Consider the following 54,558-nt stretch of genomic DNA (forward strand, 5'->3'; position numbering starts at 1 on the left):
CGCGTGGTAAACCAGCCGGAGTGACGTTCCACAGCGATCAGGGTAGCCACTATACGAGCAGGCAGTTCCGACAGTTGCTGTGGCGTTACCGGTTCAAACAAAGCATGAGTCGGCGGGGTAACTGTTGAGATAACAGGTCTAATGGAGCGCTTCTTCAGAAGTCTGAAAAACGAGTGGATACCGGTAACGGGTTACATAAGCTTCAGCGAAGCAGCTCATGAAATTACCGACTATATCGTGGGATATTACAGCGCACTCAGGCCGCATGAATATAACGGTAGGTTACCACCAAACGAATCAGAAAATAGATACTAGAAAAACGCTAACGCGGTGGCCAGTTTTAGTTGACCACTACAATATTCCTAACGGAAGGTAAGCAGCCATTCGGAAAAATATATTTATTGATCCACGGATCGACATTCATATCGGTTTTATTCGCGCCGATGGTGTGCAACAAAAACAGTCCGTTGGGTTTTGAATTACGGGCAACCACATCAAAATAGGTAGGGTAATTCTTAGACCCTACGTGCTCAAACAGCCTCACCGACACAATGCGGTCGAATTATAAATTTAGGTCACGATAATCTTGTAGCAAAATAGTGACATCCTGTCCTTCACAGCGCTTTTGCGCCAGTTTTTGCTGTTCGGCCGAAATAATGACGCCATAATGTTCTGCGGCATAATGCGCCAGACCGCCCCAGCCGCAGCCGACGTCAAGAAGCGACATACCGGGCTGTAGTTGCAGTTTCTGGCATATCATCTCCAGTTTGTGTTGTTGGGGCTGCGCCAGATTGTCGGCATGCGGTCAATAACCGCAGGAATATTGCATATAGGGATCAAGCATCAGCGAGAAAAGGTCATTACCTAAATCATAATGTTCTTTGCCGACAATTCAGGCCCGTTTACGCGATTAAAGATTGGTCAGACGCGCCGCGGCGACGCGCAGGGTATCTTTGAAATGATGGGGGCGCTTATTTTCCAGTCCGCAACGCAAAGCCCGCTGGAAAAACATATCCAGCCGTTCGCATTCCCACCAGCCATTTATATAACTTTCACCTAAGCCTAGCGAACCGTCCTGTAACACGCGCTTAAAAAAATCCGGATTATTGACGCGAATATCAAATGGACGCGATTTATTAATCTCAGTGTCGGCCTCAGCGAGTAATTCATGGACGATGCGATACCAAGCGTTATCTTGAAAGCTCGGGTCTTCAACACACGAGGAACTCATAGCTTCTCCATCACCTTTCTTCTGAAAATACCTCGTCAGGAAGAGGCAGGCGCTGCCTGCGAGCTTTTATAAGAATCCACGGTATGCCGTGGTGTCTGATACGACAAAATTAACAGAGGAATAGAAACTCAGAATGGCTGTCAAACCGGTTGCTTTGCCCGAAAGAAACAGGCATGAGTAAACATCATGTCCCTAAAGAAAATGAATAAAAAACTCGTTATAATTGTTAACATAATTGAGTATAAGCCTGCATCCGGCTTTAGACAACTCTAAAAAAAGGATTAGGGATAAGAGTTTAAATCAATGATAACTATGAGAAATAGTCACCCTTCACAAAAAGTTTATTAGCCAAAAAAGTTATTATTCACGCATGCGGTAAGGAGACTATCCCTCGCGGCAAGCACCGCATAAAACGTCGGGCGCAAGCCAGGCGGCCCCGCCGTGCACGAGGGCCTGCCGTCAATGATGAGGGCGGGAACTAGCGGGAGCGGTAAGGGCCGTCGGCCACCGAGCTTCTCTCTATTAGCGTCGGGTGGACTTCAATCGTCTGCGCGCCCTCCCGCTTGCCGATAATTTTATCCAGCAGCATGGTGAGCGCGGATTTACCTAATACCGCTTTGGGTTGATCGACGGTGGTGAGCGCCGGGCTGAAATAACGTGAGTGGCTGACGTTATCGTAGCCTATTAACGAAATGTCTTGCGGTACCTGCAACCCTTGCTCGTGAATCGCACACAGGGCGCCCATGGCTATTTCGTCGCCGCCGCAAAATATTGCGCTGGGGCGGTGACGTTGAGCCAGAATATGCTGCATGGCGCGATAACCGGAAGCCGGCTCTAAATCACCCTGGACAATCCATGACGCGTTAGGGGTGATCCCGGCTTCGTTTAAGGAATGGAGATAGCCGCGGTGGCGGCCGCCGCCGGTGTTACGCGCAAGTTGGCTGGGAATGGCGTCGATATCCCGGTGCCCGCGATCGAGCAAATAGTGGGTAGCCATATAGCCGCCGGCAAAAACATTATCGATGATAATATCGGTAAAATCTCCCCGCACCTCACTTCAATCCATGACGACCATAGGAATGTGGCGATATTCTTCCAGCAGCGACAACAGCGCTTCGGGATATTCAGCGGACATCACCAGTAGACCGTCGCCGCGCTTTTGCGCCAGCATTTGCAGATAAACTTACTGTTTTGAGGCTTCGTTATGGGAGTTGCACAGAATAAGGGTATGGCCTCTGGCCAAAGCACTGGTGTTCGATGGATTCGATTATCTCGGCAAAGTAGGGGGCTTCGCTGGTGCTGGCCAGCAGGCCGATGGATTTGGTGCGGTTGATCTTCAAACTGCGCGCCCCCGCACTGGGGGAGTAGCTGAGCTGTTTTATGGCGTCCCAGAGGGCGCGTTTGGTTTCCGGCGTCACAAAGCGGGTTTTGTTGATCACATGCGAAACCGTGGTTGATGGTACCCCCGCGCGTTTGGCTACGTCTTTAATGATTGCCATGTCTAAACTACTCCTGAATCCCCCGGCAACAGGGTATAATGCTAATTGAATCGTTTGCCTGCCAATGAAAAGAAATTTTCCTCGATTTGTCGATAAAGTGAAAGCATTATATGCGCTTGCACGCCGGGGGACATGCTTTTTGGCCGCAGATATAGCAAGATGAAGGTCGGAGAAATATGAGGTCAACCACCTGACGCCATAGCGTCAAAAGGAAATAGCATGAGCCGCGATTTTGCTTTGTCGTTAATGACTACCGTCTTCTCGCTGTTGGTCATTGTGATTTTCAGCTTCACCGCCGTATTGAATTGATGGTGCAAGCGGGCGGTCCGGCGTTGTACCGGGCTTTGCCCCGGCGTTAAAAGGAGCTCTCACGCACTTTTTTATTGCCGCAGACGGACGACATTGTCGGGTCGTCGGTGTGCAAGGCAGGGGGAAGACAAGACCGATAGGCGGCGATGGCGCAGGCGAGAGATAACGGCGCTGCGTCCCGCAGATGATACATTTCATTGGCAGTGCGCGGCAGCGGCACCCGGATCAAATCCTTATAGGCGTAATAAATCAGGCCGCTACAGTCAAAATCGGTCGTCGGCAATTTACCGCCCCAGCGATAAGGCTTACTCACCTGCGACATCAATTTCGCCATCGCCGTCAATTTGGCGGGCTGGTAGTGCACCTTGTGGCTTTCGCTCATGCGTAAGGGTTCCCCGTTTGCCGCAATAGCGTCGGTCTGAACACGTACGTCGCCGCGATGACGGCCGCAGCGTTTTTCCGCCCCCGTCCGGGCAGCCAGGCTATGCGCGGCGCGCGCGCTTTCTCGAGGGTGGCGCGAGGCGGTGGTTTTACTTCCCCCCCCCCCCCTTTGGCGGTTTTGGTCGTGACGGCGGTGGTCTTTACCGTAAGGGCGCGCGGACCTGCGGCGGCTTTTTTATCGGCATGCGGCGCAGTGGTGGCGGTTTTTACGGGGGGCGTGTAACGGCGGGCGATTTAGCGGCCACGGCCTTGCGCTTGCGGCGGTCATCGGTTTTGGCCGCACTGGGCTGGGATTTGCGTTGACCGGCATTCACTCCCGCATTTGGCGCGGCGTGCGCGAGATTGAGAAAGAACTGGGTAAACAGCAGCACAAAAAGCGTAAAGCATAGACACATGATAAACGCTATTCTCTGTGGCTCAAAGTCGGGTGGGAGAATGACGACTCCGCTGAGTTTAAGCTATTTGTGGGCCTATTGCATCCGTATTTTCATACAGATTGTGAATAAACGTGAATAAAAGCTTATTTGCCGGGTTTTTGCGCGGCGGGTGCCGTAAAAATCAACGCTTTTACAACTCGTTAACTACCCTAGACCCAAAATGGCTCCCTGGCAAGGTCAAACTGACAGAGTAGCGCAGCAGGCGCCCCCCGGGCAGGCCGAAGGCGCCAGGCGCGGTAAATCTAAAAAAAGCATTTAAATGTTCCCACGGGAATCGTTAGAATAGTGAATTACGTCAGATACGATGCACGATAAATAAAAGCCAGCCACTGGCTTAAGGAAGCGAGACAATGACTATAACTATCGAAAAAATTCAGCAACAGATCGCCGAGAATCCGATTCTCCTGTATATGAAAGGCTCGCCAAAATTACCGGGCTGTGGTTTTTCCGCCCAAGCGGTACAGGCGCTGTCCGCCTGCGGCGAGCGTTTCGCCTATGTTGATGTGCTGACCAATCCGGATATCCGCGCGGAACTGCCGAAATTTGCCAACTGGCCGACTTTTCCCCAGTTATGGGTGGATGGCGAGCTCATCGGCGGCTGCGACATCATTATTGAGATGTATCAGCGCGGCGAACTGCAGCCGCTTATCAAGGATACCGCGATAAAATACAATTTACAAACCGGTAGCGCGCAGCAATAAGAGACCACGGCAGACCGAAAAATTGCTTAGACCGCGTTCCGCTTGCGCGATTGGGGTGTAGCGAACGCGGTACAGATTTTTTAACCGCTGCAAAAAGGCCATCCGAGGCGTCGGGTGGCCTTTTTTTGCGCGTAACGCCGCCGAGCTTAAGCTTTATAAATCGAGAGTCGGGTTGGCGCGATCCTGTGCGGCGACCGCCTCTTCTTCGGCATCGCCCGGTGCGGGTATTGCAACCGGCCAGCCGCCGAGACGTTTCCAGCGGTTGACCAATTCACAAAACAGCGTCGCGGTACGTTCGGTGTCGTACAGCGCAGAATGCGCTTCACCGCTGTCAAAAGCGATGCCTGCCGCGGCGCAGGCTTTGGCCAGCACGGTCTGGCCGACCACCAGGCCGCTCAGCGCCGCCGTATCAAAGGTAGCGAAGGGATGGAAAGGGTTGCGTTTTAAACCGGCGCGTGAGGCTGCGGCCATCAAAAAGCCATGGTCGAAAGCGGCGTTGTGGGCGACGATGATGGCGCGGTTGCAATCTTGATCTTTAATCCCCTTACGCACCGTTTTAAAAATTTCATGCAGGGTCTCATACTCGCCAACCGCGCCGCGGAGAGGGTTGTGCGGATCAATACCGTTAAAGGCCAGCGCTTCCGGCTGCAGCAGCGCGCCGGGAAAGGGATCGACATGGAAATGCAGGGTGGAGTCCGCCTGCAACCAGCCATCGTCATCCATCTTCAAGGTTACGGCGGCGATTTCCAGCAGGGCATCGGTCGCGGCGTTAAAGCCTGCGGTTTCCACATCAATGACAACGGGATAAAAGCCACGAAAGCGGGCGCGGAGGGTAGTCAAATCGTCTTGTTCAGCCATGCCTGTTTTTATGTTCAGTGAATTTAGCCGCCATTATGGCAAATTTTGGTACGTCTTGCATGGCGAGTTATGCAGCCGGGGCGGGAAGAACGGGCCGTGAACCCTGAGGTTCCGGCCGTGCTGACAAGGTTAATTGCCGACGCCTTGACCAGCGTGTTTGTTCTCAATCAGTTCAATTTTGTACTCGTCTGGATCCTCGATGAAGGCAATAATGGTGCTACCGCCTTTGACCGGCCCGGCTTCGCGGGTAACTTTGCCCCCCGGCCTGGCGAATGCGTTCGCAGGCGGCGGCCGCATTGTCTACCCCCAAAGCGATATGGCCATACGTGCTGCCTAAGTCGTAACTGTCCACGCCCCAGTTATAGGTCAGCTCAATAACCGCCCCTTCGCACAGAATGTCGACCCGCTGGGTAAAAAATAACTTGCCAGCAGGGAAAATGCCGTCTGCAATTTAGATGCAGAGGAGGTATTGTGGCGGAGCAACTTGAATTTTTCAGCCTGCCCAATCCCTGCAGCGGGGTATGCCAATCGGATGCTCGGGGCTATTGCCGCGGTTGCCTGCGCAGCCGGGACGAACGTTTTCAATGGGGCGGGATGAACGACAGTCAAAAACGTGAAGTGCTGCGGCTTTGTCACTAGCGCTACCTGCGGCTGCGCCGTCCCCCCGCCGCCTGGCGTGACGCTTTGCCGGACGAGCCTGAACAGCCCTCGCTGTTTTAACCACCGCGCTGCCGGGCAGCGGCACGCGCGACGGCAACGTCCCTGGACGTTGCTGCGCGGCAAGTCCGGCGCATTTTTGAGCTTGTGGTTAAGTTTCCCGTCGCCATCAGGTATAGCATAACCCGCGGCGGGCCCTCTTTTGCGAGGGCCGCCAACGGAGGCGTTGTCGGCCGGTGGCGCTGGCTCTGATCGGGCGTCTGGCGTTGTAAAACGACCGTCCGCGATGTCCGGATAAAGAAAGGGGATTAACCTCTGATTATCCCCGTCCGAAATAAAACCTAACGCGAAAGGATAATAAATAGCTTTCAGCCCGGCGCGCTATGGATAATCCTTCCTCGTCGGGCGACAATAGCCAGCGGGAAGAGTATTTTTCTGAAGAGAGAAAACATTTTAACGGCGAGGAAATAACGTCAGAATTTGGTGATAATTAGCTAAAAATTAGCCACGAAACTGTGGTTCTTTCTCCATAATAATTTCTAATGTATTAAGTAGTTATTTATGTATGTAAATTACAATGTGCTACTAAATACATGAAATACTGATATTTGTTATATTTTCATTTAACTTAAATTAACAATAAACTACGTATGTGGTAATAATAGTGTTACAGTTATAAATAAACTGTCCGGCCTGTCAGCGTGGAAACTGACTGCGTTGGCTTCTGCAGGGAGCCCCTTGTCTGCCAGCGTGTTTAAACCACAAGGGAATCAGTGGGGGCAGAAGGCCGCGTTTCCCGGCGCGATCGGGAGTGTTCGTCGCAAACGGCGCGGGTGCGCGACGTCCAAACTTTATTAAGGAAGAATATGCCGCTTACATCGATCTCTACATAATGCTTAGGTTATGGGTATATATATTTGTAATTTGCTCATCCACCCATTAGGATGGGTGGGGGGAATCCAGGGAGCAAGCTTAATCAGCTTAATTATAAGGAGAGAGATTTGGAATCGCCATTAGGATCAGATTTGGCGCGACTTGTTCGAGTATGGCGCGCTTTAATTGACCACCGTTTAAAGCCTTTAGAACTCACACAGACGCATTGGATCACTTTACATAATATTTGCCAGTTGCCGCCGGAGCAGTCCCAGATTCAATTGGCGAAGGCTATCGGCATCGAACAGCCCTCGTTGGTGCGAACGCTGGATCAGCTCGAAGAAAAAGGGCTTATCACTCGGCATACCTGCGCCAATGACCGCCGGGCGAAGCGGATCAAACTGACCGAATCTGCTGAACCTATTATCAAAGAAGTGAACGATGTTATCGACAGCACCCGAGATGAAATTCTTAATGGCATTAGCCAGGAGGAGATTCAGTTGCTGAGCAATATGATTGCCAAACTGGAAAAGAATATTCTGGAGCTTTATAACAAGTCTTAAAGCGTTACGTCCACGGCACTGACGTGAGCAAAAAACCGGCCCTGGGGCCGGTTTTTTGTGGCGCGCAAACAGTGCGGTTGCGCGTAAGCAGGGGGTTAGCGCGGGGATACGGTGATAGTGCGGCCATTGCTGGCAAGCGCAATGCGCTGTCCGACGCTGAAACGGGTATTGCCCTGTTTCTGTACGACCATGATGGTGTTACCGTCATCTTTACGTACTTCAAGCTCCACGCCCTGAGTCCGGTTCACCGCACCCTCGACGCTTGAGCCCGCCACGCCGCCCGCCACGGCGCCCGCCGCGGTTGCCAGGCTGCGGCCGCTGCCGCCCCCGACCGTATTCCCCAGGAATCCGCCCAGCACTGCGCCGCCGATAGCGCCAATGACGTTGGAGTTTTCACCGCCCTGAATTTGTACCGGGCGAACCCCTACCAAAGTGCCGTACGTCACGCTTTGAACCTGTTTAGCCTCCGAGGCGGGATGAACATCGCCGGACAGCGTGCTATTGTTGGCGCATCCCGCCACTGTCATACTGGCGAGGGCCGCCACGATCAAACGTTTCATCATAAAAAACTCCAGTTAACATGCCGTTTTGCGCGGCAATCCCGGACAGAAGCGGATAAACGGTAAAAACTTCGTGAGCCGGTGTAGGGAATCGAAGTGCCTTGTAACGCGCAGAGACTACAGACAATTATATTGAAAAAAAGATAAACTGCGAATAAACGAATTAAGATAGCTAGATAATTAAATGGTAACAATACTAAGTTTAAATTGCATCATTGCTGAATGCGTAATAATCTAAAATATTGTGTGAATTTTCATGGTCTCCTGCCGTAAAGCTGGGTAAGTTACCCTTATTAAGTCATATTCCTGCACGAGGGAGAGGGAGTGAAATGAGAACCGGCCGCCCGCCATATAGGCATCATGTCCGGTACCAGCATGGACGGCATCGATGTGGTACTGGCAGGAATCGATGAGCACACCGTGGCGCATCAGGCCCGCTACTGCCATCCTATTCCGCTGCCTATCAAACAGCAAATCCTGGCGATGTGTCAGGGGGGCAGGCGGTGACCCTTTCGAGGTTTGGACAATTGGACACCCGACTTGGCATTTTGTTCGCCGAGGCGGTGCTAAGTTTACTGCAGCAGACAGGCGTGGCGCCGCACGAAGTAACCGCTATAGCCTGTCATGGGCAAACCGTCTGGCACGAGCCGAGCCGGATGGGGGCGGCCCCTGTACCCTGCAAATAGGCGATAATAACCGCATCGCCGCCATGACGGGGATAACGACAGTGGGCGATTTTCGCCGGCGCGACATGGCGCTGGGCGGTCAGGGGGCGCCGCTGGTGCCTTATGATAAGGACGGCCGCTGGGCCCGCAGCGGCAAGGTGCATCAAGGACTGCTGCAACATCTATTGGCAGATGACTATTTTCTGCGGGCGGTGCCGAAAAGTACCGGCAGGGAGTATTTTAATCTCGGCTGGCTGGGGAGCGACAGCTCTCGCGGCTGGGCCCCATTCCCGCCCAGGATGTGCAGGCCACGCTGGTGAAGTTGACCGCACGAATAATTGCACAGCAGGTGCTGTTGTGCGGCGGCTGCAAAGATTTGCTGGTCTGCGGCGGCAGCGCGCGCAATCTGCTAATCATGAACCGATTGTCGGCGCTGCTGCCGGGCATTAAAGTCAGTCCCACCGACAAATTTGGTGTGAGCGGCGATGATATGGAGACGCTTGCGTTCGCCTAGCTGGGGTTTCAGACCTTATCCGGCCTGCCGAATAATCTGCCTTCGGTCACCGGCGCCAGAGAAGAAACGCTGTTGGGGGCGATTTATCCGGTCATGCCCGCGACAGAGAAGACTTAATCTCGGCCAAAAAGGGGCGCCGGCGATTGCGCCCCTCGCTGAAGGCGGTGTTTAATCATCAAACAGGACAGAAACACGATGCGCAACCCTATGATAATACTCTCCCTGGCGCAGGCCGCCTCCGCCTGTAGCTATCACGGCGGCCGCAGTGCGCAAACGGAGACTTTACACTATCAATGCGGTACGCTGCCGTTGACCGTGACGCTGGATAATGCCCGCGAACGGGTGAACTTTATTCTTGATGGTCAGCAGTTGAGTTTACCGCAGGTCGTCACCGCCTCCAGCGCCCGCTACAGTGATGGTCAATACAGCTTCTGGTCAAAGGGCGAGCGAGCGTTTATCGAGCGGCAGGACAAAATTATCGTTGATGATTGCGTCATCCAGAGCGCCGCGGGTAAGTGATTGAGATTTTCAGCGTCACGGCGCACAATAACGGCTTTCATTGCTGCCTTTTCAGCACATTATGACTGAACAATTAATCGATATTGCCGCCCTGCGCAGGGAATATACCCGGGGCGGACTACGCCGCGCCGATTTAACGGTGGAGCCCATGGGCTTGTTCGAGCAATGGCTAAAGCAAGCCTGCGCCGCGCAGCTTCCCGACGCCACCGCGATGAGCGTTGGCACCGTGGATGAGAACGGCCAGCCCTATCAACGGCTGGTACTGCTTAAACATTTTAACCGTCAGGGAATGGTGTTTTACACCAATCTTAGCAGCCGCAAAGCGACGCATCTGGCGCATAATCCCCGCATTAGCCTGCATTTCCCCTGGCACGCGCTGGAGCGCCAGGTCCTGGTGCTGGGACGCGCGGAGCGGTTGTCGGTTATCGAGGTGATGGAGTACTTCCATAGTCGTCCCCGTGACAGTCAAATAGGCGCCTGGGTTTCGCGCCAGTCCAGCCGTATTTCCGCTCGCGGGGTGCTGGAAAGTAAATTCCTGGAGCTGAAACAGAAATTTGCCCAAGGTAACGTGCCGCTGCCGAGTTTCTGGGGCGGTTATCGGGTAAGTATCGAGGCGATGGAATTCTGGCAGGGCGGCGAACACAAGCTGCACGACAGGTTTCTCTACCGGCGCGAAAACGGCGGCTGGCACATTGCCCGGCTGGCGCCCTAGCCGCGCTAACCAATGGCGGCCTGACTGCGTTTTTTAAGGACTGGCGCGCGTGCCGGTTAACGCCGGCGCGGGCTGGTGTGTCCTTTTTTTTCTTTTTCTTGATAAAGGAGTTTTTGATGGCAAGCAGTAACCTAATACAACAATTGCAAAAGCGGGGCCTGATTGCCCAGGCCACGGATGAGAAGGCGCTGGCTGAACGGTTGGCGGCTGGGCCAATCGCGCTGTATTGCGGTTTCGATCCCACCGCCGACAGCTTGCATTTGGGGCATTTGGTGCCTTTGCTGTGCCTCAAACGTTTTCAACTGGCCGGTCATCGGCCGATGGCACTGGTGGGGGGCGCGACCGGTCTTATCGGCGATCCCAGCTTCAAAGCCACCGAGCGTAAGCTTAATACGACGGAAACCGTTCAGAAATGGGTAGAGAAAATCAAACGTCAGGTATCGCCGTTCCTGGATTTTGACTGTGGCGATAACAGCGCCGTCGCCGCCAACAACTATGACTGGTTTGGTTCGATGAACGTGCTGACGTTCCTGCGCGATATCGGTAAACACTTCTCCGTCAATCAAATGATCGATAAAGAGGCGGTGAAACAGCGGTTGAACCGTGATGATAGCGGTATTTCGTTTACCGAGTTTTCCTATAATCTGTTGCAGGGCTACGATTTCGCCTGCCTGAACAAGCAATACGGCGTGGCGTTGCAAATAGGCGGCTCTGATCAGTGGGGCAATATTACCTCCGGCATCGATTTGACGCGTCGGCTACATCAAAATACCGTGTACGGTCTGACGGTGCCGCTGATTACCAAAGCGGACGGCACCAAATTCGGCAAGGCTGAAGGTGGCGCGGTGTGGCTGGATCCCAGAAAGACCAGTCCCTACAAGTTTTATCAGTTCTGGATCAATACCGCCGACAACGAGGTGTATCGCTTCTTGAAATTTTTTACTTTCCTCGATCTTGCGACAATCGACGCGCTGGAACAAGAGGATCGCGCCAGCGATAAAGCGCCGGGCGCCCAGTATGTTCTGGCGGAAGAGGTGACCCGCATGGTGCATGGCGAGCAGGGGCTAGCGGCGGCGAAGCGTATTACCGCCAGTCTGTTTTCAGGCGCGCTGGCGGATTTGACCGAGGATGATTTCGCTCAACTGGCGCAGGACGTCATGCCGACGGTCCACCTTGAGCGCGGCGCGGATTTGCAGCAGGCGCTGATGGCGGCCGAGCTGGTGCCGTCGCGCGGACAGGCCCGGACCTTGATAAGCGCCAATGCCGTGTCGGTCAACGGTGAAAAACAGACGTCTACGGACTACGTCTTCGACGCCGCCGATAGGCTCTATGGCCGGTATACCCTGCTGCGCCGGGGCAAAAAACACTACTGTCTGCTCAATTGGCAATAGCGGGATTTCTGGCAAGGGAGCCTCAGGCCCCTTTCTTATGTGTGACGGCCACGGGCCGAAGGTGTGGAAGGCGGTTTTTGATGAAGAATGTTCTCTCTATTCAGTCTCACGTGGTTTTTGGCCATGCGGGCAACAGCTTGGCGGTGTTTCCCATGTGCCGGATGGGCGTCAATGTGTGGCCGCTCAATATCGTGCAGTTTTTTAACCACACCCAGTATGGGCAGTGGACCGGCTGCGTGATGCCTGCGGCACACCTGACCGAGATAGTCAAAGGGATAAGCGGCAATCGATGGTTCAAAACGCTATGGCGCGGTGCTGAGCGGATATATCGGCGGCTCCGGAGTAGGGAGGGCATATTCTGGCGATCGTGCAACAGGTTAAACAGGCGAACCCTGCCGCCCTTTATTTGCCGGATCCCGTGACGGGCGATCCGGAGAAGGGCTGTATTGTCGCGCCAGACGTGGCGGAATTCCACTGTAAAGCCGGTCTGCCGGCCGCCGGTATCATCGCGCCGAATTTGCTTAAGCTGGAGCAGCTCAGCGGGCATCGCGTCAGCTCGGTGGACGAAGCGGTAGCCACCGCCCGCGAACTGATGCAGCGCGGGTCGCGCATGGTGCTGGTGAAACATCTCACCTACGCCGGCTACGATCCGCAAAGCTTTGAGATGCTGTTGGTGACCGCCGACGAGGGGTAGCATACCCACCCGCACGCTGGTGGATTTTGGCGCCAGCCAGCCGGTGGGGGTAGGGGATCTTACCAGTGGCCTGCTGCTGGTCAATTTGCTTAGGGGGCTAAGTTCCACAGAAAGCGCTGGAGCACGTCACCGCGTGCGGTGTATGAGGTCATGAAGCAGACGAAAGAGGCCGGAGAGTATGAATTGCAGGTCGTCGCGGCGCAAGACCAGATCGCATTGCCGCAACATCATTTCCCGGCGTCGCCGGTGATGTGAGCCTCGCGCAACCTGTGCGGTGGCGCTGACCGTCTTCGCTATCAAGCCAGCCCGTAAAGGGCTGGCTTGATTATTTGCCGTATCTGCAAAGTACGCTCAGGCGGTTATTCCCCCTGCGGCACCGGGGTCATTCCATTTTGCACCGCGTGCGTCGCCGCGTCCGCGCGGGAGAGACGGTTAAGCTTCGGCGCGAACGCCAGCATCAGCACTGCAATGATGCCGGTGCAGATGCCTATCTGCAGAAACACATGGCTATACACCTGCAGGGAATGGTGCGGATCGCTCACGTTCGACGGAACCGCCGACAAATTGGCGACAAAGCCGGCGATAATCGCTGCCGCGGCGGTAGTCAAAAACCAGGCGCCCATAATGAACCCCATTAAACGCTGAGGAACCAGCTGCGCCACCATGGCTAGTCCCAGGCCGGAGATCATCAACTCACCGATGCTTTGCAACGCATAGCTGAGAATGAGCCAATAAAGCGAGACTATGCCGGCGTCGCTGGCGAAATGTGCGCCCAGCGGCAACACCAGGAACGCCAGCGAGCACAGCACCATGCCAATGGCGAACTTAAACGGTATCGGCAGCCGATCGCCCAGACGGTTATAGCCCGCCGCCAGCAATGGACTGGCAAGCATGATCCAGAAAGGATTCAGCGCCTGAAACTGCTCAGGTTCAAAATTCAGTCCCAGCAGCGAGGTTTCCGCGTTGTGAATGGCGAAGAAGTTAAGGGAGGTCGGCATCTGGCTATACAGCACGAAGAAAACCACGGCCTCAAACATCATGATTAACGCCACCAGCATACGGCGTCGTGCCGCCCCCCCCTCCAGGCGCAGGGTTTCATAGACGAAGACCACCAAAATGCCGATAGTCACCGCGCCGAGCGCCATACGCGCGATCTCCTGATGATGCAGCAACCAAGTGGCGCAGGGGATAAGCACCAGAATACCGCCGATAACCGCCAACAGGCGCGACCATTTAAGCGCCATGAAATCCGGGGCTGAACCATAATGCTTAACGTAGCCGCGGCACATGACAAAGTTCACCAGCGTGATAAGCATGCCGACGACGCTTAACGAAAACGCCACGCTCCAGCCATAATGCGCCGCCAGCCAAGGGGTCGCCAGCATCGACAAAAAGGAGCCGATATTGATGGCCATGTAATACATGGTGAAGGCGCCGTCTAGGCGCGGATCGCCTTTCTCATAGCAGGTGGAGAGCAAGGAGGAGGGGTTGGCCTTGAACAGGCCGCTGCCGACGGCAATAGTGGCCATGCCAAGATAGACCCAGAACACCTGATGACCTGACCAGGCCACCATGCTGTAACCGGTGGTGAGCACTAGGGTGCCGAGAATAATGACGCGTTTGGTGCCGAGCACTTTGTCACCTAGCCAGCCGCCGATGGCGACAAAGCCATAGACCAGCGCGCTGAAGGATGAAAACAGCGTGATGGAGTCGGATTCAGGCAGTCCCAGCATTTTCACCAGGTAAACGGCCAGGATACCCTGTAGGCCATAATAGCCGAAGCGCTCCCAAAGCTCGATGGAAAAAATCAGATAAAACGATTTTGGTTGTTTAAACGCGTTAATTGTTACGCGTGGTTCTGGGGATTGTTGGTTTGCAGTTGACACAAAGACCTCGTTTTTCATTCTGCTTTTTGGCGTGCAGAAATTGTCATGGGTAATGATGGCAGCACCATTCCGCATGTATCGTTTTCAAAAGGGGTGAACGGCTAAAAACACCCGATCTTTGTTGTTCGGGAGATTTTCACGCTGTCGCGTAGTACGCTTCCGGCGAAGCATAAAATACAATGCAGTCCCAATACAATCGGTTTTTTATGCTGCAAGATTCATAATTATCAAGCGAAACTAATTTTCAACATGAAAATTAGTCACTTACCTATGACGAAGAAAAGCGGTGCTGTAGGTGAAGCGTTGTGTCCTCGACCAAAAGGGGGGCGCCCAGACGCGTGATTATGCATCGGCGACTGTGTTTTCTGCGTTGACGGACAAATACGGTCAGGCCAAGGGTGCACGAAAACAGGCCTTCTGCAGGGCCGGGGTGGCGCTTAAAGACGGGGTGATGTGGGTTCCGGAAGGGCCGGCCGCAATAGCTCGCCGGAACGCGCGGGGACGTTATTGCGGATAATGTTTCTGGTCGTATTCACACAAATCTTCAATCAGGCAGGAGCCGCAGCGCGGTTTACGGGCGATACAGGTATAGCGGCCGTGCAGGATGAACCAATGGTGACAATCCACCTTGAACTCACCTGGCACCACGGCCAACAGCTTTTGTTCCACCGCTTCCACATCTTTACCCACCGCAAAGCGGGTACGGTTCGCCACGCGGAAAATATGCGTGTCAACCGCAATCGTCGGCCAGCCGAAAGCGGTGTTCAACACTACATTGGCGGTTTTGCGCCCGACGCCGGGCAGCGCTTCCAGCGACGCGCGGTCTTGGGGAACCTCACCCTGGTGGCGTTCCAACAACAGCCGGCAGGTTTTGATTATGTTCTCCGCCTTACTGTTAAAGAGCCCTATAGATTTGATATAGTTTTTCACACCCTCAACGCCCAGCGCCAGCATGGCATGCGGCGTGTCGGCCGCCGGGAACAACAGGTTGGTGGCCTTATTAACGCGGACATCGGTCGCTTGGGCCGAGAGCAGTACCGCAATCAACAGCTCGAAAGGCGAGCGGTACACCAGCTCGCTAGTGGGATAAGGATTATTCGCCCGCAGGCGACACAGAATGTCATAACGCTTGCTTTTATTCATCGGCTAACGGCTGTCCCTGTTGCAGCACTACCGGTCGGGCAGCCTTGGGCTGCCGGACCTTTGTGCGTTGATCGATAAGGTATTTCCCCGCCAGCATAAACCCCAGGACGATAAACGCGCCGGGTGGCAACATGGCCAGCAAAAAGGGCGTATCGGTATGGAATACCTTGATGCGCAGCACCCGCGCCCATCCGCCCAGCAGTTGATCCGCGCCGTCGAACAGGGTGCCGTTACCCAGCACTTCGCGCAGGGCGCCGATCAGGAGCAGCGCGCACGTCGAGCCGAGCCCGATGGCCAACCCATCCAGCGCCGCCCTTGCCGGCGGTCGCTGCGAGGCATAGGCTTCTGCCCGGCCGATAACGATGCAGTTAGTCACGATAAGCGGGATGAAAATGCCGAGGGATTGGTAGAGACCAAACGCATAGGCGTTGATAAGCATCTGTACCGCCGACACCACCGAGGCAATAATCATGACATAAATGGGAATGCGGATTTCGCCGGGGATCCAGCGGGGCAGGGCCGAGACCGCGGTATTGGTGCAAACCAGCACCAGCGTCGTGGCAAGCCCCAGCCCAAGCGCATTGGTGGCGGTATTGGATACCGCCAGTAGTGGACACAGACCCAGTAATTGCACCAGAGACGAGTTATTGCGCCACAGGCCTTCCAGGAGGATGCGTTTTGCTTCATTCATGGGATGGTTCTCCACAATGCGGCATTTTTTCCAGCGCGTTAAGGTTTTTTTTCAAATAGCCGGCGGTGCGCTTGACGGCATTCACCACGGCTCGCGGCGTGATTGTGGCGCCGGTGAATTGATCGAACATACCACCGTCTTTCTTGACAGCCCAGCTCTTGTCGTTATCTGAGCGCAGCGATTTGCCGCTGAAATGCGTAATCCAATCCGATAGCCGCAGTTCGATTTTATCCCCCAGCCCCGGCGTCTCATGATAACGAGTCACCCGGGCACCTAAAACGTTGCCCGAGAAGTCCGCACCGACCAATAAATCAATGGCGCCGGCGTAGCCGTCCGGTGCAGTGGTTTCGATTGCCGCCGCGACCGGCGTCCCGTCTTTGCGCGCCAGATAAAGACGGTGCGGCGCGTCGGTGCCGAGCGCCGGATCGGTCACCAGATAGCACTCGTCCAACAGCTGGTTATTGTACAAATCCGGCGGCACTACCTGATCCAGCAATCGCATTTGCTGCCTGGCCGCCTGCCGTTCAATGGTGCTAGTGGTCAGGCCGTTGACCAGGGCCGTCAGCCCGGTAGCCAAAGCGACGAATACGGCAAGGGTTATGCCATGCTTCCTCATTGTCCTTAACATCCTACCTTCCTTATCGATGGCCATATACGCGTGGCTGAGTGTAGTGGTCAATCAGCGGCACGCAGATATTGGCCAGCAGTACGGCGAAGGCCACGCCATCAGGGTAACCTCCCCAGGTACGGATTAGCCATACCAACAGACCTGTTAACGCACCAAAAATCACCCGTCCTCGCACGGTGGTGGCGGCAGTCACCGGATCGGTGGCAATAAAAAGCGCACCCAGCATCGTAGCGCCGGAAAACAGGTGGAGTAAAGGCGGCGCGCTCACCGCAGGCGCCAGCCAGTGCCCGAGTCCGGCACCGATGAGCATGCCGCCCAGGAGGCTGAGCGGAATATGCCAGCTGATGACCCGCCGCCAGATCAGATATAGCCCACCCAGTAAAAAGCCAATGTTGGCCCATGTCCATTCCGCGCTCGCCTGCCAGTCCCAGCGATAGTGTAAAGCAGTCAGCGTGCCGGTGCGCAGCCCGGTTTTGAAGCCATCGAGCGGCGTGGCCTGCGTTATGCCATCGACGGTAGCGCGGAGTTGGGTGAGCGTCAGCCCGTCAGGCGTGACGCCTGTGAAAATCAGCGCCATGCTGTCGGTCAATGAAACCGGATGCAGCAGCAGGCTTTGCTGGGGCGACCAACTGGTCATCTGCACCGGAAAGGAAATCAGCAGGACCACATATCCCACCATCGCCGGATTGAAAGGGTTATGTCCCAGACCGCCGTAAAGCTGTTTGGCGATGACTATCGCAAACGCCGTCGCCAGCATCATCATCCACCAGGGGCTCAGGGGCGGCAGGCTCAGCGCCAGCAGTAAAGCAGTAAGGAGAGCGGAGCCGTCGCCCAATCGGGAAGCCAGCGGTTGACGACGCAGCGTCAACACCACACCTTCGGCCAGCAGCGCCGTCACGCAGGCTATCACCAGCTGGATAATAATGCCGCTGCCGAAGAAATACGTTAATGCCAGTAGCCCCGGCAGACAGGCTAGCATGACCTGAATCATGATTTGCCGGGTGGTTTGCCGGTTATGGGTGAAGGGGGAACTTGCAATTCTAAACGCCATTTAGTCCTCTTCAGACGAAATTGTGGTTGCGGTGGGAAGGCTCTGTTCCGCCTTCTGCCGGGCGGTGATGGCGGCGCTGGCCCCCTGGGGAGGAGGAGGTGACATCGCGCCGGCGGCGTTGCCCGTAGGCCGGGGTGTGGCCGTCACTAAGGTGGTGACGTTGTCACCTAAGGCGACATTCTCATCGCAGTCTGGCGCGGCATCAACCCGGTCTGAGAAAACCGTACTTTCCTGCGCGGCCTGGCGACGCGCTTTCATCCGTGCGATGGCGGCGGCCACGGCGGCCTGGGGAGAAGCGGCCATCGAGGCGGTGTTGTCGGGGGGTGACGTAGCCGCCGCGGCGGCGTCATCGAGTTTTACCGCGGCCTGCTGATGGCGGGCAAGCCGTTGCTGTTTTTCCCGCTCGCGCCGCGCCAGTTTGGCTTCATAACGCCCTTTCGCCATCGACGCACGCCGTGCGTCGTCATCCAGCGCGCGAATTTCCGCTTTCTGCTGGCGATAATAGTACACCAGCGGGATATTGCTGGGGCAGACATAGGCGCAGGCGCCACATTCGATACAGTCGAACAGGTGATGCTGGCGGGCCTTGTCGTGCTCTTGTCCGCGGCTGAACCAATAAAGCTGCTGCGGCAGCAGGCTGGCCGGACAGGCATCCGCACAACGGCTGCACCGAATACAGCTTTGCTCCGGCTCTGCCGGCGCAAGTTCCTGGACGGACGGCGCCAACAGGCAGTTGCTGATTTTGACCACCGGCACATCCAGCGCAGGCAGCGTGAAGCCCATCAGCGGACCGCCCATAATGACTGTCGGCGTCGCGGCGGGCATGAAACCGGCATGGGCGAGCAGGTGGCTTACGGGGGTGCCGAGGCGCGCCCAGACATTGCCCGGCCGCGCCAGCGCCTCGCCCGTAAGCGTTACTACGCGCTCGGTCAGCGCTTCTCCGTCAACAACGGCGCGCTTGATGGCATAGACGGTGCCCACATTCAACATTACTACGCCAATGGCGGCGGAATGTTGACCCATGGGGACCTCTTTGCCGGTTAATATTTTGGTGAGCTGTTTTGCGCCGCCAGAGGGGTATTTGGTGGGAATGACGCGCAGCTCGCCTGTTGGATGCTCGCACAGCGCGTCCTTTAAGGCAGCGATAGTTTTGGGTTTATTATCCTCAATACCCAGCAGCAAGCGCCGGGGTCGTAGCATATGATGCAATATCGCTATACCTGTGACAATGTCACGGGCGTGCTCCCGCATCAACCGATCATCGGCGGTGATATAGGGCTCACACTCGGCGCCGTTGATGATGAGCGTCTCCAGCCCAGGCTCGCAGCCGCCGAGTTTGGCTGAGGTGGGAAAACCCGCGCCGCCCAGCCCGGCGATTCCCCTCTCATGAATACGGCTCAGCAGCTGCGCCGACGAATAGTGTTGAAAATCCGCCAGCGGCTTAAGCGCAACCCATTGATCCTTGCCGTCGGGCAGCAAAATGACGCAAAGTTCCGCCAGGCCCGACGGATGCGCGGTGCGGTGCGGCGTGATTGCCGCTATCGTGCCGGAGGTGGGGGCATGCACAGGCAACGTCCGGCCGCTGCCGGCGGTCAAGGGCTGACCGCGCAGCACGTTATCGCCGGGTGCCACCCGCAATTCCCCTTCGGGGTTCAAATGCTGCTTCAAGGGAATTATCAGCTTGTCAGGCAGTGGCACGGACCGCAGAGGGACATTGCTGGACTGACTTTTCATCTCGGGGGGATGGATACCGCCCGGGAAATCCCATAGCCGCTGTTTGCGCAGGGCAGACAATAAATTAAACATGTTGCTCCTGCTGGATGACCGTAACGGGTATGGTGCGCAGATCCCACTTCCAGCTGGCGGGGGTGGCGGCAAGCGGGCGCATTTCAATACAGTTGCTAGGACAGGGCGCTACACAGAGATCGCAGCCGGTACAGAGATCGCTCACCACCGTATGTACGGCGCGCGTGGCGCCGACGATGGCATCCACCGGACAAGCTTGAATGCATTTGGTGCAGCCGATGCAATTGCCTTCGTCTATCCAGGCCCCGCGCGTTTCAGGGCGCCTGGCGGCCTTGCCCTCCATCGGTTGGGGATCGACGCTGAGCTGGGCGGCGATTTTCAACATTACCGCCTCGCCGCCAGGCACACATTTATTGGTCGGTGCGCCGCCGGCGACCGCTTCGGCATAAGGACGGCAACCGGGGTAGCCACATTGGGCGCATTGGCTTTGCGGCAGCAGGGCATCGATGCGCTCGGCCACCGGATCTGCCTCTACCTGAAAACGACGGGCGGCAAAGCCCAACACTGCCCCGGCCACTAAGGCCAGAGCGCTAAGGGCGGCGACGGCCAGCCAGAACGTCAACATCAGACCTTCACCAGTCCGGTAAAGCCCATAAAGGCCAGCGACATTAACCCGGCGGTAATGAGAGCGATAGAGGAGCCCTTAAATGGCGCGGGAACATCCGCCACCGCCAGCCGTTCGCGAATCGCGGCGAACAACACCATCACCAGCGAGAAGCCAACGGCGGCACTGAAACCGTATAACGCGGACTGCAGGAAATTATGGTTTTCATTCACATTAAGCAGCGCTACGCCCAGTACGGTGCAGTTAGTTGTAATCAGCGGCAGAAAAATGCCGAGCAGACGATAGAGGGCCGGCCTGGTTTTACGCACCACCAGTTCGGTAAACTGCACCACCACCGCGATAATAAAAATAAACGCCAGCGTTCTCAGATAGGGAATATTGAGCGGCAGCAGAATAAAATCATTGATAAGCCAGGCGCAAATTGACGCCAGCGTCATGACAAATGTCGTGGCCATGCCCATCCCCAGAGCGGTTTCCACTTTCTTGGAGACACCCATAAACGGGCAAAGCCCGAGGAATTTGACCAGCACAAAGTTATTCACCAGCACGGTGCCGATGAACAGCATCAGGTAACCATTCATTGCCATACCTAAACAAGAAACAACGGGCATTATCCGGGATCGGTGGGCGTTCGACAACCCATTTGGGCATACGCGCGCGAATTCCGTCCTACCCAAGGGGCTGACAGTTGCGCTGACTGTGCCCACGGGCGGGATAACCCGCGGTTTGGCGCTTCGCGCCGGGGCATTGACGGGGACGGCGGCACCGAATCAGCGAAGAATAAAGGTCTGACGCACGCGCTGCGAGCGCTTGAATAGGGCACCAGCAGCGCCGCGGCCAGGACGGGCGGGAACAGCACCCGCAGCGCCAGATTGTCGCTGACCGGGGCGAAGGCAAAGGTTTTGATGCCGAGCAATACGCCTACCAGTAGCCATAGAATAAGTAGGCGAGGAAACCGCCGGGAGCGGCGAAACAACAAACGCAACAGCCAGAAGGTGAACAACCACATTGCGCCAGAGGTGATCAGACTCGCGATACCGCCCGGCGTGAGGGGATCGCCGTGTTTTATCAAAAACCACAGATACACCAGCAACATGGCCGTGGCGCTCAGAAGCGTCATACCCAGCCAGGCGATGACTACCCAGAGCTAGCCTCCAATAAAACGCGGGGCGCGAGGAAGAGGGCTCCGTCACACTACGTACCGCCAGACCGCTTTTGGTACCTATCCGAGATCAAACAAGCGACCGCCGGCGGCTAATTCAGCGCGACGATGATCTGCAGCCCGATACATGTTGATAATTTCAGCATCATCGGTCAGAGAATAATTTAAATGATCAAATAGCTTTTCCAGACTTTCAGATGCGTTGACCTTACGAAACTTCAGCAGATAATCGTGGGCAGTCATGTAGCGCTTTCAGGGAAGGGAATATAAGCATCGTAGTATATTCTGTGCGGCCGGGCTGTCCAGAAATTCCCGCCAAAAAACCAAAAAAACAGGAAAAATACCCTTATTGGAATCGATTCGGCCGGAAGAAAGGCGCACAAAGGCAGAAAATACGGCCCTTCTGGGCTCGTTGAAAATAAAAGCGACGCAATCGCGATGGATAGATAATGGCGCGCTACGGCCTATTAAAGGAGAGTGTTATTCGATGTGTTAACTTGCCGCCAATTTATAATAAAGTGCATACCAGCATAGCGTCTGTTTAAATTCGGGCAAGCGTGTTTTATTATCAATCATTATTAATTCAATATTATTCATTTCCGCGTACAGACGCAGCGGTTCAAGTGTAAGCGCCTGGCTGAACACCGTATGATGCACGCCGCCTGCGGTGATCCAGGCCTGCGCTGCGACCGCCAGCGACGGCTTGTCGCGCTAGACGGCGCGTGCCACCGGGAGCTTAGGTAGGGGTTGCGGTTGTTCGACGGTATCCACCACGTTGACCAGCAGGCAAAAACGGCTGCCCAGATCGATAACCGAGGCCACCACCGCCGGCCCTGCGGGCGTCGAAAATAGCAGGCGCGCCGGGTCGGTTTTACCGCCGATGCCGAGATACTGCGCATCCAGCAGGGGTTTCTCTTCGCGGGCGATGCTCGGACAGACTTCCAACATATGCGAACCCACCACCAGATCGTTACCCGGCTCGAAATGGTAGGTGTAATCCTCCATAAACGAGGTACCGCCCGGCAGTCCCGACGCCATGACTTTACAAATGCACAGCAGGGCCGCGGTCTTCCAGTCGCCTTCACCGCCAAAGCCCCGTTCCATGAGACGCTGTACCGCCAGTCCCGGCAACTGCCTTTAGCCCGTGCAAATTCTCAAAATTGGTGGTAGAAGCGTGACAGCCGGCCTGTTCCAGAAACTGCTGCAATCCAAGCTCAATACGCGCCGCATCCAGCAGATTCTGCCGTCCCTCGCCGCCGGTTTGCACCTTTGGCGTGAGGATATAGCGTGATGCATATTCGTCGATTAGCGCAGCCAGGTCGCCATCGCTGACCGCATCCACCACCGACACCAGATCGCCCAACCCATAAACGGTGACCGAATAACCAAATTGGGTTTGGGCGCTAACCTTGTTGCCTTCGGTGACCGCCACTTCCCGCATATTGTCACCGAAACGGGCAACCACCAACTGCTGGCTTTCCTGATGGCCGAGCGCCGCGCGCATCCAGTCGCCGATGCCCGCATGGGTACGGAGATCGCGCCAGTGATCGACCACCACCTGATGCGCCAGCTTCATACGCGCGCCGATAAAACCGAATTCACGACCCCCGTGGGCAGTTTGGTTCAAGTTCATGAAGTCCATGTCCATGGTCTGCCAGGGAACCTTATCGTTGAACTGGGAATAAAATTGCAGCAACGGTTTGTGCAGAATGCTCAGCCCGCCAATCCACATTTTGGCCGGCGAAAAGGTATGCAGCCAGGTCAGCAGGCTCAGGCAGCGGAGCTGGTAATTGGCGTCACGACAAAGGGCGAGAATTTGATCGGGGGATGTCACCAGCGGCTTGAGCACCAATTTTAACGACAGGCCGGCGCCATTATTCAAACCATCAACCACCGTTTCAGCGTGGTGCTGCACCTGGCGCAGGGTTTCTTTGCCGTACAGGTGCTGGCTGCCGATGACGAACCATACTTCATAATTTTGGCAGATTTTCATCATGACTCCTGAAAGTTTCCATCGTATAAGGGACGGGGCAGCACGCCGGCCCGGCTCGCGGCTGTTCAGCCGGTATCGCCCGCCGCCGCGGCGAAAAGCGGCTCGGCCTGGGTCGCCCACTGGCGATAACGCTGGTACAGCTTGTCGAAATGCTCTGCGCGCCGGGCATCGGGCTGCAGGGTGCGCTCAATCGGGCTGGCCATCACGCGCTGGGCGCCGGCGATATCGGGAAATGCGCCCGCCGCCACCGCACCAAAAATGGCGGCGCCGAGGGCGCAGCACTGGTCCGAGGCCACCAACTGCAGCGACCGATTCATCACGTCGGCGCAGCCCTGCATGATGATAGGCTATTTACGGGCGATGCCGCCCATGACCAGCAGGTTTTCCACCGAAATAGCCTTGCTGCTCGAAACATTCCCATTCCATGATGGCGCGGGCGCCAAAGGCCGTTGCGGCAATGAGACCGCCGAATAGCGCGGGCGCGTCGGTGGCAAGCGTCAGACCGGTCACCACCCCCCTGCAAACGTTGGTTTGCATAAGGGTTGCGTCAGCCGTTGAACCAGTCCAGTACCACGGGCAGATGATCCAGCTGCGGGTCCTGTGCCCAGCTTTCCGCCAGTCTGGACAAAAGGGCCTCCCGCACCGGTTCGAGCGTTGCGGTCAGTGCGGGGGCGGCCTTGATGGCCTGCTGCAGCGGCCAGTCCAGCAGGCGGGCGAACCAGGCGTAAATATCGCCAAACGCCGATTGCCCTGCCTCAAGCCCTATGAGGCCGGGCACAACACTACCGTCGACCTGGCCGCAGATGCCGGCGATGGCGCGCTGGCCAACGCGGTCAGGGTCGGCGATGAGAATGTCGCAGGTGGATGTGCCAATCACCTTCACCTACGTCTAAGGCTGTGCGCCCGCGCCGATATGGCAATCGAAGGCGCCGCCGGCAATGGCCACCTGTTGTGACAGGCCGAGTCTGGCCGCCCAATCTGCGCACAATCGGCCCACCGGTTGTTCCGCCGTCTGGGTTTCGCTAAACAAAGGCCAGGTCAGGTGCTGGGTTAAACGGGTCAAGGGCATTAAAAAACGTGGCTGGCGGCAGTCCGCCTTAGTCAGGATGCCACAGGGATTTGTGACCGGCGGCGCAGCGGCCCCGTCGCAGCGGCGCCGGGTGGGTGGTGCCGGATAAGACCGCGGGGATGCAATCACACAGTTCAACCCAGGAGGCGGCCTGCTGGCGCACGGCCTCATCCTGCCGGGTGATGTGCAGGATTTTGGCCCAGAACCATTCCGAGGAGTAGACGCCGCCGATATAGCGGGTGTAGTCCCCCAGGCCAGGCTGGCGGCACAGGCGCGTGATGGCCTCGGCTTCATCGATGGCGGTATGGTTTTTCCACAGCACAACATGGCATTGGGGTCATCGGCAAAATCGGGGCGCAGCGCCAGAACGCGGCCTTTGGCATCCACCGGCGCCGGCGTCGAACCGGTCGTGTCAACACCGATACCGACGATCTGCTGGCGCTGCGCAGGGGTAAGTTACCCGATGACAGCTGTCAGGGCTTATTCCATTGATTCCAGATAATCTGCCGGATGATGACGGAACTGATTGGCGGCGGGACGGCTGAACAGACCGGCCCGCCAGCGCGGATATCATACCGCTTCGGTTGCCAGCTCCTGGCCGGTGGCACAGGAAACCGCCAGGGCGTGAACCGAGTCACTGCCAAAATCCAGTCCCAGACTGATGGCCGCCTTCTTCATCTTATTCTCCCTTGCCCGCTGCGTTACCGACGCGCGCAAGTGAGGAGGGGTTAGCTGCATGTATGCACAAACCTGCCGCTTATGACGATTTTGTGAGCAATTTCAAAGGTTAATAGTAAGTTAAATCAGCGGAATATATGGAGTTATCTGCTGTAATTGAGAAATGTGATAACGCTCTACATTTAGCCGGCATTAACAGGCTAAAACTACCCCGGTCTGTCTCCCGGCGGGCGCTATTATGCAGTATTAACACGCATTATTGCCGGTGGAAGTAAACCGAAGATTCTATGAGGACGTTTACACACTCGCCGACAACGAAGCACGATGATAACTAAAATCGGAGAATCACATGCATAAATTCACTAAGGCGTTAGCGGCTATCGGATTTGCCGCGGTTATGTCTCATTCGGCTATGGCTGACAATTTGAAACTCGGCTTTTTGGTGAAACAGCCCGAGTAACCCTGGTTTCAGACCGAATGACGTTTCGCCGATAAAGCCGGCAAGGATTTGGGTTTTGAGGTAATCAAAATCGCCGTGCCGGATGGCGAAAAGACGCTGAACGCCATCGACAGCCTGGCCGTCAGTGGCGCGAATAACTTTGTTATCTGTACGCCGGATCCCAAGCTCGGATCGGCGATCGTGGCCAAGGCCCGCAGCTATAATCTGAAAGCTATCGCCGTAGATGAGCAATTTGTTACCGCCAAAGGGAAACCAATGGACAGCGTGCCGCTGGTAATGATGGCCGCCACCAAAATCGGCGAGCGTCAAGGACAGGAACTCTGGAAAGAGATGAATAAACGTGGCTGGAAGGTCCAGGACACCGGCGTGATGGCGATTACTGCCAACAAGCTTGATACCGCCCGCCGTCGGGCCTCGGGTTCCATGGACGCGCTGTATGCCGCAGGTTTTCCGGAAAAGCAGATCTATCAGGTACCCACCAAATCGAACGATATCCCCGGCGCCATTGACGCCGCCAACTCGCTGTTGGTGCAGCACCTTGAGGTGAAAAACTGGCTGATTATCGGCATGAATGATAATACGGTGCTGGGCGGCGTTCGCGCTTCGGAAGGACAGGGCTTCAAGGCCTCGAATGTCATAGGTATCGGCATTAACGGCGTCGACGCGGTGAGCGAACTGTCAAAGGCTAACGCAACCGGCTTCTATGGTTCAGTGCTGCCGAGTCCGGATGTGCATGGCTATAAAAGCATTCAAATGTTGGATCAATGGGTCACCAAAGGCGCGGAGCCGCCGAAATTCACCGAAATGACCGATGTGGTGCTTATCACCCGCGACAATTTTAAACAGGAGCTGGACAAGAAAGGGCTGTAACAGCCCTGTCGGCTGACGGGCCGCCGCGGGGCGGCCTGTCTCATAATGACGTCATTCCCTCGCCGCTGCTCCGGCCGCCAGGGTTAAAGGCGCGGCTATCCGAGAATGTATTCATGACTACGGCATCCCCCTACCTGTCGTTTTGCGGTATTGACTGACGAAGTTTTTCTCGGCGTTAAGGCGCTGGACGCCATCAGTTTTGATTATTACGCCGGCCAGATTCATGCCTTGATGGGCGAAAATGGCGCCGGCAAATCGACTTTTTTGAAAATCCTCAGCGGCAGTTATACGCCGTCGCAGGGGAAGATTCTGATAAAAAGTCAGCCAGTATGATTCGTTACCACCACCGATGCACTCAACGCCGGCGTCGCCATCATTTATCAGGAACTGCATTTAGTACCCGAGATGACGGTGGGGGAAAATATTTACCTGGGCCAATTGCCTCACAAGGGCGGGCTGGTAAACCGCCGTATTCTGCATTATGAAACCCGGCTGCAGCTGGCGCATTTGGGATTGGATATCGCGCCGGACACGCCATTGAAATATCTCTCCATCGGCCAGTGGCAAATGGTGGAAATTGCCAAGGCAGCTGGCACGGAATGCGAAAATCATCGCCTTTGATGAACCGACCAGTTCGCTATCGGCAAGGGAAATAGAGCAGTTGTTTCGCGTCATTCGCGAACTGCGCGCCGAAGGACGGGTTATTTTGTATGTCTCCCATCGCATGGAAGAAATTTTCGCTCTGAGCGACGCTATTAGCGTATTCAAGGACGGCCGCTACGTGCAAACGTTTACCGACACCGCCTCAGTGTCCCACGACCAATTGGTGCAGGCGATGGTCGGGCGCGAACTGGGGGACATTTACGGCTATCAACCACGGCCCCATGGCGAGGTGCCGCTGGCGTTGAATGCCGTTCGGGCGCAGGGCGTGAAATTTCCCGTGTCGCTGAGCGTCCACGCCGGTGAAATCGTGGGTTTGTTCAGTTTGGTCGGCGCCGGACGTAGCGAATTGATGAAAGGGGTATTTGGGGTACGCGTCTGCTGGGCTGGGAACTGCTGCTGGATGGACAGCAGCTCACCTTTGACAGTCCCGGCGACGCCACTCGTCACGGTCTGATGCTTTGCCCGGAAGATCGCAAAACCGAGGGCATTATTCCGGTACATTCGGAACAGGAAAATATCAATATCAGCGCCCGACGTAAATTTCTGCGCGCCGGGTGCCTCATCAATGCGCCGTGGGAAGCGGAAAACGCCCAACATTATATCGCGGCGCTCAATATCAAAACGCCGGCGGCGACGCCGCTGATTATAAATCTTTCCGGCGGCAATCAGCAAAAGGCCATCCTTTTGGCCGTTGGCTGTCTGAAGATATGAAAGTCATCATGCTCGACGAACCGACCCGTGGCATTGATGTCAGCGCCAAACATGAAATTTACGCGGTTATTTATGCCCTGGCCTAGCGCGGGATTGCCGTGCTATTTGCCTCAAGCGACCTGCCGGAGGTGCTTAGACTTGCTGATCGTATCATCGTGATGCGCGAAGGGGCCATCTCCGGCGAATTACGCCATGACGAGGCCACCGAGCAAAAAGCGCTGAGTCTGGCCATGCTTACCACTCCTGATACCCGCGCCGCCGATGCGCTGCTCTGACCGGGAAGGAGTCACTCATGTTTACCGTTACCTCTACCCCTGCAAAAGCCCATAAACCCCGTGGGATTAGCTGCATTTGGGACAATTACGGCATGCTGGTGGTGTTCGCGGCGCTGTTTGTCGCCTGCGCGATCTTCGTGCCCAATTTCGCCAGCTTTATTAATATGAAAGGGTTGGGCCTGGCGATTTCCATGTCGGGCATCGCGGCCTGCGGCATGCTGTTTTGTCTGGCCTCCGGAGATTTCGATCTCTCGGTGGCGTCGGTGATTGCCTGTTCGGGCGTGACCGCCGCGGTGGTGATTAACATAACCGAGAGCCTTTGGATCGGGATGGCCGCCGGTTTGCTGCTGGGGGTGATTTCCGGGCTGGTGAATGGCGTGGTGATCGCCTGGCTGAAAATCAACGCGCTTATCACCACGCTTGCGACGATGCAGATCGTCCGCGGCCTGGCTTACATCATTTCCGATGGCAAGGCGGTCGGCATTGAGGATGAGCGGTTTTTTGTGGTGGGTTATGCCAACTAACTGGGGCTGCCGGCACCCATCTGGATAACTGTGCTATGTATGATCCTGTTCGGTTTTTTGCTCAACAAAACCACATTCGGGCGCAATATACTGTCTATCGGGGGCAATGAAGAGGCCGCCAGGCTGGCGGGCGTGTCGGTAGTGCGCACCAAGATCATTATTTTCGTGCTATCAGGGCTGGTGTCGGCGGTGGCGGGCATTATTCTGGCCTCAAGGATGACCAGCGGCCAGCCGATGACCTCGTTCGACTGTGAGCTTATCGTCATCTCCGCCTGCGTGCTGGGGGGCGTCTTGCTCAAGGGCGGTATCGGTAAGATCTCCTATGTTGTGGCCAGGGTGTTGATCCTGGGTACGGTGGAAAACGCCATGAACCTGCTTAACATCTCGCAATTTTCTCAATATGTGGTGCGCGGGGGCATTCTGTTGGCGGCGGTCATCTTCGACCGCTACAAACAAAAGGCCAAACGCACGCTGTAGCGGGCCGGTTTCACGCGTCGGGAGGAAAGGTGTATCATCGAATTAATCATGAAACGCAGTCGAACCCGCTATTACCGGGGTATGCCTTCAACGCTTATCTGGTCGCCGGCCTGACGCCCATTATCGCCAATGGCCCGCTGGACTTTTATATTGACCGCCCTGAGGGGATGAAGGGCTATATACTCAATTTGACCATCAAGGGTCAGGGACGGATTTTTGAAGGGGATCAGGTTTTTATTTGCACTCCCGGCGATTTGCTATTATTCCCGCCGAAATCCGCCCATTATTATGGCCGCTCTTCCGACGCGGATTGCTGGTATCACCGCTGGGTGTATTTCCGTCCCCGGGCTTACTGGGCTGACTGGCTGGAATGCCACAGTAAGGTGCGCGATATCGGCCGGCTACGGTTGGGCAGCGAAGCGCTGGTCACGGAATTTGATCGTCTGCTGTTGCGCGCCATGGAAAAAGATCCGCAAAGCCCGAATAAAATTATGGATCCGCGCTTCATCGAAGCGTGCCAGTTCATCACGGAGCATTTGTCGGGTGAATTGCGCATCGACGAAGTCGCCCGTCACGTCCGCCTGTCGCCGTCACGCCTGGCCCATTTGTTCCGGCAGCAGGTGGGCATCAATATCCTGCGCTGGCGGGAAGAACAGCGCGTCATCCGCGCCAAACTGCTGCTGCAAACCACGCAAGAGTCGATCGCCACCATTGGTCGCGTGGTGGGCTATGATGATCAGCTCTACTTTTCGCGGGTGTTTCGCAAGCGGCTAGGCGTCAGCCCGCGCGACTTCCGGCGTAAGAGCAGTGAAATCAACTACCCGGTGAAAGAACTCCAGCAAGTGGTCAATTGGTCTGCCAGAAACGAAAAGGCTATCGTGAGCGGCTAATTTATTGATATTGTTGTTCGGTGAACTTAACGCCGCCGGGGCATTGCCGCCGGCGGCGTCAACGTCAATCAAGGACAACCTATGGCTGACACGCTTCGTATCGGAATCATTAGCTATGGTTTCGCCAGTAAAACTTTCCATGCCCTTTTAATTAACGCAACGCCGGGACTGACCCTGACCGCCATCTCCTCAAGCGAGGCCGGCAAGGTGCACGCCGACTGGCCACAGGTCACGGTGGTTGATGATCCGCAACAGTTGATTCATCGTGACGATGTTGACCTGATAGTCATTCCTACCCCCAACGACACGCATTTTCCGCTTGCCTGCGAGGCCTTGCTGGCGGATAAGCATGTGGTGGTGGATAAGCCGTTCACCGTAACGCTATCCCAGGCGCAGGAATTAAACCAGCTCGCCAGCTCGCCTGCGCGCGCAAGCGGGTATTGTCGGTGTTCCATAATCGCCGCTGGGACAGTGATTTCCTGACCCTGCAGCAGTTGGTCAATGCCGGGACCTTGCGAGAGATTAAGTATTTGGCCTCACATTACGATCGATTCCGGCTTGAAGTGAAGGATCGCTGGCGCGAGCGCCCCGGCGCCGAATCCCGTGTCGGCCGAGGATGCTATTCAAGTGATGGAAATCATCGAGCAAGGCATCGAGAGCGCCGAACAACGTAAAATGTTACCGGTGAAAAACGGCTGATCCCGCGACCGGGTGAGGTGAAAAACTATCGGTTCAGGTCGTCATGAACAATTGAGGGAAAAACTGTTTCTATGTCCTGGTTGCAACGTTTGCGTATAGAGTAAGTTTCTATTGGTGCTCATTTGCGTGGTGCCCCTGGCGTCATTTTTTCCCTGTCGCGGCATCGCCCGGGTGATCTTTGAAAATTTGACCACCGCCGCCATCGCATTGCTGTTTTTTATGCACGGCGCAAAATTATCACGGGAAGCTATTCTGGGCGGTATCGGCCACTGGAAGTTGCATGTGGTAATGTTTCTCAGCACCTTTGCCTTATTTCCGCTGCTGGATCTGGCGATGAAAGTCTTCGTGCCCATCTTGCTGTCAAACAGCGTGTATATGGAGTTTTTGTACCTGTGCACGCTGCCGGCAACGGTACAATCGGCAATTGCATTCACCTCCGTAGCGGGCGGAAATGTGGCCCCCGCGATTTGCAGTGCTTCGGCCTCCAGTACTCTCGGCGTCTTTCTATCGCCGGTGCTGGTCGGGCTGCTCATGCACACCCAGGAAGGGGGGCGGGCGGTCATGATACGCTGCACGCTATCGGCTCGATTATATTGCAACTGATAGTGCCCTTTATCATCGGCCACGCGTCACGACCGCTCATCGGCGGTTGGGTCGCGCGGCATAAAAAGCTGGTGAATATGACTGACCGGCCATCCATTTTACTGGTGGTGTACGTTGCCTTCAGCGCGGCGGTAGTGGAGGGCATCTGGCAGCAAATCACCGACTGGACGCTGGTGGCGATCCTGGCGTTCTCGCTGGTGCTGCTGGCCTTAGTACTGATGCCAATACCTATACCGCCCGATGGATGGGGTTTGATACGCCGGATGAAATTACCGTCGTGTTTTGCGGCTCGAAGAAGAGTCTCGCCAACGGCATCCCTATGGCGAACGTCTTGTTTCCCGTCGCTATGGTGGGGACATTGGTATTGCCCTTGATGATTTTCCATCAGTTGCAATTAATGGTATGTGCGGTTCTCGTTCAACGTTACGCACGTAAGCAGGCCGCATTAGCGGTCGCGGCACCGGATGCGGGACGTCGGCCCTGATGGACCACCGGGGGGGCCGTCGCCGCCCGGCGCCCCAGCGTGCTGTGGCAGAGGGTGACACAAGCATAAATTGGCGCAAACACAGGCTGGTGCAAGCATGGGTCGACGCAGGGATAGGTTGGACTCAAGCAATGGAGGTCTGCCTGCTTGGGCGGTGTGTGGGCGCCAGAGTATCTCGCCGGCCTGCTTGTTGGGGCCGACGCGGCGCTGTTTTCACTCATGCTTGGTTATTGCGCGCCGTTCAGGCGCTGCGCGCGGTAACACAGGGTATCCCTGCCGCTGTTTAGCGCCGCCACGCAGGATAGGTGAAAAACAGCAGATGACACATATTTAGGGCAAAATGTACCGCCGCCGCCACCCACAACTTACCGCTCCACTTCCATGCCAGGCCGTACACCAGGCCCGCCAAACCGACAAAAATTAGCATTAACAGTCCGGATTGAAGATGCGCCAAGCCAAACAAAAGCGCGGTAATCACTAAAGCAGGCAGGACACCGGTAAACTGTCCCACCCGGCGTTGCAGGTAACCGCGGAACAGCGCTTCTTCCGCCAGCGCCACAAAAAACAGATTGTCCAGCATGAAGTTGCCCAGCCATACCGGCGCGTGCATTTCCGGTTTCAGACCGCCGCGCGCCACGGCTAATAATAACAGGCCGGGAACACAAAGCAGTAATAGCACCCATCGCCATGGCGCGACATTGGCCTGCGCCGGGGTGGTAAACAGCGAGGGAACACAGCCGAGCAACGAGAAGGGGATCAGCGCTTTATCCAGGCCATAATAGAGAGTAAACGGCTGGCTGTGTGGCCCGGCCTGTACCCCGTCGAGTATTCTGGGGGCGCTGAAACTCGGCGCCCAATGCATGAATAGCATTATACTGGCGATAACCATCAAGCCTTCGCAAGCGATGGCAGTCCCCTTACGGTTTTGATAACGCATGCGAAGCAGAGCAATCAGGCCCGCCAGCGTCAACAGCACCAACACCGCGCGGAAATTGAAAAAAATGGCCGGAAGCGATAGGGGGAATAGATATTCCATGAGCGTTACTCCTGTTTATTATAATCCGTTTAGATTTATCTTTTTCATGGGAAAAGTCGCTATATTGCAAAAGCCGCTAGATTAAAAGAGTTGTCAGGGATTTTGTTAATTGACATTACCGATAATATGAAGGCGCAAAAAACATTACGCCAGTAAATGGCTATTTTTTGCACCTTGCTTAATTTTTAGCGTGCGGATAAATAAGAGTGGGAGGGAAAGTTATCACGTCAGTGAGAATAGATTGACCCCCAGTACTTGCGCAGATAAGACCTAGGATGTAATCGTTTTGACCACGTTAGCCGGACGATGAGATAAGTCTTTTGAGGTGATGGACGCATGGTTGTATCAGACGTCTCAAACGCGCAACGGCGCGGAATCTGGCCGGCCAGAGGGCTCCTGCCGGCGCTTACGCCGCGGGTCATAAGCCGTAGATTATAAAACAAACAGGTTATGGAATAATTTTATTAGTTACAACATACACTGATTGATCTTAAATGAACATAATATCCCGGCAGAGAAAACGTGATAAAAACAAGATTGCTCAGTAATTCTCCTTTTGTTCAAGCCACGTTTAATCAGACGGCAGGAAAATATGGCAGAATACAGCGCCTTACCCTTTAGTCTTTTGTCCGCCTCCCCTTTTCGGCAATCGCGGGGGTCGCGCCAGAATAATGTACTGCTGCTGTACAGGACGTCTAGCTCACTATGACAGGTTATTTTTCTGGCCAAAACGCTGAGTTTATTTCCTGGCCGGGGTCGGTCTGGCCTATTGTCTTTCGTCCACCGAGTACCGCCGCGCTGGCCGTTAATAACGCAGGGCAGAGGAATATTGCTGTAGCGCCGGCAATACGTTTCTCGCCGTTTGCGGTGGTGTCATGTCCGCCGGTCCGGCCGGCGGTCGGTCAAAGAATACCCCCTGGCAATGTCGGTAGATTACTCCGCAGCGGCGTACCCGGTGGTGGCGCGAAAAGGGGGCTTCAGGACAGCCTTCCGCGCCCTGTCTAGCTGACCAGGGCGAACGTGCAGGCTCGGCGGGCGAGTATAATTGTGGGGATAAGCGAATGTCGTTAGGGTCGAGGGTTCCTCGGCGCTTGCTGTTCGTTATCGCCGGTACGGTGCTGATGGCGGTAACGGCGCTAGCGTGGCTGATACTGCGTACGCCGCACGCAAATTTTCTCACGGCGCCGGTTCACCGCGGCGATATACAGGTGCTAGTGCAGGCTACTGGCAAGCTTGAAGCCGTCAAAAGCGTCAGCGTCGGTGCTCAGGTGTCTGGCCAGATTACCGCGCTGCACGTTGCCAACGGCGATCGGGTGGAGGAGAAGGGCCAGCTTATCGCGGAAATCGACGATTCCAACCAGATCAATGAGCTCAGAATTGCTCAGGCGGCGTTACGGGTCTTTGAGGCGCAGCGCGCGGCCAAAAGTAGCCGCGTTGAAAAAAGCCACGCTGGCTTATCAGCACCAGCAGCGCCTGTGGCGTAACGATGCCAGTTCGCGCAAGGCTTATGAAGAGGCGGAAACGGACCTGGCGACGGTCCGCGCCGGCATTGACGAGTTGGATGCTTAAATCGTGCAGCCCAACATCAAAGTGGACAAGGAAAAGGTTAATCTCAGCTACACCCGCGTGTGACCGCCCCCGTAGCGGGAATTGTGGTGGCGGTTATCGCCCGCGAAGGCCAGACGGTCAACGCTGTGCAAAGCGCGCCGATTATCGTAAAACTTGCCCAACTGGATACCATGACGGTCAAAACACAGATTTCCGAGGCCGACATTACCCGCATCGCCCCGAATCGACCGCTGTTTTTTATCATTTTCGCCGAGCCTGACCATCCCTATCACGCCCGTCTGCGCGCCATCGAACAGGCGCCGGAGAGCCTAAACAAGGAGGAGGATACGACGCGCATCGACAGTACCAGTAACGACGCCGTTTACTATAATGCGCTTTGATGTCCCCAATCCCGATCACCGGCTGCGCATCAATATGACCGCTCTGATGTCGCTTATCGTCGATGACGTGAAGGATACCTTACTGATCCCCTCGGCGGCGCTGACCCATTCAGAAGGCAAGGGACTTTATACGTTGCAGGTGCTGGTAAAGGGTAAGCCCGTCGCGCGTCAGGTCAAAATCGGTCTGAACAATTTTGTCGACGCGCAGGTGCTGTCCTGCCTGCAGGCGGGCGAGCAGGTCATTCTGGCCCAGGATGAACCGGCCGGCCACGGGGGTGTGATGACCACGCCGCTAATTGAACTTCAGGGGGTCAGCCGAAGCTATTGCCAGGGCGATGCGACAGTCAACGTGTTGAACGATATTCATCTGCGCATTAATCCCAGGGAAATAGTGGCGATTATTGGGTCTTCAGGATCGGGAAAATCGACTTTGATGAATATTCTGGGCTGCCTCGACAAACCCAGCGGCGGTGAATATTGCATTTGCGGTCGTGATGTCGCCGAGCTCACCCCCGATACGCTGACGGCGCTGCGTCGTGAGCATATCGGCTTTATCTTCCAGCGCTATCATCTCATGCCTGAGCTCAGCGCCGTGGGCAATGTCGAGATTCCGGCGGTATATGCCAACCGCCCACGCCAGGAACGGCGGCGGGGCGAGCAGCGGCACTACTGGATCGGCTGGGTCTTGCGGGTAAACATCATCATCGCCCGGCGCAGCTGTCAAGCGGTCAGCAACAGCGGGTGAGTATCGCCCCCGCGCTGATGAACGGCGGCGAAATCATTCTTGCGGACGAGCCGACGGGAGCGTTGGACTCTGCGTCCGGCAAGGAAGTGTTAGCGATACTTACAGAGCTGAACCGTCAGGGGCATACGCTGGTGATCGTGACCCACAATATGGCGGTGGCCCGGCATACCCGCCGCATTATCGAGATTCGCGATGGGCGATTGTCGCGGACACGCGTACCGATCAAACGCCGCTGACGCCGCTGATGAAACCGCGTTCAGCGCTACCCGGCGCGCGAGCGGGGTGCAGTTTGCCGACAGAGTGCGCGAGTCGCTGCATATGGCGCTGAAAGCGATGAATGCCCACCGCATGCGTACACTATTAACCATGGCCGGCATTGTGTTTGGTATTGCGGCCGTCGTCACGGTGGTGGGGCTGGGGGAAGGTGCGCGGGAGCGAACGTTACGCCGCATCAATTTTCTCGGTACCAACGTTATTAGTATTTACCCCGGCAAAGATTTTTTTGATGAGAATGCGGGGGCCATTCGCACGCTGGTCCCGGCTGACGCCGCGGCGCCCGCCCGCCAGGGTTATGTGGACAGCGTGTCGCCGGAGTTGGGGACCTCCGCGCCCCTGCGTTACCGCAATAAGTCCGCCAATGTGGATGTGATTGACGTGGGAGAAAGCTATTTCCGCGTTAGAGGCCTTTCCCTGGCTGAAGGGTGGCCATTTGCCTCGCAACAGGTGGCGCAGGCGACGACAGATGCCATTATCGACGATAATGCCCGCCGCACCCTCTTCGCCGCCACCGGGCAGTCGCCGCTTGGCCAGACGCTGTTGCTTAATACGATGGCGGTCCGGGTCATCGGCGTTGCGTCCGCTGATACCAACGTCATGGAATATCGCTCTGACCGCATCCATATCTGGTTGCCTTATACGACGATACTGCATCGGCTCATGGGGCAGCAGCACGTCAATGGCATCGTCGTGCGCACGGGGCCGGTATTGATAATGCGGTGGCGGAACGCGGCATTGAACAACTGATGCTTCAGCGTCATGGCGTCAAGGATTTTATGCTGTTCAACGATGACAGGATCCGCCGTTCGGTTATGAAAACGTCCATGACATTCAGCGTGCTGATTGCGATGGCCGCGATGATCGCGTTATTTATCGGCAGTCTTGGCGTCATGAATATCATGTTGGCCTCGGTCACCGAGCGTACCCATGAAATCGGCGTCAGAATGGCGGTAGGCGCCCGGCGCGGCGATATCATGCGGCAATTTCTTATCGAGGCGGTGCTGGTTGCTTGACCGGAGGCGTACTGGGCGTCCTGCTCGCCCTGAGCGGCGGTGCGCTGTTTAGCGCATTGGAGGGGGATATTTTCCCGATGGTTACCTCCTGGCCGGCAGTATCGGGCGCATTCCTGTGCGCCTGCGCTATCGGCATGGTCTTCGGCTATTGGCCTGCGCGCACCGCGGCCCGTGTTAGCGGCGGCGAGGCAACGTCCGTATCAGGCACAGGCGAGCGTGGCGCAACGCGTGGACAATTAGCGCTAGCGCGAGATGGCGGTGCGGGTCTGGCTTGCAGCCTGGGCGCATGACCCGCAGGCGCAACGGGATTCCGCGCTAAATCGATAAGCGAGCTAGGTAAACTGGCGGCGTGACAACGGTGATGATTCGGCAGGCGCGTCAACATTTTCGGCGTGAGGTGCGGCGTCCTGTCGCCGTAGGCGCGGCTCTATCAATGTGATGGGTGGTCAAATAGTCTTTGGGCGTAGAAAGGCGGCCCTTGCGTGCAGGGGACGAATGCGCTGCTAACCTTGTGGGGAAAATATCATCCTCATTTTATCAGGCTATGTCCGCGAAAAGACTCAACTATAACGCCGCCGCGGCCAGCCCGCAGCAAATACCCTGTTCTAACGCCGCGTTACATTCCGACGCTAACGCAAGCATTCACCGGGTAACCTCTATCGCCAATGCTCCTGACCGCCTGAAGCTGTTGTCGCCGGATACCCCGTCCAGCTACGTGTCCGACGCGGGCCTCCCGTGGGAACAGGATGCGGCATTGGCCGAAATTATGGCCCGCGGTGGAATGTTGCTGGAGCAGGTCCGGCGTCAGCAAGAAAAAAAGCCCCCGGCGCCCCCTTCCTGTTGTTGGCGATTGACCTCCAAAAAGGGGCTATTTTGGGGTGGGCTGATGTTAAGCGGCGCAGGTATTGTCGGCGCGTGGCGTGCTTTTCAATGGCTGAGATCCTCGGCCGGTTATGATGACGACGGTGCACGGCCAGAGGCCCTGCGGTACGCGGGTGATCTTGCCCATCCTGCGGCAGGCGTCGACGACACACATTTACCGACCGTGCCTGCAAACCCGTATTCGGCGCAGGCACCCGCAACGGACGAAGGGGCGCACGCAACACATGCACCCGCCGCGGATGAAGCATTCCTCTCTTTAATCGTCACCGCAGGCCTTGAAGACGATGCCGCCTGATGCGAACGAACCGCAGGAACTCCCCCACGCCGCTGCCTATGTGGCGCTTCCTCCGCCGACCACCACCACGGCAGCGCCGGTCCCGGACGAGGTGAAAAAGGTCAAGCTGGATTTTTCCTGCTTTGAGCAACGGGAAACCCTGACGGCGGCCGACATTTTGCGTCAAATCGGTAAAACCCTGAAAAACCCGGTGGCGGCTCTGGCGGAAGAGTCACAGATTATCTACTTTTATCAGCATGTTGGGCGCTGTCCGACCGAAGGCGAGGTCGCCAAGCTCGCCAATATTACTGACAAAGTCGATGCGGTCATTTCCGCGGTGGTCGCGCTACTGCCCGGATCGCAACCGCTGGTCATCGCGCAAAACATTGGCGGTCCGTTGTTGAAAATGATGGCTGACGACCTCGACGGCAAACCCGTGGATGGCAACGATGTTGAGGGAGCCAATAACCAGATCTTGTTGCTGGCCAAATCTATCGTTGCGGCCTCGTCGAAAGACCACCGCGGTGACCCGATCGCCAGCAACTAACATTACCCAAGAACACCTTTGTGTCCGGTCAAACGCTGGCGACCAGACTGGACGGTACTGTGGCAACTAAGCTACCGACAGGGACGCTTTTACGCCTGGCGTGACGGCGTGGAGCAAGAAGTGCGTTACGACATCAAGACGGCGCGGTGGGAGGCGGCGGATGCACAGTCCCTCCCGGTGGCTCAGGAGCGAGATCGGGCCTATCACATCCAGCAGCGTATCATCAGACAGCTTGCGCTGAGGGTAAAGTCGGTAAGGCTGGTAGCCCGGGAGGCACAGGGGGGGCAAGCCTCTATGACGTCACGCTGGCCGACGGTCAGGGCAGGCAAATCTGCATCAAGATAGCGGATCAATTTTTGCCGATAAGACAACATCCCCGCCATCTTTTCTACGAAGCCTATGATATTGCCAAACCGGGCAAATCGGGTTATCCGATTCACCTTGATGCCCAAAATGAATGGCGCTTGGGACTGAGAGTGAAACCGCAGCAGCAAAGCGGTTTAGGTTTATGCTCGCATCGCTTTGTTTCGCCGCGGTTACGTAAGGCGATGAAGGACTCCAATGGTGGACCCCCATGTCAATTTCGCCATGCTCACGCCGCCCAATAGCCGGGGCATCGTGCGATCCCCCCAGGGCGCTAGTTATCTGCTGCTGGGAAAGCAGGTGATTAAAATTGATAAACATCCGTTACTGTCGCATATCTATATGCTGGGGCCGGAACAAACGGATAAGGTTTTGTGCCGCTTCGATCGCGGGACACAGCGTTTTGTATTGGTGCCCTATGAAAGAGGGTATGTGAGTTCAAGCGGGCAGGAAATTAATTACGTCAAGGTAGTGGGTGAAGCACAGCGTCGTTTTCAGGACGGTTTCCTGCAGCAAAGTCAGAAAATTCGCTATCGGGACGGATTCCGTACCGACAAGATCGATGAATACCGCCAAGTGTTGGAAATCAATAGCGTTCTTGGCGGTAACATAAAGGGGATTTTGCTTTATGGTCTAGACGAGGGTGAACTGGCACTGGCGGGGAAATATACCGGCGCCGCGCGTGAACTGAGAGAGGGCGTTATCACGGCGCGTAAGTATATCAACCAGATAAAAAACGAACTGATGCTCGGCAAGGTGGACAACCCGCTATTGCAGCGCGTTCATGAGATTTTCACCGTTGAGCCCGATTCCGATGAGGCTGAGGCCCTGCTTATCACCTTGCTGCGCAATATTGAGGACACGGGAAATAAGCTTGCGCGGCATATCAGCGATAACTTCAGCCGCATTTGGCTGGTTGAGTATCATGATCCCAATTTGGTAGGGGAAGTTTATCATCAGGATCCCCTCAAGCGAATTTTCATCAACATTAAAAAAAGCAGCGCTTATCACCATAACAAACGTGTAAACGTTAAATGCCGTTTTCTCTGTAGCCACTACAAAGTCAATGATGATGTGGCGACGTTTCTGCACGAAGCATCGCATAATGCGGCTAAAACGAAGGATTATTTTTACCTCGACAGCCTGGAAAGCCAACGACTGCTTAATGAAGAAATGGATAAACTGTTGAAAAGCGATATAGCGAAAAAAGGGGCCAAAGGGATTATCGATATGGCGAAAACCCTGAAGGTGACATTGCCACCGTTCAAGGATAAACCGCTGGCTTGGATGCTGTATAATTATTATCCCCAGGTGCGGGGGCGGTTTCTAATGCAAAATGCCGACTTGTTCAGCCAGATTATTATGGAACTGGCAGACAGAATTGAACCGAAGGCGAAGCGGGACACGGTATCGGTAAAACGGTTGAGTGCCGAGGTGCTCGCGCTGTTCATCACCCGGGCCCTGTGGCAGGCCGGTGCGGCACCTGAGGGCGGGGGAATGCGCCCGTGACGTGGTGTCACTACGGGCGCTAATTGGCGTTAGCGGGCTAGCACGTGCGCCCATAGCGCCTGTTTTTCCGTGTCGCTTAAAAAAGCGATGGTCAGGCCGTTTTGTTGGGCGCGGGTAATATCCTGCCTGCTTAAGCCGGCTGCCGGTGCCGCCTAACAATATTCATGCCCAATATCGATACCCTGTACCGCCGGATCGTCAGAATTGAGCGTCGCCAGGATACCGTGATCAAGGAAGCATTTCAGCGGATGATGCGCCAAATCATGCACGGTACTGGTTTGGATATTGGAGGTCAGGCAGCTCTCAATGCCGATGGCGTGGTCGGCGAGGAAGTTCATCAGCTTGGGATCTTCGATGGCTTTCACCCCATGACCAATGCGTTCGGCGCCGCGCTCTGAAATGGCTGAGAAATTCGCTGCCGGGGGGGTGCCCAGCTCATCGCCGGCCAGATCCAATGCGGTGATGCCATCACGGCAGGCTAGGATCGCCTCAAGCTCCTGCCAGCAGGCGTCTTCGCCGAAAGTGCGGCTCATAATGCCGATAAGCCGATAAGTCGTACCGGCAATCCGGTTTCGCAGCTGGCGTGTTGCACGCCGTCGATCACCGCTTCTACCACCCCCTGCAGCGGCAAGCGATGGGTCATCGCCATATAGTAGGGTAAGAAACGTAGCTCGGTGTGATCGAGACCGGCCGCCACGGCATCGGCGACATTTTTCCGCGCCACGCGCTGACAGGCGTCTAATGATCCCAGCACCGACACGCTCACGTCCAGCTTTTGCAGAAAACTGACCAGATCCGGCTCGGTGGCGGTGACCTGCACGTGCGGGCGTAAAGCCTCAAGCGTTGTGGCGGGAGGGCGCCGCCAAATTGACGACCGAGATCCAGGATGGTTTGCGGGCGAATATTGCCGTCCAGATGACGGTGCAAATCCGTTAGCGGCAGGGAAGTATTAATCATGAGGGATAACTCTTTCAGATGACATCGATAGGATGATTATAACATTGACCGGCCCGGCGCGATGTCCGGATAAGTAAGAAAATGCGCCCCCGGCTTAGAAGCCGGGAGCGCGATGACAGACAGGGGGAATCAGGGCTGCGGCGCGGTCGGCGGCGCCCCCAATACGCCAAACAGGCCCAGGAAATTTTGAATAGACATTTTCTGACCATTCAGATTAATCTGGTTGTCGGCATAATGGAAGCTGCTGGTCAGAGTATTGTCCGCCACCGTGGTCAATTTGAACATCTGACCCATAGCGGCCAAACCTTGAACTTGCTGCTTGGCAAGCTGGTCAGCGTCTTTTTCATTGTAACCCTGCAGCCGGGCAAACTGTGCCGTGGTTTCGGTGGCCATATCCAGCGGAACGGTCAGTTTGGTCTCCAGTTTGTTGACGAATCTGGACCATTGTTGAGCCGGCGTCAACGCGGGATCCTGAGTCGCCTGCTGCGCCGACGCCGGATCGTTAAGATTAAGTGTCAGGGTAAACGTGCTTTCTCCTTTGGTATTTTTCCAACTTAGCGGAGCGATGGTCAGGTAGGGGCTGCCTTTCAGCGCGGTAGGTAGCTGCTGCAAGAAAGCCTGGGTAATCTGCGCCTGCTGCTGTTGCGGATCGACTGCCCCCGTCTGCTGCATGATTTGAGCGACCTGCTGATGATAGTTATTGCTGAACGCTTTAATCGCTTTTCTATCCAGGTTGGACAAGCTGATATTCAGCTTGCCGGCGCCGAAGTTTTGCCCCTGGATGTGCAATGCATCCAGAGCATAATTAACCTGGACCGACAGCTTATCGCCATCCTCTTTGGCATGGGCTACCTGCGATAGCGAGTCGATGCTTAAAATGTCCTTGCCGTCTAGGTTGTACACTAGCGTGCGCGCCTTGAGCGTATTATCGCCAATGCCATATCCCTGCTTGCCATTGTGGGTGTCGTTGTCAACGCTGAAATCGTGCAACGTCAGCTGTTCGCGCTGTTGCCACTGGTTGAGCTCGCCCAGCACCAGGCTATCAATGCCGCCGGTCAGCTTCAGTTTATCGCCATCGCCATCGGCGGCGGCATCGAACGTCCCGCCGCTGGCGCGGATGATCGTTTCATTATTTTGGAAATCCATTGCCGCCAGAGTAATTTTGGATACCGTGTTTCCGCTATAGCCAACGCGGGTTTCCGCTACCATTGGCACGTTAGCTTTGGCGGCGTCGAACAGCGGCTGGGTTTTGGCGGTTTTCGCCAGCATGCTATGTACCGAGGCCATGCTGGGAATGAATACGCCTTTTTTCAATTGGGCAAACGGAAAGGGACCATGATCGACTTTTTCGTTAAAGCGCACGTCCTCACCGGGTTTTAAAAGCTTATTATCGCCGGTGGTGCTGTCAGACTGTAGTACGACATCGACATGACTTGTGAATATACCGCGCCGGTAATTCTCCGCGGCAAAGCGCAAACCCGCCTGCGGAAAAGTGCTTTGCAATCGGGCGTTGGCGTCGTTGATCAACTCTGGCAACCGGCGCTGAAACTGGTTGCCGGTGTACCAGGCGCCGCCGGTCCAGGCAGCGCTGAAAATGGCGATCACGCTGACCGCTACGAGGGTTTTTTTCATAGATTATGCATCCTTATAATTTTTTGCTATCCCACTTGTTCGCCCAGCAACGCCTAAGGCAACAAAAAGCGCACATGACCAGGAATAATGCCCAAGCCATGAAACTAATAGTAGCAACTGACAAGCAATTCGTCCGGCCGGTGTTAGCCTTAGTTGTAGACGCGGGCTAAACGGCCGCCGCCGCTGACCTTAATAGGGGACTTCTGTGCGGCGATAAAGACCGACTTACTCGGCTGCAGCGTAATTTGTTGCCCGTTGCCGTCCAGGGTGGCCTGCCCGTCAACGCAAAACAAAATAGCCGCGCTGTCCTGGGCCAGCACGCGCGGCGCCGGCGTTAGCGCATGCAGCGAAAAAGCAAAATCGTCCACCGGAATCGGGAAGAACAGCGCACCCTCTTGCTCTTGGGGCACGGTTAGTAGCGTATCCTCGGGTTTGGCGACGAACTGGACGTTGGCCATCAGCTCCGGCACGTCGATGTGTTTCGGCGTCAGCCCGGCGTGCAGTACATTGTCGGAGTTGGCCATCACCTCGAGAGCCACGCCTTTGAGGTAGGCATGGGGGGTTTGCGCGAATAAAAACATCGCCTGACCAGGCTGCAGGGTAATGACGTTCAACAGCAGCGGTGAGAACAGGCCGCTGTCTTCGGGATAGACGTCGGCAATCATCCGCACCGTATCCCAGGGTTCGCCGTGCTGATGGGCCAGCGTGGCGGTAAGGATATCCAGCACGCGGGATTTTTGCTCACCGGTCATTGAGAGTAAATCGTCGAACAACTGCGCCAAATGTTGCTCATCAGGGTGGGCAAGGAAGGCGGCGATAGCAGGATGGGCCCCCGCGACGGGCTGTAGCAGCAAGACAATGGACGACAGCGTACGAAAGCCGTTCATCGCCTGGAATGGCGTCAGGGCAAACACCAGTTCCGGCTTGTGATTGGCGTCTTTGTAATTGCGGTTGGGCGCATCAGGGGCAATACCCGCCTGATTTTCCTTGGCAAAACTGATTTTTGCCGCCTCAAGGCTGGGGTGGACCTGGATAGATAACGGCTCGTCGGCGCACAGCACTTTGAACAAGAAGGGCAGTTCGCCGAAGCGGTCAGCCACCGCACGGCCCAGCATGCCCGCCGGGTCGCGCGCAATCAGCGAACGCAGCGTTATCTCATCGCTTTGCGCATCAACAACGCGCGAGCTGCTCTTAGGGTGCGCACCCATCCAAAATTCCGCCATCGGCTGGCCATCGGGATTGGCAATGCCGTAAAGCCGGCTCAGTGCCTCTTTACTGCCCCAGGCGTAATGCTGGAGGGTATTTATCATCTTTTCCATGATCGTTCCCGTTAATAATTTATTGATTCGTATTGTAATAGCGCTCACCGCTCGCATAATGGTAGGCGTTTATGTGGGGCTACACTACCAATGCCCTGGGTAAAGAAGTGAACATCGTGGGGCGGGTTAGCGATCTTTAGGAAGAATACCAGGAGGTTATGATGGCAGTGACTCGTGTAGAAAAAGATTCAATGGGGCCGATTGACGTCCCCGCGGACCGTCTTTGGGGCGCGCAAACGCAACGGTCGTTGGAGCATTTTCGTATTTCCAGCGAAAAAATGCCCCCTAAACTGATTAACGCGCTGGCGCAAACCAAACGCGCAGCGGCGCAGGTGAATCAGGACCTGGGCTTGCTTGAAGCCAAACGTGCGCAGGCGATTATCCAGGCCGCGGATGAAGTTCTGGCCGGCAAGCATCCCGCCGAATTCCCGTTGGCCATTTGGCAGACCGGCTCCGGCACCCAAAGCAACATGAACATGAACGAAGTGCTGGCGAATCGAGCCAGTGAGTTGCTTGGCGGCGGGCGCGGCGAAGAACGTCTGGTGCACCCCAATGACGATGTCAATAAAAGCCAAAGCTCCAACGACGTTTTTCCGACGGCAATGCACGTTGCCGCGGTCATTGCCGTACGCGAACATCTGTTGCCGCAGATAGCGGTGTTAAAGAAAACCCTGGATACCAAAGTGGTCGCTTTCAAGGATATCGTGAAAATCGGCCGGACCCATCTGCAAGACGCGACGCCGTTGACGCTCGGTCAGGAAATATCTGGTTGGGTGGCGATGCTTGAGCACAGCGCAAAACATATTGAGCAAAGCATCCCGCACCTGTGCGAGCTGGCGCTGGGCGGCACCGCCGTCGGCACCGGGCTCAATACGCATCCGGAGTATGCCGTCCGCGTGGCAAAAGCGCTGGCGGATTTGACCGGGCAACCCTTTGTTACCGCGCCAAACAAATTTGAATCCCTGGCGACCTGTGATGCGTTGGTCCATGGTCATGGCGCCCTGAAAGGGCTGGCGGCGTCACTGATGAAAATCGCCAATGATGTGCGCTGGCTAGCTTCCGGTCCGCGTTGTGGCATCGGTGAGCTGAGCATTCCAGAAAACGAGCCGGGCAGTTCTATTATGCCCGGGAAAGTCAACCCAACCCAGTGCGAAGCGATGACCATGCTGTGTTGTCAGGTCATAGGGAATGATGCGGCGGTGAATATAGGCGGCGCTTCCGGGAATTTTGAGCTCAACGTCTACCGCCCGATGGTTATCCATAATTTCCTGCAATCGGTGCGACTGCTGGCGGACGGTATCGACAGCTTCAATCATCACTGCGCGCTGGGCATCGAGCCCAATCGCGATCGTATTGATCAGTTACTGAACGAATCGCTGATGCTGGTAACCGCGCTTAATACCCATACCGGGTATGACAAGACCGCGGAAATCGCGAAAAAAGCCCACAAAGAGGGGCTGACGTTGAAAGCATCCGCGTTAAAGTTAGGTTATGTCACGGAACAACAATTTGATGAGTGGGTCCGCCCCGAAGATATGGTTGGCAGTATGAAAAGCTAAGTGAAGCCTGCTTTGCCCGCGCACCAGCCGCCCTGGTCTGGACCCGAGGCGGGTAGCGCGGGCCGGCGCTCGCCTCAGGTTACAACGTACAAATGCAGCCGCTCAATCAGCAGGTGAGCCGGTAATGCAGCCGGGGCGTGTTTGGGGCGGATAGTGCGACAGTCATAGTTAAGCAATTCTCCAAGCATGGGCGCCGCCGTTCCCTTTTGCGCCCGGCAAAGTACGATAAGCGGGGAAGGGCCGGCGTACTGCACCTTAACCGGCCGCTTTATTTTTAGCGGAACGTCCGGCGGGAGTTTTGACACCAGGTTTATCTCCTCGTGCACCCGCTCCTGCCACTGTTCGCTGGTATAAGGCGGTACCGCTCGGCCGCCGTGCAGGCTTTTTTGCAACAGGGTCAGCACTTCTTTTCGCGTCAGGTTTTTGATAACCTGTTTATTCGCCCAGCCAAAGCGTACCGTAGCAGGATCGCTAATCACCTGCAGGCCGCGATAGGCGCTCAGGGTTTTCAGTCCACGCAGATGACGGTGTACGAAGTCAAAGAGCTGCTCCGGCAGAAGCTGCGATTCAACGGTTATCAGCTGGGACAAGTGGGTTTTCAGATCGTTGATTTCGCTTATTAACGAAACGGCAGCCGCATACTGCTCATTATCCACGGCGAAGCACGAGGCCCCCGGCAGGGGGATCGCCGCTTTGCTGCTACTGTTCTGATTTTACTGATAAATGTCCAGGCGCTGAAAATGCGCCGCGCCGGTCACCAGCGCAGTTTTCCCCACCTGTTGCTCAACGGTAAGCGTGGTGATCTCGTCCTGCTCCTGGCCTTTTTCGACTTCCGGCAGGGTAGACACGCGGGCGGCAAGCAGCCTGAAATCGTTCAGCAGCGCCTCAAGGGCCGTCAGGCGCAACTGCAGCGTATTAAAACAGGTGTTGAGACGCTCGGTTAAATCCAAAGCGGGCATAATGTCTTCTCGTCTATTAGTTACAACATACAGTTATTGCTTTCAACCACTACATCCTCACCATAGCAAAAGCAACCCTGACACGTTTGGCACAACGCACAAAACAACAAGGTGTGATGAGACGATAGCAGTACCGACGGTTTTGAGCATATCGACGCACAATGGAAGACATCAACGATGAGGCGAGGCATCGCCCGCGCCATAACATCTTCGGTTCACGCGCGGGAGGCCTGTTGTGCCGCAGCCGATTATCGGGTTACGCTGACGTCCTAACGCTACGCGTCAGACCGCGCGCAGTTTGGGCAACCGGCGCAGGCGCTGGGCGACAACCAGCCCAGCCAGCAATCTCGCCGTGATAAACGCGACCACGCTCGGGTGTATCTCTTCGCTAAGATAGGTCATCGCCACAGCGGCGTCGCCGCTGTGGCGATGACCCAATACAGGCTCGCGTCAAGAGAATACCCTGCCAACTGGTCATGAAAGCGCTGCAAAGTGTAAAACTGGCGGCCAGTATCAAGGCCACCACCATGACTGATTTACGGCCCACCGCGTCCGACAAGGGGCCGGTAAACAGGAGACCCAGTGCCGTCGTGCCGGTGGAGACCGACAGCGAAAGACTACTGGCGGCGGGGGAGACGCCGAAATCAGCCGAGAGCACCGGTAAGATAGGTTGTACGCAATAGAGCAGGGCGAAGGTCGCCAGGCCGGCGGAAAACAGGGCCAGAGTGAGCTGGATGAATTGCGGAGTACCGTGTTTGATGTACAGTAATCGGGACGGTGTGTAGCAACGGGCTGGGCGTATCGATACTGCCGGCGTCGTTTCTGCCTATCAAGATAGACAGCGGTCGCTATCTGGCGCTGCAGGAGCCCGACGCCAAAACCGAAGTCTGGCTGGTCACCAACCGACAGCGCGCCCTGTCAGCGCCGGCGCAGCGCATGATAGGACTCATGCTGCAGCAGCAGTAGTTTTCCATACCGGTCGCCGCAAAACAGGGGAGCACCAAGGATAAATATGTGCAGTAAATCACATTTTTAATCAAATAGTTGACAGCTAAACGTAAAAGTTTCACCATAACCCCAATCTTTTTATTCTATAGCGTGAAAAATAGCGGAAGCGGGTCAGTGATTAACATTGGTCAACCCGGGCATATTGATCAAATCAAACAGGCGAATGTGGGAGCGGTGTACCGTCTGATTGATACATATGGTCCAGTCTCCCGTATTGAGCTGTCCAAATACGCCCGTTTAGCGCCCGCAAGTATCACTAAAATCGTGCGCAAGCTGATGGAAGCGCACCTGGTGGGGGAAACGGAATACCAGGAAAATGGCTTGCGCGGACGGCCGGCGATTGGCGTGGTGGTGGAGACGCAAGCCTGGCATTTTTTGTCGTTACACATCAGCCACGGCAGCCTCTCGCTGTCGCTGCGTGAACTGTCGAGTAAACTGGTGGTGGAAGACACCATCCCGTTGCCGTCGCAAGCGCCCTTGCCGCTACTGCCCCGTCTCATTGCCGAAGTGGATGCCTTTTTCAACCGCCATCAGCGTCAGCTGGAGCGATTGACGGCAATCGCCGTGACGGTGCCCGGCATTATCGACGCTCAGGCCGGCGTTATCCACCGTATGCCATGGTACGAGGTGTGTGATATGCCGCTGGGTGATGCCCTCAGCAGCCACATCGGCGTGCCGATATATCTGCAGCATGACATTTGCGCCTGGATCATGGCCGAAGCGCTTTACGGCGCCGCGCGGGGATGCAACGACGTCATTCAGATCGTTATCGATCATAATGTCGGCGCCGGCGTGATAACCGGCGGCCGGTTGCTGCATGGCGGCAACCGAACGTTGGTGGAAATCGGCCATACGCAAATCGATCCCGACGGCAGGCGATGTTATTGCGGCAATCGCGGCTGCCTTGAAACCGTCGCCGGCATGGAAAGCATCTTTGAACACACCCGCCAGCGGCTGAAGCGCCAGCCGGACTCGCCGCTTAACGGCGTCAGCTTAAGCGTAGACCGCTTGTGCAGCGCAGCGCTGGCCGGTGACCGCGTGGCGCAGGATGTCATCACCAGCGTCGGGCTTAACGTGGGGCGTATTCTGGCGATGATGGTAAATGTATTTAATCCGGAAAAAATTTTGGTGGGATCGCCGCTCAACAGCGCGGCGTCAATCCTCTACCCGGTCATCCAGCGTTGCATCCAGCAACAATCGCTGCCGGATTACAGCCGCCGGATACAAATTCAGGCAACCCGTTTTAGCAATCATGGCACCATGCCCGGCGCGCCGCTGGTGAAAGATGCGCTTTACGATGGTTCACTTTTGCTAAAGCTGATGCAGGGGTAAAAGCGCCAAAATATTGAGCTAACGCAGGCCACACCTCGCCGCAATGACGTACATTCCTCTCTGATTCTCCTGCGAAATTTTATCAAGTCTAATGGATTACGATAGTCTGGAGTTGCCATGTTGAAACATATGTTTGTCACCGGTACGGATACCGCCGTCGGTAAGATTGTTGTCGCGCGCGCACTATTGCAGCATTTGGCGGCGAGCCATTTCACGACTGTCGGTTATAAACCGATTGCCGAAAGCAACCTGATGACCCCCGAGGGGCTGCGCAACTACGATGCGCTCGTGTTGCAGACGTCGTCCTCGTTGGAACGGTCTTACAGTGATGTCAATCCGCTGCTGCTCCCCGAGGCCGCCTGTTTCACCGGCGCGGCGGTGGATTATGAGGCCATGAGCCACGGATTGCGGCATCTTTCCGCGCTGGCGGATACGGTTGTGGTGGACGGCAATTGCGGCTGGCGCGCGATTATGAATGATTATCGGCCTTACTCTGAGTGGGTCATTCGCGAGCGTTTACCCGTGGTGCTGGCGATCGGCATCAAGCTCGGCTGTATTAGCCATGCGAAGCTGACCGCCGAGGCTATCCTTAACGACGGTCTGTCGCTGTTGGGGTGGGTCGCTAGCCGCATTAATCCCGGATTGGCGCACTACGCCGAAGTCCTGAGCGTGCTAAATCACATCATACCGGCGCCGCAGTTGGGTGAGTTGCCTTATTTGCCGCGTGCAGCGCGGCGGGATTTGGCTAAATTTATCGACTTAACACCGCTGAACGTCGCGGTGCAACATACCGCCTGCGCCGCCAAAAAAACGCGGACGCTGACTTGCCGTGAATTGTTGGCTGTCCGTTCAAGTGTATAACTGCTATAATCAGCAGACAAAAAAATCGCACTATCAGGGATCTATGCACCAGACGCCGGCGACAACCGCTGCGCCAACGCGACGCGGCGGAATATTTATTGCCTGTATGTTAGCCATGTTTATGGCGGCGGTAGAAGTCACCATCGTCGCCACCGCCATGCCGGATATCATCGCCAGTCTGGGCGGCTTTCCTCTGCTGAGCTGGGTGTTCTCGATTTACCTGTTGTTACAGGCCATCAGCATCCCGATTTACGGCCGCCTGGCCGACCTGTTCGGCCGCAAACCGGTGTTTTTTGTTGGCATCGGGCTGTTTCTCACCGGGTCCATTTTATGCGGCTTTGCCACCCATATGCCGGGACTGATTTTGTTTCGCGCGCTGCAAGGTCTGGGGGCGGGGGCTATCGTGCCGCTCGCCACCACCATTATCGCCGATGTGTACAATCAGCAAGAACGCGCGCGTCTGCAGGGTTATCTCTCCAGTGTCTGGGCGGTATCAGCGATCGTAGGTCCGCTGATGGGCGCGTTTATCGTGCGGCATTTTCACTGGTCAGGTGTATTTTGGGTGAACGTGCCGCTGGGCATTCTCTCGGCGTGGTTGCTCGCGCGTTATCTCCCTGCTGCGCCACAGCGGCGGGTCGCGGCATCCCTGGACGTCGCCGGCATCGCCTATATGACCCTTGCGGTCGGGGGTCTGCTTATCGCCCTGCTGCAGGGTGAACAGCTGGGTTACTGGCGTTTGCCGCTGCTGACGTTGACCGTTATCAGCGCCGTACTGTTGGTGCGCGAACAGCGGCGCAGCCCGGCACCTTTGTTCCCGTTGGCGCTGTGGCAGAGCAAAATCATTATTGCCGGCAATGTCGGCGGTCTGATTATCGGCGCGGCGATGATGGGTATCGCCGCCTTTTTACCCACCTATATTCAGGCCGTGCTGGGCGGCAGCACTCTTGAGGCGGGCTGGACGCTGGCGGTGATGTCTCTGGGCTGGCCGCTGGCGAGCACGTTGTGCGGCAGGTTGATGATTCACACCTCCTACCGTCTGATGGCCGTGTGCGGCGCGGTTCTGCTCGTGGCCGGCAGTCTCTTGCTGTTGAGACTTGACGCCCAGAGCAGTATTAACGATGCCCGGCTGGCGTCGTTTGTCATCGGCCTTGGCATGGGCATGAGTAATACGACGTTTCTGGTCTCGGTACAAAACGAGGCGCCATCTGCGATTCGCGGTATTGCTACTGCCTCAACGGTCTTTACGCGCATGGTAGGATCGGCGCTGGGTACGGCGGTGTTGGGCACCACGTTAAATACCAATTTACAGCGGCGGTTACCCGGCATTGACGATCCGGTGCAGCATCTTATCGCCCATCACGGCCAAAACGGCCAGGGTCTGGCGCATATGGCGCAGCAGGTGGCGGTCTCAATGCACGGGGTGTATTGGGTTTCAATGCTGATTGCACTCTGTGCGCTTGTCGCGGCCGGTCTGGTGCCACACGGTTTGCGTCCGCGGCAGGAAGATTAACCTGGGCAAAAGCAGGATAGGCGAAGAGGCGGGAGGCACGTCCAGCGCCCCCGCAGAACGTACTAAGGACTAGGTGCGTAATCCCCATGGCGGGTGTAGACAATTTTCCGCGTGTCGTTTTCACAATGACCCACCACCTGACCGCCGGCGCTTTCCGCTTGATCGCTCGGCACGATTTCAAGCGTGAAACCGGATTCGGGACCGCCGTTGGCAATGATTTTCCGCGTTATGTCCGCTTTCACATCTTCGCACGCGGCCTGTGCGCCGAGGGGCACAAGAAGGGCCAGCGCAAGGGGTAACAACATTGACTTCTTCATCCTGTCATCCTTATATGATAAGGATGTGGCGTTATAAGCGTAGCAGCGTAAAGCTTTTTAGGAAATTCATCATGCTCAGGGCGCCAGCAGCGAGCGTCCCGTACGGCGATCCAGACAACGGGAAGTGTTGGGCTCCCAGTAGGCGTTGACGTTCTGGCTACTGTTGCATTTTTCCTGCAGATCTACCGCCTGATCATAGCGATCGAAATCTTTCTCTACGCGCGTGTTGACCTTGTTGCGCAGCCCATGGGTGGCATTCCATTGTTCCTGACTCTGCCGCGCCGCTTTCCGCGACCGTGCGGTATCGCCCGAATCGATAATGATATCCTGGGTGCCGTCGCTTGCGGCGATCCCTGCGCCGGCATACGCCAGCAGGCCTAGTGCCAGCAGTCCGCCGAGCAAGCGTCGGGTCGGGATTGTGTTCATGCCATGTTCCTTCTAAGCTGTGCGCGTAATAACGCGCTAATAATGTATACGATCAACGATAATATCATCTCAATACCCCCACGAACCATCAACAACAGGGTCAATGTCGCCGTGTACAAAGATCGAATGACTAAAACAGTGTTGCTGTATATTGCGACCGCCGTCGCTGAAATTCTCGGCTATTATCTGCCGTATTGCTACGTAAAACGGGGCGGCAGTCTGCTGCTTATTTCCGCCGCGCTGAGCCTGATAGCATTCGTCGGGCTGCTGATGCTGCATCCTGCCGCCAGCGGACACGTTTATACCACCTACGGCGGCGTGTATATATTGACAGCGCTCTTGTAGCTCAGGTTCATCGACTGCATAAAATTATCCCCTCAGGACTGGCTGGGCGCGGCGGTGGTATTGTGCGGGGTCGTGATCATGATAGGCGGCTGGCGCCACGGCGCGGACTGAGGGGCGCCGAAAGCGGCGTGGATCTGGCGGGACTTACCTGTGAGTGGGCGGCGCGGAGGTCTTATTACACGGCCGCGGCACAGACTCGGAAGCCATTGAAAACGCAGAAGGTTGGGTGTGGCGCTGCCGACGCCGGGGACGTGACCCCGGCGAAGCGCATTGGCTTATTAGCCCTCGCGGTGCACGCTGAGCCCCGCGAAGGACTGGCTGACCGGCATCATTTCCAGGACATTGATATTGACATGGGCGGGCAGGGTCGCCACCCAAAACACGGCCCCGGCGATATCATCCGGCATGAGCGGATCGGCATTTTTATAGGTGTTTTCCACCTTACCTTCATCGCCTTTGAACCGCACCGACGAGAACTCCGTACCGCCTACCAGCCCGGGTTTGATATCCGTCACCCTGACGCGCGTGCCAACCAGATCGGGTGCGCAGATTCAGGCTGAACTGACGGGTAAAGGCCTTGGTAGCGCCATACACATTGCCTCCGGCATAGGGCCAGCGGCCGGCCGTAGAGCCAAGGTTTATAATATGCCCGCGCCGGCGCTCGAGCATACCCGGCAACAGGGCGCGGGTCATATAGACCAGGCCCTTGTTGTTAGTGTCGATCATGGTTTCCCAGTCATCCATGATTGGCGTTTTGCGCCGCCTCCATGCCCAGCGCCAGACCGGCGTTGTTCACCAGTACATCCACCTCACGCCATTCGGCCGGCAACCTACCCATCTGCTCGGCAATAGCCGCTCTATCCCGCATGTCAAGTTGCAGCGGCAGGAAGGCGTCGCCCAACGCCCTGCCCGAGCTCTTTGAGCCGGGCCTCACGGCGCCCGGTTCTGAGTCCTTGCTTGATAAACAAACGGGTAATGGCTTCGCCAAAGCCGGCCGTAGCGCCGGTAACGAAAATAATCATTGCTAGGTTCCTTTTTGGTGATGACAGACCCACAAATTGTAGTGGTCAACTAAAACTGGCCACTGCGTTAGCATTTTTTAGTATCTATTTTCTGATTCGTTTGGTGGCAACCTACCGTTATATTCATGCGGCCTGAGTGCGCTGTAATATCTCACGATATAGTCGGTAATTTCATGAGCTGCTTCGCTGAAGCTTATGTAGCACGTTACCGGTATCCACTCGTTTTTCAGACTTCTGAAGAAGCGCTCCATCGGACTGTTATCCCAACAGTTATTACCCCGACGACTCATGCTTTGTTTGATCCGGTAACGCCACAGCAACTGTCGGAACTGCCTGCTCGTATAGTGGCTACCCTGATCGCTGTGGAACATCACTCCGGCTGGTTTACCACGCGTTTCCCATGCCATTTCCAGTGCTTTGATGGTCAGTCTACTGTCCGGGGAGAACGACATAGCCCAGCCCAGCGGTTTCCTCGCGAACAGATCAAGAACAACCGCAAGGTATGCCCAGCGTTTCCCGGTCCAGATATACGTCACATCGCCGCACCATACCTGGTTTGGCTCTGTTACAGCGAACTGGCGCTCAAGATAATTCGGGATCGCAACATGCTCCTGACCGCCACGCTTATACCTGTGCGGCGGCTGCTGACAACTGACCAGCCCCAGCTCTTTCATGAGCCTGCCTGCGAGCCAGCGCCCCATGCGGAAGCCTCTCTGGGTTGCCATGGTGGCGATACTTCTCGCGCCAGCGGCACCATGGCTGATA

Annotated in this window: 36 protein-coding genes and 21 pseudogenes; 29 read left to right on the top strand and 28 right to left on the bottom strand. The window is 56.1% G+C overall.

Translation table 11 applies throughout. From position 1 onward, the window contains the following. Positions 1-315, top strand: a pseudogene (locus ACTBDU_RS04630) (DDE-type integrase/transposase/recombinase); the annotation flags it as partial. 40 nt (positions 316-355) lie between these two features. Here ACTBDU_RS04630 and cfa read toward each other — a convergent pair. Then, positions 356-1,231 (bottom strand): annotated as a pseudogene (gene cfa / locus ACTBDU_RS04635) (cyclopropane fatty acyl phospholipid synthase); the annotation flags it as partial. Between the two features lie 478 nt (positions 1,232-1,709). Beyond that, a pseudogene (gene purR / locus ACTBDU_RS04640) lies at positions 1,710-2,730 on the bottom strand (HTH-type transcriptional repressor PurR). 219 nt (positions 2,731-2,949) lie between these two features. Here purR and ACTBDU_RS04645 point away from each other — a divergent pair. Continuing rightward, complete coding sequence (locus ACTBDU_RS04645; protein ID WP_148203490.1) at positions 2,950-3,039, top strand: cytochrome bd-I oxidase subunit CydH; 90 nt, start codon at positions 2,950-2,952, stop codon at positions 3,037-3,039. 46 nt (positions 3,040-3,085) lie between these two features. Here ACTBDU_RS04645 and ACTBDU_RS04650 read toward each other — a convergent pair whose 3' ends face one another. Continuing rightward, positions 3,086-3,421 carry a C40 family peptidase gene (locus ACTBDU_RS04650; RefSeq protein WP_438805700.1) on the bottom strand — a complete coding sequence of 112 codons (336 nt, stop codon included), beginning with the start codon at positions 3,419-3,421 and terminating at the stop codon, positions 3,086-3,088. Between the two features lie 846 nt (positions 3,422-4,267). Here ACTBDU_RS04650 and ACTBDU_RS04655 point away from each other — a divergent pair. Then, positions 4,268-4,618, top strand: coding sequence for a Grx4 family monothiol glutaredoxin (locus ACTBDU_RS04655; protein ID WP_438805701.1), 351 nt, complete (start codon positions 4,268-4,270; stop codon positions 4,616-4,618). Between the two features lie 153 nt (positions 4,619-4,771). On the opposite strand, the gene rnt is transcribed toward ACTBDU_RS04655, so the two are convergent. After that, positions 4,772-5,476, bottom strand: a complete 705-nt coding sequence (gene rnt, locus ACTBDU_RS04660; RefSeq protein WP_438805702.1) for a ribonuclease T — start codon at positions 5,474-5,476, stop codon at positions 4,772-4,774. A gap of 129 nt (positions 5,477-5,605) precedes the next feature. After that, positions 5,606-5,864, bottom strand: a pseudogene (locus tag ACTBDU_RS04665) (VOC family protein); the annotation flags it as partial. 83 nt (positions 5,865-5,947) lie between these two features. Here ACTBDU_RS04665 and ACTBDU_RS04670 point away from each other — a divergent pair. Both ACTBDU_RS04670 and slyA read left to right on the top strand, forming a co-directional pair. Further along, positions 5,948-6,196: pseudogene (locus tag ACTBDU_RS04670) on the top strand (DUF1289 domain-containing protein). Between the two features lie 938 nt (positions 6,197-7,134). After that, positions 7,135-7,569 (top strand): transcriptional regulator SlyA, encoded by a 435-nt coding sequence (gene slyA, locus ACTBDU_RS04675; protein WP_438805703.1) that lies wholly within the window; start codon positions 7,135-7,137, stop codon positions 7,567-7,569. Positions 7,570-7,664: 95 nt separating this feature from the next. Here the strand turns inward: slyA and ACTBDU_RS04680 are convergent, their stop codons facing one another. After that, entirely contained in the window at positions 7,665-8,132 is a 468-nt protein-coding gene (locus tag ACTBDU_RS04680) for a glycine zipper 2TM domain-containing protein (protein WP_438805704.1), read from the bottom strand. A 348-nt stretch (positions 8,133-8,480) separates the two neighbouring features. Here ACTBDU_RS04680 and ACTBDU_RS04685 point away from each other — a divergent pair. The 5 genes and pseudogenes from ACTBDU_RS04685 (at position 8,481) to pdxY (ending at position 12,879) form a co-directional block, all read left to right on the top strand. Beyond that, positions 8,481-9,425: pseudogene (locus tag ACTBDU_RS04685) on the top strand (anhydro-N-acetylmuramic acid kinase). 90 nt (positions 9,426-9,515) lie between these two features. Continuing rightward, a complete protein-coding gene (locus ACTBDU_RS04690; protein WP_438805705.1) occupies positions 9,516-9,827 on the top strand; it encodes an MliC family protein in 312 nt (103 codons plus the stop codon). Between the two features lie 61 nt (positions 9,828-9,888). After that, the gene (gene pdxH, locus ACTBDU_RS04695; protein ID WP_438805706.1) at positions 9,889-10,539 is read left to right on the top strand and encodes a pyridoxamine 5'-phosphate oxidase; all 651 of its coding nucleotides are present in this window, start codon (positions 9,889-9,891) and stop codon (positions 10,537-10,539) included. Positions 10,540-10,655: 116 nt separating this feature from the next. Then, on the top strand, positions 10,656-11,930 hold the full coding sequence (gene tyrS / locus ACTBDU_RS04700; protein ID WP_438805707.1) for a tyrosine--tRNA ligase: 1,275 nt from the start codon (positions 10,656-10,658) through the stop codon (positions 11,928-11,930). An 80-nt stretch (positions 11,931-12,010) separates the two neighbouring features. Then, positions 12,011-12,879, top strand: a pseudogene (gene pdxY / locus ACTBDU_RS04705) (pyridoxal kinase PdxY). 104 nt (positions 12,880-12,983) lie between these two features. On the opposite strand, the gene dtpA reads toward pdxY, so the two are convergent. The 12 genes and pseudogenes from dtpA to ACTBDU_RS04765 all read right to left on the bottom strand — a co-directional run bounded on the left by dtpA (position 12,984) and on the right by ACTBDU_RS04765 (position 25,296). Next, a complete protein-coding gene (gene dtpA / locus ACTBDU_RS04710; protein ID WP_438805708.1) occupies positions 12,984-14,510 on the bottom strand; it encodes a dipeptide/tripeptide permease DtpA in 1,527 nt (508 codons plus the stop codon). 504 nt (positions 14,511-15,014) lie between these two features. Then, complete coding sequence (gene nth / locus ACTBDU_RS04715; RefSeq protein WP_438805709.1) at positions 15,015-15,653, bottom strand: endonuclease III; 639 nt, start codon at positions 15,651-15,653, stop codon at positions 15,015-15,017. Then, positions 15,646-16,344, bottom strand: coding sequence for an electron transport complex subunit E (locus tag ACTBDU_RS04720; protein WP_438805710.1), 699 nt, complete (start codon positions 16,342-16,344; stop codon positions 15,646-15,648). The genes nth and ACTBDU_RS04720 overlap by 8 nt, the downstream gene beginning before the upstream one ends. After that, entirely contained in the window at positions 16,337-16,972 is a 636-nt protein-coding gene (rsxG, locus tag ACTBDU_RS04725; RefSeq protein ID WP_438805711.1) for an electron transport complex subunit RsxG, read from the bottom strand. The genes ACTBDU_RS04720 and rsxG overlap by 8 nt, the downstream gene beginning before the upstream one ends. Positions 16,973-16,982: 10 nt before the next feature. After that, positions 16,983-18,023 (bottom strand): electron transport complex subunit RsxD, encoded by a 1,041-nt coding sequence (rsxD, locus tag ACTBDU_RS04730; protein ID WP_438805712.1) that lies wholly within the window; start codon positions 18,021-18,023, stop codon positions 16,983-16,985. Continuing rightward, positions 18,024-19,829 carry an electron transport complex subunit RsxC gene (rsxC, locus tag ACTBDU_RS04735; protein ID WP_438805713.1) on the bottom strand — a complete coding sequence of 602 codons (1,806 nt, stop codon included), beginning with the start codon at positions 19,827-19,829 and terminating at the stop codon, positions 18,024-18,026. Beyond that, a complete protein-coding gene (rsxB, locus tag ACTBDU_RS04740) occupies positions 19,822-20,394 on the bottom strand; it encodes an electron transport complex subunit RsxB (protein ID WP_438805714.1) in 573 nt (190 codons plus the stop codon). The genes rsxC and rsxB overlap by 8 nt, the downstream gene beginning before the upstream one ends. Continuing rightward, on the bottom strand, positions 20,394-20,975 hold the full coding sequence (gene rsxA / locus ACTBDU_RS04745) for an electron transport complex subunit RsxA (protein ID WP_438805715.1): 582 nt from the start codon (positions 20,973-20,975) through the stop codon (positions 20,394-20,396). The genes rsxB and rsxA overlap by 1 nt, the downstream gene beginning before the upstream one ends. 29 nt (positions 20,976-21,004) lie before the next feature. Further along, positions 21,005-21,514, bottom strand: coding sequence for a DUF2569 family protein (locus ACTBDU_RS04750; protein ID WP_438805716.1), 510 nt, complete (start codon positions 21,512-21,514; stop codon positions 21,005-21,007). 102 nt (positions 21,515-21,616) lie between these two features. After that, complete coding sequence (ydgT, locus tag ACTBDU_RS04755; RefSeq protein ID WP_438805717.1) at positions 21,617-21,799, bottom strand: transcription modulator YdgT; 183 nt, start codon at positions 21,797-21,799, stop codon at positions 21,617-21,619. Positions 21,800-22,048: 249 nt separating this feature from the next. Beyond that, a pseudogene (gene araA, locus ACTBDU_RS04760) lies at positions 22,049-23,549 on the bottom strand (L-arabinose isomerase). Between the two features lie 65 nt (positions 23,550-23,614). Further along, positions 23,615-25,296, bottom strand: a pseudogene (locus tag ACTBDU_RS04765) (ribulokinase). A 349-nt stretch (positions 25,297-25,645) separates the two neighbouring features. Here ACTBDU_RS04765 and ACTBDU_RS04770 point away from each other — a divergent pair. The 6 genes and pseudogenes from ACTBDU_RS04770 (at position 25,646) to ACTBDU_RS04795 (ending at position 31,952) form a co-directional block, all read left to right on the top strand. Further along, a pseudogene (locus ACTBDU_RS04770) lies at positions 25,646-26,626 on the top strand (substrate-binding domain-containing protein). Between the two features lie 113 nt (positions 26,627-26,739). Continuing rightward, positions 26,740-28,275 (top strand): annotated as a pseudogene (gene araG, locus ACTBDU_RS04775) (L-arabinose ABC transporter ATP-binding protein AraG). Between the two features lie 17 nt (positions 28,276-28,292). Continuing rightward, a pseudogene (araH, locus tag ACTBDU_RS04780) lies at positions 28,293-29,276 on the top strand (L-arabinose ABC transporter permease AraH). Between the two features lie 29 nt (positions 29,277-29,305). Further along, the gene (gene araC / locus ACTBDU_RS04785) at positions 29,306-30,166 is read left to right on the top strand and encodes an arabinose operon transcriptional regulator AraC (RefSeq protein ID WP_438805718.1); all 861 of its coding nucleotides are present in this window, start codon (positions 29,306-29,308) and stop codon (positions 30,164-30,166) included. Positions 30,167-30,247: 81 nt separating this feature from the next. Beyond that, positions 30,248-30,774 (top strand): annotated as a pseudogene (locus ACTBDU_RS04790) (Gfo/Idh/MocA family oxidoreductase); the annotation flags it as partial. Between the two features lie 162 nt (positions 30,775-30,936). After that, positions 30,937-31,952, top strand: a pseudogene (locus tag ACTBDU_RS04795) (bile acid:sodium symporter family protein). A 283-nt stretch (positions 31,953-32,235) separates the two neighbouring features. Here ACTBDU_RS04795 and ACTBDU_RS04800 read toward each other — a convergent pair. Continuing rightward, a complete protein-coding gene (locus tag ACTBDU_RS04800; RefSeq protein WP_438805719.1) occupies positions 32,236-32,988 on the bottom strand; it encodes a lysostaphin resistance A-like protein in 753 nt (250 codons plus the stop codon). A 1,061-nt stretch (positions 32,989-34,049) separates the two neighbouring features. Between ACTBDU_RS04800 and ACTBDU_RS04805 the strand changes: the two genes are divergently transcribed. The 7 genes and pseudogenes from ACTBDU_RS04805 (at position 34,050) to ACTBDU_RS04835 (ending at position 40,546) form a co-directional block, all read left to right on the top strand. After that, complete coding sequence (locus ACTBDU_RS04805; RefSeq protein WP_438805720.1) at positions 34,050-34,472, top strand: hypothetical protein; 423 nt, start codon at positions 34,050-34,052, stop codon at positions 34,470-34,472. 144 nt (positions 34,473-34,616) lie between these two features. Continuing rightward, positions 34,617-34,937 (top strand): HlyD family efflux transporter periplasmic adaptor subunit, encoded by a 321-nt coding sequence (locus ACTBDU_RS04810; protein ID WP_438805721.1) that lies wholly within the window; start codon positions 34,617-34,619, stop codon positions 34,935-34,937. 280 nt (positions 34,938-35,217) lie between these two features. Then, positions 35,218-37,147, top strand: a pseudogene (locus ACTBDU_RS04815) (ABC transporter permease); the annotation flags it as partial. A 368-nt stretch (positions 37,148-37,515) separates the two neighbouring features. Then, positions 37,516-38,148 (top strand): hypothetical protein, encoded by a 633-nt coding sequence (locus ACTBDU_RS04820; protein ID WP_438805722.1) that lies wholly within the window; start codon positions 37,516-37,518, stop codon positions 38,146-38,148. Next, positions 38,138-38,674 carry a hypothetical protein gene (locus tag ACTBDU_RS04825; protein WP_438805723.1) on the top strand — a complete coding sequence of 179 codons (537 nt, stop codon included), beginning with the start codon at positions 38,138-38,140 and terminating at the stop codon, positions 38,672-38,674. The genes ACTBDU_RS04820 and ACTBDU_RS04825 overlap by 11 nt, the downstream gene beginning before the upstream one ends. Before the next feature lie 18 nt (positions 38,675-38,692). Further along, positions 38,693-39,019, top strand: coding sequence for a hypothetical protein (locus ACTBDU_RS04830; RefSeq protein ID WP_438805724.1), 327 nt, complete (start codon positions 38,693-38,695; stop codon positions 39,017-39,019). A 216-nt stretch (positions 39,020-39,235) separates the two neighbouring features. Next, positions 39,236-40,546, top strand: coding sequence for a hypothetical protein (locus ACTBDU_RS04835; protein WP_438805725.1), 1,311 nt, complete (start codon positions 39,236-39,238; stop codon positions 40,544-40,546). 29 nt (positions 40,547-40,575) lie between these two features. On the opposite strand, the pseudogene ACTBDU_RS04840 reads toward ACTBDU_RS04835, so the two are convergent. The 3 genes and pseudogenes from ACTBDU_RS04840 to manA all read right to left on the bottom strand — a co-directional run bounded on the left by ACTBDU_RS04840 (position 40,576) and on the right by manA (position 44,454). Next, a pseudogene (locus tag ACTBDU_RS04840) lies at positions 40,576-41,503 on the bottom strand (adenosine deaminase family protein). A 129-nt stretch (positions 41,504-41,632) separates the two neighbouring features. Next, on the bottom strand, positions 41,633-43,135 hold the full coding sequence (locus ACTBDU_RS04845; protein ID WP_438805726.1) for a YdgA family protein: 1,503 nt from the start codon (positions 43,133-43,135) through the stop codon (positions 41,633-41,635). A 149-nt stretch (positions 43,136-43,284) separates the two neighbouring features. Then, positions 43,285-44,454, bottom strand: coding sequence for a mannose-6-phosphate isomerase (gene manA / locus ACTBDU_RS04850; RefSeq protein WP_438805727.1), 1,170 nt, complete (start codon positions 44,452-44,454; stop codon positions 43,285-43,287). A 161-nt stretch (positions 44,455-44,615) separates the two neighbouring features. On the opposite strand from manA, the gene fumC reads away from it, so the two are divergent. Continuing rightward, positions 44,616-46,013: a class II fumarate hydratase gene (fumC, locus tag ACTBDU_RS04855; protein WP_438805728.1), complete on the top strand. Its 1,398-nt coding sequence runs from the start codon at positions 44,616-44,618 to the stop codon at positions 46,011-46,013. Positions 46,014-46,087: 74 nt separating this feature from the next. On the opposite strand, the pseudogene tus reads toward fumC, so the two are convergent. Both tus and ACTBDU_RS04865 read right to left on the bottom strand, forming a co-directional pair. Then, positions 46,088-46,972 (bottom strand): annotated as a pseudogene (gene tus / locus ACTBDU_RS04860) (DNA replication terminus site-binding protein). A 333-nt stretch (positions 46,973-47,305) separates the two neighbouring features. Beyond that, positions 47,306-47,774: pseudogene (locus ACTBDU_RS04865) on the bottom strand (MFS transporter); the annotation flags it as partial. Here ACTBDU_RS04865 and ACTBDU_RS04870 point away from each other — a divergent pair. The 4 genes from ACTBDU_RS04870 to ACTBDU_RS04885 all read left to right on the top strand — a co-directional run bounded on the left by ACTBDU_RS04870 (position 47,750) and on the right by ACTBDU_RS04885 (position 51,683). Further along, complete coding sequence (locus tag ACTBDU_RS04870) at positions 47,750-47,938, top strand: LysR substrate-binding domain-containing protein (protein WP_438805729.1); 189 nt, start codon at positions 47,750-47,752, stop codon at positions 47,936-47,938. The pseudogene ACTBDU_RS04865 and the gene ACTBDU_RS04870 overlap by 25 nt on opposite strands. 156 nt (positions 47,939-48,094) lie before the next feature. Continuing rightward, a complete protein-coding gene (mlc, locus tag ACTBDU_RS04875; protein ID WP_438805730.1) occupies positions 48,095-49,312 on the top strand; it encodes a sugar metabolism global transcriptional regulator Mlc in 1,218 nt (405 codons plus the stop codon). 117 nt (positions 49,313-49,429) lie between these two features. Next, a complete protein-coding gene (bioD, locus tag ACTBDU_RS04880) occupies positions 49,430-50,173 on the top strand; it encodes a dethiobiotin synthase (RefSeq protein ID WP_438805731.1) in 744 nt (247 codons plus the stop codon). Between the two features lie 43 nt (positions 50,174-50,216). Further along, positions 50,217-51,683, top strand: coding sequence for an MDR family MFS transporter (locus ACTBDU_RS04885; protein WP_438805732.1), 1,467 nt, complete (start codon positions 50,217-50,219; stop codon positions 51,681-51,683). Between the two features lie 62 nt (positions 51,684-51,745). Here ACTBDU_RS04885 and ACTBDU_RS04890 read toward each other — a convergent pair whose 3' ends face one another. Beyond that, positions 51,746-52,000, bottom strand: coding sequence for a DUF1161 domain-containing protein (locus ACTBDU_RS04890; protein ID WP_438805733.1), 255 nt, complete (start codon positions 51,998-52,000; stop codon positions 51,746-51,748). A 75-nt stretch (positions 52,001-52,075) separates the two neighbouring features. After that, complete coding sequence (locus tag ACTBDU_RS04895) at positions 52,076-52,426, bottom strand: DUF1283 family protein (RefSeq protein WP_438805734.1); 351 nt, start codon at positions 52,424-52,426, stop codon at positions 52,076-52,078. A 126-nt stretch (positions 52,427-52,552) separates the two neighbouring features. Between ACTBDU_RS04895 and ACTBDU_RS04900 the strand changes: the two are divergent. After that, positions 52,553-52,882 (top strand): annotated as a pseudogene (locus tag ACTBDU_RS04900) (YnfA family protein). Between the two features lie 167 nt (positions 52,883-53,049). Here the strand turns inward: ACTBDU_RS04900 and ydfG are convergent. Both ydfG and ACTBDU_RS04910 read right to left on the bottom strand, forming a co-directional pair. Next, positions 53,050-53,793 (bottom strand): annotated as a pseudogene (ydfG, locus tag ACTBDU_RS04905) (bifunctional NADP-dependent 3-hydroxy acid dehydrogenase/3-hydroxypropionate dehydrogenase YdfG). A gap of 45 nt (positions 53,794-53,838) precedes the next feature. Then, positions 53,839-54,558, bottom strand: a pseudogene (locus ACTBDU_RS04910) (IS3 family transposase); the annotation flags it as partial.

The sequence above is a fragment of the Sodalis sp. (in: enterobacteria) genome (genome assembly GCF_051710625.1).
GTDB lineage: Bacteria > Pseudomonadota > Gammaproteobacteria > Enterobacterales > Enterobacteriaceae > JBPESN01.

Bases quoted from the DNA above. Each gene is read 5' to 3' on its own strand.
- ACTBDU_RS04800 (WP_438805719.1), bottom strand. From the start codon at position 32,988: ATGGAATATCTATTCCCCCTATCGCTTCCGGCCATTTTTTTCAATTTC.
- ACTBDU_RS04835 (WP_438805725.1), top strand. From the start codon at position 39,236: ATGGTGGACCCCCATGTCAATTTCGCCATGCTCACGCCGCCCAATAGC.
- ACTBDU_RS04820 (WP_438805722.1), top strand. From the start codon at position 37,516: ATGTCCGCGAAAAGACTCAACTATAACGCCGCCGCGGCCAGCCCGCAG.
- rsxC (WP_438805713.1), bottom strand. From the start codon at position 19,829: ATGTTTAATTTATTGTCTGCCCTGCGCAAACAGCGGCTATGGGATTTC.
- pdxH (WP_438805706.1), top strand. From the start codon at position 9,889: ATGACTGAACAATTAATCGATATTGCCGCCCTGCGCAGGGAATATACC.
- ACTBDU_RS04805 (WP_438805720.1), top strand. From the start codon at position 34,050: ATGTCGTTAGGGTCGAGGGTTCCTCGGCGCTTGCTGTTCGTTATCGCC.
- ACTBDU_RS04890 (WP_438805733.1), bottom strand. From the start codon at position 52,000: ATGAAGAAGTCAATGTTGTTACCCCTTGCGCTGGCCCTTCTTGTGCCC.
- rsxD (WP_438805712.1), bottom strand. From the start codon at position 18,023: ATGGCGTTTAGAATTGCAAGTTCCCCCTTCACCCATAACCGGCAAACC.
- tyrS (WP_438805707.1), top strand. From the start codon at position 10,656: ATGGCAAGCAGTAACCTAATACAACAATTGCAAAAGCGGGGCCTGATT.
- ACTBDU_RS04650 (WP_438805700.1), bottom strand. From the start codon at position 3,421: ATGAGCGAAAGCCACAAGGTGCACTACCAGCCCGCCAAATTGACGGCG.
- nth (WP_438805709.1), bottom strand. From the start codon at position 15,653: ATGAATAAAAGCAAGCGTTATGACATTCTGTGTCGCCTGCGGGCGAAT.
- rsxB (WP_438805714.1), bottom strand. From the start codon at position 20,394: ATGTTGACGTTCTGGCTGGCCGTCGCCGCCCTTAGCGCTCTGGCCTTA.
- ACTBDU_RS04655 (WP_438805701.1), top strand. From the start codon at position 4,268: ATGACTATAACTATCGAAAAAATTCAGCAACAGATCGCCGAGAATCCG.
- rnt (WP_438805702.1), bottom strand. From the start codon at position 5,476: ATGGCTGAACAAGACGATTTGACTACCCTCCGCGCCCGCTTTCGTGGC.
- manA (WP_438805727.1), bottom strand. From the start codon at position 44,454: ATGGAAAAGATGATAAATACCCTCCAGCATTACGCCTGGGGCAGTAAA.
- ydgT (WP_438805717.1), bottom strand. From the start codon at position 21,799: ATGACTGCCCACGATTATCTGCTGAAGTTTCGTAAGGTCAACGCATCT.
- ACTBDU_RS04825 (WP_438805723.1), top strand. From the start codon at position 38,138: ATGCCGCCTGATGCGAACGAACCGCAGGAACTCCCCCACGCCGCTGCC.
- ACTBDU_RS04645 (WP_148203490.1), top strand. From the start codon at position 2,950: ATGAGCCGCGATTTTGCTTTGTCGTTAATGACTACCGTCTTCTCGCTG.
- ACTBDU_RS04750 (WP_438805716.1), bottom strand. From the start codon at position 21,514: ATGACGCTTCTGAGCGCCACGGCCATGTTGCTGGTGTATCTGTGGTTT.
- ACTBDU_RS04720 (WP_438805710.1), bottom strand. From the start codon at position 16,344: ATGAATGAAGCAAAACGCATCCTCCTGGAAGGCCTGTGGCGCAATAAC.
- ACTBDU_RS04845 (WP_438805726.1), bottom strand. From the start codon at position 43,135: ATGAAAAAAACCCTCGTAGCGGTCAGCGTGATCGCCATTTTCAGCGCT.
- fumC (WP_438805728.1), top strand. From the start codon at position 44,616: ATGGCAGTGACTCGTGTAGAAAAAGATTCAATGGGGCCGATTGACGTC.
- ACTBDU_RS04690 (WP_438805705.1), top strand. From the start codon at position 9,516: ATGATAATACTCTCCCTGGCGCAGGCCGCCTCCGCCTGTAGCTATCAC.
- ACTBDU_RS04885 (WP_438805732.1), top strand. From the start codon at position 50,217: ATGCACCAGACGCCGGCGACAACCGCTGCGCCAACGCGACGCGGCGGA.
- rsxG (WP_438805711.1), bottom strand. From the start codon at position 16,972: ATGTTAAGGACAATGAGGAAGCATGGCATAACCCTTGCCGTATTCGTC.
- ACTBDU_RS04895 (WP_438805734.1), bottom strand. From the start codon at position 52,426: ATGAACACAATCCCGACCCGACGCTTGCTCGGCGGACTGCTGGCACTA.
- rsxA (WP_438805715.1), bottom strand. From the start codon at position 20,975: ATGAATGGTTACCTGATGCTGTTCATCGGCACCGTGCTGGTGAATAAC.
- bioD (WP_438805731.1), top strand. From the start codon at position 49,430: ATGTTGAAACATATGTTTGTCACCGGTACGGATACCGCCGTCGGTAAG.
- ACTBDU_RS04680 (WP_438805704.1), bottom strand. From the start codon at position 8,132: ATGATGAAACGTTTGATCGTGGCGGCCCTCGCCAGTATGACAGTGGCG.